At 32.2% G+C, this 57,671-nt stretch carries 27 protein-coding genes and 4 pseudogenes (1 of these 31 running past the window's edge); 19 read left to right on the forward strand and 12 right to left on the reverse strand.

Annotated elements, in window-relative coordinates:
- Positions 1-988: 988 nt before the first annotated feature.
- Positions 989-2,445, reverse strand: a pseudogene (thiI, locus tag KTT71_RS02940) (tRNA uracil 4-sulfurtransferase ThiI).
- A gap of 564 nt (positions 2,446-3,009) precedes the next feature.
- Here thiI and ispA point away from each other — a divergent pair.
- From ispA to cyoE, 9 genes are all read left to right on the forward strand, one after another.
- Entirely contained in the window at positions 3,010-3,915 is a 906-nt protein-coding gene (gene ispA, locus KTT71_RS02945; RefSeq protein WP_216782359.1) for a (2E,6E)-farnesyl diphosphate synthase, read from the forward strand.
- 145 nt (positions 3,916-4,060) lie between these two features.
- Positions 4,061-5,920, forward strand: coding sequence for a 1-deoxy-D-xylulose-5-phosphate synthase (dxs, locus tag KTT71_RS02950; protein WP_216782360.1), 1,860 nt, complete (start codon positions 4,061-4,063; stop codon positions 5,918-5,920).
- 1,379 nt (positions 5,921-7,299) lie between these two features.
- Complete coding sequence (gene sixA / locus KTT71_RS02955) at positions 7,300-7,758, forward strand: phosphohistidine phosphatase SixA (protein ID WP_246543828.1); 459 nt, start codon at positions 7,300-7,302, stop codon at positions 7,756-7,758.
- A 2,101-nt stretch (positions 7,759-9,859) separates the two neighbouring features.
- Positions 9,860-12,433 (forward strand): ATP-dependent chaperone ClpB, encoded by a 2,574-nt coding sequence (gene clpB, locus KTT71_RS02960; RefSeq protein ID WP_216782362.1) that lies wholly within the window; start codon positions 9,860-9,862, stop codon positions 12,431-12,433.
- Positions 12,434-13,116: 683 nt separating this feature from the next.
- Positions 13,117-13,983 carry a ubiquinol oxidase subunit II gene (gene cyoA, locus KTT71_RS02965; protein ID WP_216782363.1) on the forward strand — a complete coding sequence of 289 codons (867 nt, stop codon included), beginning with the start codon at positions 13,117-13,119 and terminating at the stop codon, positions 13,981-13,983.
- 59 nt (positions 13,984-14,042) lie between these two features.
- Positions 14,043-16,028, forward strand: coding sequence for a cytochrome o ubiquinol oxidase subunit I (cyoB, locus tag KTT71_RS02970; protein ID WP_216782364.1), 1,986 nt, complete (start codon positions 14,043-14,045; stop codon positions 16,026-16,028).
- On the forward strand, positions 16,025-16,627 hold the full coding sequence (gene cyoC, locus KTT71_RS02975; RefSeq protein WP_216782365.1) for a cytochrome o ubiquinol oxidase subunit III: 603 nt from the start codon (positions 16,025-16,027) through the stop codon (positions 16,625-16,627). Before cyoB ends, cyoC begins: the two co-directional genes overlap by 4 nt.
- Positions 16,627-16,980, forward strand: a complete 354-nt coding sequence (cyoD, locus tag KTT71_RS02980; RefSeq protein WP_216782366.1) for a cytochrome o ubiquinol oxidase subunit IV — start codon at positions 16,627-16,629, stop codon at positions 16,978-16,980. Before cyoC ends, cyoD begins: the two co-directional genes overlap by 1 nt.
- 13 nt (positions 16,981-16,993) lie before the next feature.
- Positions 16,994-17,860 (forward strand): heme o synthase, encoded by an 867-nt coding sequence (cyoE, locus tag KTT71_RS02985; protein ID WP_216782767.1) that lies wholly within the window; start codon positions 16,994-16,996, stop codon positions 17,858-17,860.
- 1,384 nt (positions 17,861-19,244) lie between these two features.
- Here the strand turns inward: cyoE and proY are convergent.
- Together proY and brnQ are read right to left on the reverse strand one after the other, a co-directional pair.
- Positions 19,245-20,645 carry a proline-specific permease ProY gene (gene proY / locus KTT71_RS02990; protein ID WP_216782367.1) on the reverse strand — a complete coding sequence of 467 codons (1,401 nt, stop codon included), beginning with the start codon at positions 20,643-20,645 and terminating at the stop codon, positions 19,245-19,247.
- A gap of 73 nt (positions 20,646-20,718) precedes the next feature.
- The gene (brnQ, locus tag KTT71_RS02995) at positions 20,719-22,047 is read right to left on the reverse strand and encodes a branched-chain amino acid transport system II carrier protein (RefSeq protein WP_216782368.1); all 1,329 of its coding nucleotides are present in this window, start codon (positions 22,045-22,047) and stop codon (positions 20,719-20,721) included.
- A 1,296-nt stretch (positions 22,048-23,343) separates the two neighbouring features.
- On the opposite strand from brnQ, the gene accD reads away from it, so the two are divergent.
- From accD to pgpA, 10 genes and pseudogenes are all read left to right on the forward strand, one after another.
- Positions 23,344-24,246, forward strand: coding sequence for an acetyl-CoA carboxylase, carboxyltransferase subunit beta (gene accD, locus KTT71_RS03000; RefSeq protein ID WP_216782369.1), 903 nt, complete (start codon positions 23,344-23,346; stop codon positions 24,244-24,246).
- A 146-nt stretch (positions 24,247-24,392) separates the two neighbouring features.
- Positions 24,393-25,685: a bifunctional tetrahydrofolate synthase/dihydrofolate synthase gene (gene folC / locus KTT71_RS03005; protein ID WP_216782370.1), complete on the forward strand. Its 1,293-nt coding sequence runs from the start codon at positions 24,393-24,395 to the stop codon at positions 25,683-25,685.
- A 936-nt stretch (positions 25,686-26,621) separates the two neighbouring features.
- A complete protein-coding gene (locus KTT71_RS03010; RefSeq protein WP_216782371.1) occupies positions 26,622-27,152 on the forward strand; it encodes a CvpA family protein in 531 nt (176 codons plus the stop codon).
- 1,305 nt (positions 27,153-28,457) lie between these two features.
- Positions 28,458-29,036, forward strand: coding sequence for a UbiX family flavin prenyltransferase (locus KTT71_RS03015; RefSeq protein ID WP_216782372.1), 579 nt, complete (start codon positions 28,458-28,460; stop codon positions 29,034-29,036).
- Between the two features lie 3,373 nt (positions 29,037-32,409).
- Positions 32,410-34,431 carry a DNA helicase Rep gene (gene rep / locus KTT71_RS03020; protein WP_216782373.1) on the forward strand — a complete coding sequence of 674 codons (2,022 nt, stop codon included), beginning with the start codon at positions 32,410-32,412 and terminating at the stop codon, positions 34,429-34,431.
- A 1,274-nt stretch (positions 34,432-35,705) separates the two neighbouring features.
- Positions 35,706-36,032 (forward strand): thioredoxin TrxA, encoded by a 327-nt coding sequence (gene trxA / locus KTT71_RS03025; RefSeq protein ID WP_216782768.1) that lies wholly within the window; start codon positions 35,706-35,708, stop codon positions 36,030-36,032.
- A gap of 446 nt (positions 36,033-36,478) precedes the next feature.
- Entirely contained in the window at positions 36,479-37,738 is a 1,260-nt protein-coding gene (rho, locus tag KTT71_RS03030) for a transcription termination factor Rho (protein WP_216782374.1), read from the forward strand.
- A 250-nt stretch (positions 37,739-37,988) separates the two neighbouring features.
- Positions 37,989-38,461 (forward strand): annotated as a pseudogene (gene ribH / locus KTT71_RS03035) (6,7-dimethyl-8-ribityllumazine synthase).
- A gap of 19 nt (positions 38,462-38,480) precedes the next feature.
- Positions 38,481-38,900, forward strand: coding sequence for a transcription antitermination factor NusB (gene nusB / locus KTT71_RS03040; protein ID WP_216782375.1), 420 nt, complete (start codon positions 38,481-38,483; stop codon positions 38,898-38,900).
- Between the two features lie 1,076 nt (positions 38,901-39,976).
- A complete protein-coding gene (pgpA, locus tag KTT71_RS03045; protein ID WP_246543829.1) occupies positions 39,977-40,435 on the forward strand; it encodes a phosphatidylglycerophosphatase A in 459 nt (152 codons plus the stop codon).
- A 3,357-nt stretch (positions 40,436-43,792) separates the two neighbouring features.
- Here the strand turns inward: pgpA and der are convergent.
- The 9 genes and pseudogenes from der to rnr all read right to left on the reverse strand — a co-directional run.
- A pseudogene (der, locus tag KTT71_RS03050) lies at positions 43,793-45,208 on the reverse strand (ribosome biogenesis GTPase Der); the annotation flags it as partial.
- A gap of 267 nt (positions 45,209-45,475) precedes the next feature.
- The gene (gene bamB, locus KTT71_RS03055; protein WP_216782378.1) at positions 45,476-46,648 is read right to left on the reverse strand and encodes an outer membrane protein assembly factor BamB; all 1,173 of its coding nucleotides are present in this window, start codon (positions 46,646-46,648) and stop codon (positions 45,476-45,478) included.
- Positions 46,649-46,681: 33 nt separating this feature from the next.
- Positions 46,682-46,804, reverse strand: coding sequence for a hypothetical protein (locus KTT71_RS03465; RefSeq protein WP_281413199.1), 123 nt, complete (start codon positions 46,802-46,804; stop codon positions 46,682-46,684).
- Positions 46,805-47,291: 487 nt separating this feature from the next.
- Complete coding sequence (hisS, locus tag KTT71_RS03060) at positions 47,292-48,566, reverse strand: histidine--tRNA ligase (protein WP_216782379.1); 1,275 nt, start codon at positions 48,564-48,566, stop codon at positions 47,292-47,294.
- A gap of 105 nt (positions 48,567-48,671) precedes the next feature.
- The gene (ispG, locus tag KTT71_RS03065) at positions 48,672-49,796 is read right to left on the reverse strand and encodes a flavodoxin-dependent (E)-4-hydroxy-3-methylbut-2-enyl-diphosphate synthase (protein WP_216782380.1); all 1,125 of its coding nucleotides are present in this window, start codon (positions 49,794-49,796) and stop codon (positions 48,672-48,674) included.
- Between the two features lie 718 nt (positions 49,797-50,514).
- A pseudogene (gene rodZ / locus KTT71_RS03070) lies at positions 50,515-50,970 on the reverse strand (cytoskeleton protein RodZ); the annotation flags it as partial.
- 799 nt (positions 50,971-51,769) lie between these two features.
- A complete protein-coding gene (gene rlmN / locus KTT71_RS03075; protein ID WP_216782382.1) occupies positions 51,770-52,861 on the reverse strand; it encodes a dual-specificity RNA methyltransferase RlmN in 1,092 nt (363 codons plus the stop codon).
- A 2,044-nt stretch (positions 52,862-54,905) separates the two neighbouring features.
- Entirely contained in the window at positions 54,906-55,340 is a 435-nt protein-coding gene (gene ndk, locus KTT71_RS03080) for a nucleoside-diphosphate kinase (protein WP_216782383.1), read from the reverse strand.
- Between the two features lie 1,300 nt (positions 55,341-56,640).
- A protein-coding gene (gene rnr / locus KTT71_RS03085) for a ribonuclease R (RefSeq protein WP_216782384.1) crosses the window boundary here: on the reverse strand, positions 56,641-57,671 show its end. 1,369 nt of this gene lie beyond the right edge of the window; only the last 1,031 of its 2,400 coding nucleotides appear in the window; its start codon lies off the right edge, out of view; it ends in the stop codon at positions 56,641-56,643.

The raw sequence follows: 57,671 nt of genomic DNA on the forward strand, positions 1-57,671 counted from the left end.
TATTATCAATATAATACTCTAGCTACTAAGAAAATCTTCAAAACAAGGAGAGGACTTAGATCGCAAGAATAGTATACTTAAGCAAGATCAATAATCTATGCCCTCTCATAATCTATCCTCACAGAAGATATATAGGATAATACTTTAATAAGGATCATCATAGAACTAGTAGTTTATCTGTAAATACGTAATAATATAAATAAATGAAGCACAAAACATATAAACAATATAACAGACAAGAATCATCTATCTCTTTTATATTAAATATAATACTTAGTTCTAGAAATTATTATAACTAAAAATTTCACGTCGATCATTTTAGGAATGACTAGTAAAATATTTTAAGATTATCAAAAAAATGTACTTTAGTATAAAAGTAACACAGAGTCTTTCTGTTTATGCATTGCATAGACTTTTCTAATAAAATATATGATCTTAGATTTATACCATTTATTATAGACATTTGTAGAATGACATATTAATAACATTATTATATGCAAATCTTTATTATTGCACTTATAATCTTTCGCTCTATTTTGTTATAAACTATAAAATACTTCAGAACCAATACAAATAAAATATTTTTGTCACAGCTATGATAAGCTTAATAGATTTTTATCTTATGATAAAAAGTAAGACCTACACGGAAATTATCTTATATAGCTATACTTTAGGTTAAGCCTATTAAATCAAGTAATTAACTCACAAGACAATATTCTTAAATAGATATGTGCTCATGTATATCTAAATTAAAAATTTTTAGATATTTTATTTCTTAATAATTGATCCATTCTCTTCACGGTAATGCTCAGATCTAATAGAATTATTACCTGAATATTAGTAATATATCTCAAGTCGATTTTGAACACATAATAAAATATCAATAATAATACAAAGTATCCTTGCTCAATATATGGTATTATTATTAATAGCAAACTAACTAGCATTTTATTTTCTAAGGAGGATAAGGTATAAATATGTTATAAAATTATGGGTAATATACACTAACGTTATTATAACCTCTCTCCTTTAGATATAAAACTTGAATACGGCTCATAACTCCGCTATTGCAGTACAATAAATAGTGAACACTCTGATCTAGATTACTGAATTGGCTAGCTATTTTATAAAAAGGCAAGCTTATAACTTTTAACCCTTTAATATTTAAAGGACTTTTTTCCTGAAAATCAATAGAACGTATATCCAATACTAACTCATCACCTCTTAATACCCTAAAAGATTGAGTACTAACAACCAATTGAAGATTTGTTTTTATAAATTTTCCTAAATCCATGCTTCTCGAATCAGTAATCACACTTTTTAGGATATTAAAATCAAAGTCATTTTCTTCAGATTCAATGTGAGAGCGAACGCCTTTTATAGTAGGACGTTCCGAAAAAACACTACAGAACTCAGGCATGTTTTTAACTAAGTTTTCAGTACCAATATCACGTGCCATGCTAACGATATCTTCTTTATCATGAGAAATTAACGGGCGCAATATCAGCATATTAGTGACGTGATCAATTAAATGTAAATTACTTAATGTCTGACTAGAAACTTGTCCGAGGGATTCACCAGTAATTAGAGCTTGACAGCTATATTTCTCAGCCAATATTGCAGCGGCACGAACCATCATACGTTTAAGGATAATGCCCTTATGACCGTATTTTATCTTTTCTTGGATCTCCGAGACAATAGGAGCTAAATCAATAACTAGAAAACGTACTCTATGGGAGCTACCAAAACGATCCCAAAGGTAGCATGCAACCTGCTTTACAACAATTTCGTGCGCAAATCCACCCAGATTAAAAAAGCAGTAATGTACGCGGCAGCCGCGTCGCATTAACATATAGCTAGAAACACTAGAATCAAAACCACCAGAAATCAGAGAAAGCACATCTTCCTGAGTACCTATCGGGTAACCACCCAATCCTTTATGACGACTTTGAATTAATAATAGACGATCGTTCTGAATTTCTAAATTTATAGTAATCTGAGGATTACACAGGCTAACACTAGTACCTTCAATCTGATTCTTGAGTCCGGCACCAACGTAATTCTCTATTTCCATTGAGCTAAATGTATGAGTACCGCGACGCTTTACACGCACACAAAAACTTTTACCTTTTAGTGTGTCTTTATACAAACTATAGGTCTGTTCGAATATGTTATAGATATCTGTATATGAACAGTCGTCAACCTCTAAGATATGATGGATCCCTGGAATCATAGTTAAAATATTTTGAAGATCTTCAGTTAATATATCCTCTGTAGGACAGACTTCTATATGATCCCAATAACGTAAGATAGCTACTGCAATATTTTTTTTTTTAAAATATTTCGGATATTACTAGTCAGTATTCTAATAAAGCGCAAACGAACTGATTCGCTTTTAATAGTTATTTCTGGGAATAATTTAACAATAAACTTTGTAGTAGCCATCGTATTCTCTTCGTGATATCATTTAATCATAAAACTCTTAGTAAGCAGGTCAAGAGTTAATTGCTGCATACATGCAAGATAATATCTTTATTAGCATGTAGTATATAATATCCAATATACTATGCGGTACCAGAAATTTAAAACACAATATAAAGAACAAATATATCCTACTAAATAATCTAAGATGGAGTATGATCTCATGAGACTAATTTAAAAAATCTGCAATTTGCCAAATACTAAATAATCCACTAATCTAGCCAGCATATCATTAATAAGATAATATTAATTAGCTAAGACCTAAGAAATATTATATAGCAAAAGTATCTGCAATGTTTATTCTTGCGTTAATCATTGCGTAATATGGTATAGATAATACGTGTTATATCATTCAATTGGCCTCCATGAAATACATGTATCAATTAATCAAGTACACATGAAAAACAATATATCTCGCACGAAAATCATGATAACAGCATAACATACTTCATACACTTCCTCATCAATAAGCACAAGGATACCAAGCCTTTTATCTTCGTCCTTATTAATGAAGATTAAGAATAAAACATGTTTTTTTTTGAACAGTTGTACCAAAACTATCATAAGCGCGTTGATGCAGCGCTCATTCAATACATAGATCGTTTACCGTTTGCAGATAGCATACTTGTTGCAGCAATGCGAGATGGTGCTCTATTGGGCGGGAAACGACTACGCCCTTACCTCGTATATGCGACTGGACAGATGTTTGGTGTGACACTAGATATTCTAGATGCACCCGCTGCGGCAGTAGAATGTATTCACGCTTATTCATTAATGCATGATGATCTTCCTGCTATGGATGATGACCATCTGCGCCGTGGTCAGCCAACAACTCACGTAAAATTCGGAGAAGCATATGCAATTTTAGCCGGCGACGCTTTTCAAAGTCTTGCTTTCTCTATTCTGGCTGACAGCCCAATGCCATCATTATCAAATGCATATAGACTGACCATGTTGAGCGAACTAGCCCAAGCTAGTGGTGTTGCTGGAATGTGCATTGGTCAAGCTTTAGACTTAGAAGCAGAAGGGAAAGATATAGATGTACCAGTGCTAGAGCAAATTTATAATTATAAAACTGGGGCATTAATTCGCTGCGCGATCCGCATGGGTGCATTGGCATCAGGGAGACATGGGCGAAATGCAATCCCTTTGCTAGACAAATATGCGGTAGCTATTGGTCTAGCTTTTCAGGTACAGGACGATATTTTAAACGTGATTGGAGATAGCACAAAAACCGGAAAACCACAGGGTTCAGACAGAGACATGAGAAAAAGTACATACCCTGCCCTTTGTGGTCTCCAAAAAGCACATAATAAAACGCAGTCTCTGTACAAAGAGGCAATTCATATTCTTGCAGAACTGGAGAGATGCTTTAGAATAAACACAATGTCCTTAAAATCTTTAACTAGTTTTATTATTGAACGCGATACCTAAGAAAATACCAATAATTAATTAACTCTAAAATATAATGTATATCATAAAGTTCCTATATCAATATATAGTAACTTTATCAGTATCCACTTAAGTGTAAATTACATAGAATATACAGCATAGCACAGATTTCAGACATGGGCCGCTAATGATTTTAGATATAACTGAATACCCAATACTAGCGCTGATTGACGATCCACACGATCTTCGTCTTCTGCCACAAGAAAAACTAGCGCAATTATGTGACGAGCTTCGCCAGTATCTTCTAAAGAGTGTTAGTATATCTAGTGGGCATCTTGCTTCCGGGTTAGGAGCTATAGAGCTGACTGTTGCACTGCATTATATTTATAATACACCATTTGACTCGCTTGTTTGGGATGTAGGTCATCAGGCGTATCCCCATAAAATTTTAACCGGACGGAGAGATAGTATAGCTACAATACGTCAAAGAGGAGGATTACACTCATTCCCTTATCGAGATGAAAGCAAATATGACGCAATGAGTGTGGGTCACTCATCCACCTCAATCAGCGCAGGATTAGGCATGGCTGTTGCCGCTGAACGAGAAAGGGAAAACCGCCGAACAGTATGTGTTATTGGCGACGGTGCTATCACTGCAGGCATGGCTTTTGAGGCAATGAACCACGCAGGAGATATTAAAGCCGACATGCTCGTCATCTTAAATGATAACGAAATGTCAATCTCTGAAAACGTAGGTGCACTTAATCATCATCTAGCTCATTTACTTTCCGGTAAAATCTATTCCAGCTTAAGAGAAGGTAGTAAAAAGTTTTTTTCTACAATACCACCAATCAAAGAACTAATCAAACGCACAGAAGAACATCTCAAAGGCATGGTTATTCCTGGCACTTTATTCGAAGAGCTAGGATTCAATTACATTGGTCCTATTGATGGACATGACATTCAATCTTTAACTAACACATTAAGAAATATGCGTTCTTTTAAAAAACCTCAACTACTACATATTATAACAAAAAAAGGTAAGGGATATGCACCTGCAGAAAGAGATCCTATCAGCTGGCATGCAGTACCTAAATTTGATCCAGCACAGGGCAAGTTGCTCCCAAAACTTAATGCGCTGCCTACATATTCGCAAATTTTTGGTAACTGGCTATGTGAAAATGCCCTTGATGACAGCAAAATGATGGCAATAACGCCTGCTATGTCTGAAGGTTCTGGAATGGTGCGTTTTTCAAAAGAATATACGCGACAGTATTTTGATGTTGCTATTGCAGAACAGCATGCAGTGACTTTTGCTGCAGGATTAGCTATCGGAGGATATAAACCGATAGTAGCTATTTACTCAACTTTCTTGCAACGCGCATACGATCAAGTCATACACGACGTTGCCCTACAGAAACTACCGATCATGTTCGCTATAGATCGCGCTGGTATTGTTGGAGGAGACGGAGAAACGCATCAAGGAGCTTTTGATATCTCGTTTCTGCGCTGCATTCCAAATATGATTATTATGACTCCTAGTGACGAGAATGAATTTCGGCAAATGCTACATACTGGCTATCAGTATAAAGATGGACCAACAGCTGTACGTTATCCAAAAGGTTCAGGCACTGGTGCAAAACTAGGTCCTCTTGTTTGCCTGCCAATTGGTAGAGGTATAGTGCGACGTAAAGGTAAGAACATAGCTATTCTTAGCTTTGGTACATTGATTCATCATGCTCTTATTAGCGCCGAACTACTACATGCTACAGTAGTTGATATGCGCTTTGTAAAACCCTTAGACGAAACTCTAGTATTAGAGTTAGCAAACACTCACCATGCCTTAGTTACATTAGAAGAAAATGCTATTATTGGTGGGGCCGGAAGCGGAGTTAACGAACTACTAATGTCCAAACGAAAAATGGTTCCAGTACTTAACTTAGGGATACCAGATCAATTTATTTCACAGGGAACACAGGCTGAAGTGCTGCATGATCTTTATCTTGATGCAGAAGGTATTATTAATCAAATCCAGAAATGGGTATAAACTTGCAACTAATAAAAAAACATAATCTTTAACATTTTATATCTTGTAGTAAGATGATAGAAGTTTTAATAAGATTTAAACGATCCCTCTAGATATCCGCTCTCTATAAAAATTACAATGAAACAAGACTTTCCAATCTCTTATAAAGAGAAATATTATTTTATTTTATATCATATAACTTATTAAGTGCAATAAATAAATCTTTTATAAGATAGCTTTTATATATGTATAATACAGTAATAATATAGACTGTATTATATATTAACCCTTTTATCCTGTTAAAGCCTGTACATAATTTTTATATCCAATATGATTTACTAACACATAAAGTATATTATTTTATACCTAATAGATAGTTTCTCTTTCCTAGCAAACAATATTATTTTGTATTATTACTTTATTAGATTAGCATCTAATAAATATTTACTTAACCTAGATTCAGAATAGATTAGGTCTAATCATCTTACTAATTTTATACTTATAACGTAACTTACATCAAGGCACTACTAATACATTAATATTTGAGTGCAAATATTAATGTATTAGTCTGAGAAACAGAAGGTCTGTACAGCACGTTATATATATTACTTATAATCAATAAATAAATTGCATAAATAATCATAAAATTCTGTATATAATATTATAATTTATGTTATAAGATAACACTTGTTAAAGTTTTATTACCTCTTAAAAAACAAAATGAATCATAATTTTAGCAGGAAATCAGTAATATTCTATGATTGATTCATAATTTTCATGTCTATCTTTTCCTAGTTGACGATAACGTGAGTATAACCCTTGGTAAGATAAATATAAAACTACCCTCTTTTCTATAAATCTTAAATAAATATCAGAAAACTATGACTATTACAATCATCAAAGTAATCATCCCAATGATAGGATTATGATATTAAAGGTGAATACATCAAGAGAGTCTTCTGATAATTGCATTCATTGATCAGACATACAGATATATTTTGGTAAAAATAGTTTTTAATGCATCAACTGATTATAAAAAGGAGAAATTTTATTTAGTTATAATAACAGTAATCCTTAGAAAGCTTATAAAAAATTAAATGTCTTGAATAAATATTAGCATTAATTGCTATAATAATGATATCAGTTCTTCTACAAAAGAAATGTATGTGTTGTAGGTATATAATAATTTAATATGCGATTATATATTTACTAATAAACTCATATTTTTTTAAAAGAATAAAATAATTACAAAATTTGCAACAATCAAAATTGATATGATATAAATTTAGCATATCAATCTTATAAAACAAGCAGATGCATCACTTAATATTTAATACTATTCAAATAAATAGTGCTGTATTAAACAAAAAATATTTTTATTGAATATGAAAATTTTTATTATGCGCCATGGTAAGGCCGCGCTAGACGCATCTCACGACCCAACAAGACCTCTTGTCTACCATGGATATAAAGAGTCATTTTGTATGGCTTCTCTCCTAACAAAGAAATCATACAAAATTAAAAAAATTTTAGTCAGCCCGTATCTCCGAGCCCAACAAACACTGATAGCGGTATGTCAGGGCTTAGCCTTCGCTGGTAATATAGAAGTATTATTAGAGCTAAGGCCAAATGGCAATATTGCAATAATCATGTGCTATATCTATTCTTTGTCTGAAATAGGTTTAGAAAATATAATAATAATCTCTCACTTACCGTTATTGAGCTATCTTTTTTCAGCCTTATGTCCTGAAGAAATCAGACCTAAGTTTGTTACCTCATCAATCTCCTGTATATCTTTTGATGTTAGTACTAAAAAGGGTATTTTAAACTGGCAAATGAATCCTGCAGAGATACTCTGATTATCTAATGAATATAGTTCTAAGTGAATACATTATAAGCAGATACTGGTATCCATGATACAGTAAAATCCCAGACACATAGCTACCGATCAAATAAGGTTGATTTGAAATATTTAATCAGACGTATTGGCTGATAAATACGATACAGAATACAAATATTGCTCTTCTTAAGATATATATCGAAACGTTATTACCAAATATTATACTATAAAAGATGCCCTCCCTATTTTCAATCCTACATCAGGTAATAATTTAGACAAAACTGCTGATCAAATAGCAAGGAGACTATTAAAATGCTAAATGTAGTTTATTCCCCTACAGATTCGAGAGAGAGTAATATTGCTAAGGAAATGAGTTTTGTTTGATGAATTTAAATAAAAGATATTCAATACATGATCAACATCCAATTTTATAATAGATAATAATATTCATACTATTCTTTGGTTAAAGAATAGTTTCTTGAAAGAGACAAAATAAATATACTATTGACTTAATAAAATTTATTGAAATGATTAATTCATATAGTAATAATGATGCGCGTTACAATAAGATAAGAGCAGCTCTATAGAGCTTGTGTCTATTGTGTAATGCATGATAATTGATCCTGCATAGATTCTATATCTGGTTAAATGCATAGATAATGGCAACAAACAGAGAGATCATCCACAATTAAAATATGAACATTTTTATTGCCTTAAGTAGTATAACAAGTACTTCTGGCACATGCCACTATAAATATTTTCAAGGCATGATCGTTGCAATTATTTAACCTATGACACAAAATAAGCCACGAAAGAGGTATTGAATGTATTCATATGAGGCTCCCAAAATCATAACATTTAAAATGACACCTAGAGATAATACAAATCTTTCTTGTGCCTTTCTCTAAATTGTAAAAAAATTTTATATACATTTCTATGCGGCATTAATATCGGAGATTAAATCAGTAAAAATTTAATAATACATGTAATGATGACTTCTATGATTTAAAAATATGGGCTACTTTTATTATGTTATAGATCAAATATTGAGAAGATTGATCATATAAAACCACCTGTAAATAAAATGGTTTATGATTATAGGGCACGAGGCATAGACCTAAGGAACTAACCATAATGAGATATTTATGTATCATAACAGTTAGGATAAGCATTGCTATTCTCCATAACCCAGCTCGATCACTTCATTGTATCTTCTAAGATTAAGAAGAAGTAGGGTGCTTTATTTCTGTTCTTCAGCAGTAAAAGTTATTCGTAGTACACAAGACCAATAAAAGAATAGTTAAAAACTGATTATGTTATCAATGGTCTCAATAAATATAACTAAATACTTCGAGGTAAGTATGGGTGACATTATAAAATTTTTAGAGAATTAGTCTTCAGAAATATATAAATATAATAGTTAATAACTCTAACATTATCTATTTACCTTAAGAGCATTGATATATTATAGAACACGCGAAAAATAGCATTCTGCATAAAAATCAAAGCACATCATAAAAGTATTTTTAAAAATCCATATAATAATATATAAAGATATCTAGTATCTTTAAAAAAGATAAGTAGTTCACATATTAATATTATCTAATAAGATAATTGAGAATCTCAAAACATTTAGTAAAATTAGAGGAATAAGATACATAAATCTTGTTTATTGATAAAAAATTTCAAAATTATGATACCCAGGTAACTAACATTGAGTATTCATAACTACAGAAGAGAATGGTATTTATTATGATTAAAAGCTAAATTTCTGCAGTTAATAATTAATATCGGATCTTTTATTTGCTAGTCTCTTATTATTCTACAGTTATAGTGTATAAATCCAGTATGATATGAATAATAATTTCGCTATAAATAGAGTTATCAAGCATTATAATACAAGTGTATTAAAGTCATAGATGATAAAATTTATAAACAAGAGTGATGTATAGCAAGCACTAAATTAAACCTAGTAACAATAAAGATGTTGCACTAATAAAAGATCACCTCATTTCTTGTGCAAGCAGTAGAATGTGTCTCGAGCTAAATCAAGTCATTAAAACTAAGTACTTGACTTATCATACTATCAATATAGAAACTTATGCTTCTTGGAGAGAATTATGCACCTAGATCGCTTTACAAGTAAGTTCCAGCTTGCCCTAGCTGACGCTCATTCACTAGCGATTAGTCAAAATAACCAATTTATAGAACCAGTACATATTATGAGCGTCTTACTGAATCAGCAAGGGGGGACGGTTAGAGCTTTATTAAAATCTGCCGGTATTAATATTAATACACTGAATGATGAACTTAAAAAAAATATATCTCATTTACCGCAAGTCCAAAGTGATAATCAAAGTGTGCAACCATCAAATGCATCAATTAAAATTTTGCAACTTTGTGATAAGAAAGCACAAAAACTTAATGACAATTTCATTTCTTCTGAATTATTCTTATTGGTAGGTTTAGAAGAACGAGGCAAGCTTAGTGAGATATTAAAAAAGGCCGGCGTCACAATAAAAAATATTAGTATCGCCATCGAACAAATACGTGGAGGCGAAACAGTGAATAATTTAAATTCTGAAGACAACCGTCAGGCATTAAAAAAATATACAATAGATTTAACAGAACGTGCCGAACAAGGTAAATTAGATCCTGTTATAGGCCGTGATGAAGAAATACGTAGGACTATTCAAGTATTACAGCGTCGTACTAAAAATAATCCTGTCCTTATTGGTGAGCCGGGTGTGGGTAAAACAGCAATTGTTGAAGGTTTAGCTCAGCGCGTTGTTAATGGTGAAGTACCAGAAGGATTAAAGAAAAAAAGAGTGCTCTCAATGGACATGGGTTCACTCATTGCTGGAGCTAAATTCCGTGGAGAATTTGAAGAACGTTTAAAATCCATATTGCATGATTTATCTAAGAACGAAGGAAGCATTATTCTATTTATCGACGAACTACATACTATGGTTGGTGCAGGTAAAGGAGAGGGTGCAATCAATGCAGGGGACATGCTAAAACCTGCTTTAGCCCGTGGTGAATTGCATTGTGTAGGGGCAACTACATTGGATGAATACCGTAAATATCTGGAAAAAGATGCTGCACTAGAGCGTCGTTTTCAGAAAGTATTTGTTACTGAACCAACGGTATCAGATACTATTGCAATTCTACGTGGTTTGAAGGAAAGATACGAACTACATCACCATGTGCAAATTACCGATCCTGCTATAGTTGCCGCAGCAAATTTATCTCATCGATATATTGCAGACCGTCAGTTGCCAGACAAGGCTATTGATCTCATTGATGAAGCAGCATCAAGCATCCGCATGCAAATGGACTCTAAACCCGAGTCCATGGATCGGTTAGAACGCCGCATCATTCAACTAAAACTAGAACAGCAAGCTCTTAATAAAGAATCAGATGAAGCAAGTCTAAAACGTCTTGAGATGCTGAATAAAGAATGCGAACATAAAGTAAGTGAATATTCTAAACTAGAAGAAGAGTGGAAAGCGGAAAAGGCTTCTCTGGGCGGTATTCAGCGCATTAAATCTGAAATAGAACAGGCAAAGATTGCTCTTGAACAGGCTCGACGTACGGTAGATTTAGCGAAAATGTCTGAAATTCAATACGGTAAACTACCAGGCTTAGAGAAACAATTAGAAGCTGAAATGTGCTCTGAAAATAAAAATACTAAGCTTTTGCGTAACAAAGTAACCGATATAGAAATAGCTGAGGTTATAGCGCGATGTACTGGCATACCTATATCACGCATGCTGGAAAGCGAACGTGAAAAGCTTTTGCGCATGGAAGGCGTTCTACATGAGCGCGTTATTGGTCAAGGAGAAGCTGTTGAAGCTGTTTCAAATGCTATACGCCGCAGTCGGGCGGGTTTATCTGATCCTAACCGCCCAATTGGTTCATTTCTCTTCCTGGGACCAACCGGTATTGGAAAAACCGAGCTATGCAAAGCGCTAGCAAATTTCTTATTCGATAGTGATGAAGCAATGGTACGCATTGATATGTCAGAATTTATGGAAAAACATTCGGTATCACGTTTATTAGGTGCTCCTCCAGGATACGTTGGTTATGAAGAAGGTGGTTACTTAACAGAAGCAATACGTCGTCGTCCTTATTCTGTAATTTTGCTAGATGAGGTAGAAAAAGCACACCCGGATGTTTTTCATATCTTATTACAGATCCTAGATGAAGGACGTCTAACTGATGGACAAGGAAGAACAGTAGATTTTCTTAATACAGTTATTATTATGACCTCTAATCTTGGTTCTGATTTAATTCAAGAGCGCTTTGATTACTTGGATTACGGTGATATGAAAGCCTTGGTTATGGGTGTGGTATTAAAACATTTTCGACCTGAATTAATCAATCGTATAGATGAAACTGTTGTATTCCATCCATTAGACCAAAAAGACATAAAAGAAATCGCAAGTATTCAATTGAGACGTCTATACGAACGTTTAGAGTCAAAAGATTACAATGTAATAATCACTAAAAATGCGTTAGAACAACTCTCAAAAATTGGTTTTGATCCAGTGTATGGCGCTCGTCCGCTTAAACGTGCAATACAACAGGAAATCGAAAACAATCTAGCACAACAGATCTTAGCAGGAGAGTTGCTACCCGGTAAAACTATTACGATAGATGTAAGTCATGATCAATTTTTTGTTAAACAATGACAGGTTATAACATATGAATGTTAAAATTAATGTATACAAAAAGATATATCTGGCTATTTTACTTATACTACAAGTAATTGCAAAGTCTTCAAAGTCACGACTATCTAGTTAGTAGCCAAGAGTATCTATATTATAGAAAAAGATGATTATCATTGTCAATGATAGCATATATCCTGTAATGCTGCTCACTATTAGATATATTGCTAAGATGATATCATTATGATAAACATCATAATGATATCATCTTAGCAATATAAAGAAAAGCAGGATACATATTATTATATCATTAATTAAGACAGCATTGAATGACGTGACCACCCTGTAATGTAACCCATAATTATTCTCATTAATAATAAGTGCTTGTAAAGAACAGATAGATCAATCTGAACATAATTTAATAAATAAAGGAGATGTTGATAGTATTTTATATAATTTTAATCTTATGATTAAAAGCTTCCTCATAAATCTTATAGCGTAATAATATTATTAATAAAATATATATTCATTATAATTGAATAATAGGTAATTAATCGTTATAAATTTTTCGTGTTCACTAAAAATGATAAAGTATAATAAATCTAACAAAATAGACAGCACCTTAATAAGGTTTACAGATCTTTAACCTTACAGTAAAATGTTACTACATTTAGAACAGAAAAAGAGCTTGAGATTGAGGTCTTTAAATGAGACTCAGTAAATTTTATAAAATCTTTATGCTATTATCTTTAATAGCCGCTTCAACTTTGCTAGTAGGTTGTGATATGGCTGTTTTAAATCCTAAAGGACAAATAGGACTAGAACAGAGATCCTTAATATTTTTTGCCCTCGGACTAATGTTGCTTGTAGTTATCCCAGTTATTATAATGACAATTGCATTTGCCCGTAAATTCCGCGCATCAAATATAAATGCTAAATATAATCCTAATTGGTCTCACTCTAATAAAATAGAAGCTATCGTCTGGAAAATACCAATTATAATTATCTCTATACTTGCAACCATGACATGGCAGACTACTCAGGAACTGGATCCCTATAAACCGTTGATCTCTAAAGTTAATCCTATAAATATCGATGTCATTTCTTTAGATTGGAAATGGTTATTTGTCTACCCAGACTTAGGGATAGCAACCGTTAACGAATTAGCTTTCCCGGTAAATAATCCAGTAAATTTTCATATAACATCAAACTCAGTTATGAACTCTTTTTTTATTCCTCGCTTAGGTGGACAGATATACGCTATGCCAGGAATGCAGACTAAGCTACATCTGATTGCTAATGAACCTGGTAAATACCATGGTATTTCCAGCAGCTATAGCGGTCGTGGATTCTCAGGGATGAAGTTTATAGCAATTGCAACACCTGATAATATCACCTTTAATAAATGGGTTGCCAGAGTCAAAGAAACACCAAACCACAAACTAGATACAATGGATGAATTCGAAATCTTAGCCCGGCCAAGCGAATTCAATCCTATTGAATACTTTTCCAGCGCTAATCCTCATTTGTTTATTAATATTATTAACAAATTTATACGTGGCAACAAAATATAAAACATAAAAAAGCTTGTGGATATGGGTAAGATGCTAACTTAAAAACCGAGGAATAACAGATGTTTGGAAAATTAACACTCAACGACATCCCTTACCATGAACCTATTATTATGTTTACGGTTGCTAGCATTTTATTGGTTAGCCTAGGACTTGTAGCTATGATTACCTATTTTAGAAGATGGCAATATCTATGGACAGAGTGGCTGACTTCAGTTGACCATAAACGTCTGGGTATCATGTACATCATATTAGCTTTTGTAATGTTATTACGCGGTTTTGCCGATGCAATTATGATGCGTAGCCAGCAGGTACTAGCCTCAGCAGGACAGTCCGGATTCCTGCCGCAGCATCACTATGATCAAATATTTACCGCCCACGGCGTAATAATGATATTTTTTGTAGCTATGCCGTTTGTAATTGGTTTAATGAACATAGTGATACCACTACAAATAGGTGCACGTGATGTTGCCTTCCCCTTCCTGAACAACATGAGCTTTTGGTTGACCGTTGTAGGTACAGTACTAATCAACCTATCTCTTGGAGTTGGTGAATTCGCTCAGACTGGTTGGCTTGCATATCCACCACTATCAGGTAAAGAATATAGTCCTAGTGTAGGAGTTGATTACTGGATATGGAGTCTGCAAATATCTAGTGTAGGAACATTGATGACTGGAGTAAACTTATTTACCACCATAATTAAAATGCGTGCTTCTGGAATGTCATTAATGAAGATGCCAGTTTTTACATGGACTACTCTATGTTCTAATGTTCTTATAATCGCTGCATTCCCCATTTTGACCGTGACAATTGCATTGTTGACTGCTGATCGCTATATAGGCACCCACTTCTTTACCAATGATATGGGTGGTAATATGATGATGTATATCAACCTAATTTGGGCTTGGGGGCATCCAGAAGTTTATATTCTAGTTCTCCCTGTTTTCGGTGTATTCTCTGAAGTTGTAGCTACTTTTTGTAAAAAGAAACTGTTTGGTTATACGTCACTGGTATGGGCTACCGTCTGTATAACCATACTTTCTTTTATGGTTTGGCTGCACCATTTTTTTACAATGGGCAGCGGAGCTAACGTCAATGCATTCTTTGGTATAGCAACAATGATTATTTCTATTCCAACAGGAGTGAAAATTTTTAACTGGCTGTTTACTATGTATCAAGGACGTATAATATTTAACTCCGCTATGCTATGGACCATAGGATTTATAATAACCTTTACAATAGGCGGAATGTCCGGAGTGCTACTGGCAGTTCCAGGTGCAAACTTTGTACTTCATAATAGTCTATTTTTAATTGCACATTTCCATAATGTTATAATCGGAGGTGTAGTATTTGGATGCTTTGCGGCTATGACATATTGGTTTCCAAAAGCATGCGGGTTTACATTGAACGAAAAGTGGGGCAAGCGTGCATTCTGGTTTTGGATCATCGGCTTTTTTATTGCATTTATGCCGCTTTATGGTTTAGGTTTTATGGGTATGACTCGTCGCCTAAGCCAGCAGATTGATCCTGCATTCCATCCTCTTCTAATAGTTGCTGCGATAGGTGCCGCACTTATTGCATGTGGAATTGCATGCCAGCTTATTCAAATCTTTGTCTCTATTCGTGACCGCAATAAAAACCTAGATCTGACAGGAGATCCATGGGGCGGTCGCACGTTAGAGTGGTCTACTGCATCTCCGCCACCGATCTATAACTTCGCAATCTCACCAGAAGTTCATTCGCTTGATGCATTCTGGTATTTAAAAGAGGAAGGGACAGCTTATAAAAAACCAGAAAAATATGAATCTATTCATATGCCACGCAACACTAGCACAGGAGTTATAGTAGCAATCTTTAGTTTTATGTTCGGTTTTTCCATGATTTGGGAAATCTGGTGGATGGCTGTAATTTGTTTATTAGCAATAGTAGCCACTTGGATTATAGATAGTTTCTATATAGATTCTAATTACTACATTCAAGCGCATGAAATAGAAAAAATTGAAAAGATATACTTCGAGAAAATTGTCAAAGCAGGCATAAAATTATGATAAGTGATACTTTGCAGATTCAGAAGAGAGACACAAAAAGATATGCCGGAGACACCAAGATCTTTGGTTTTAGAATCTACCTAATGAGCGACTGCATTTTGTTTGCAGCCTTATTTGCAACTTATGCAGTCTTGGTGAATAACATTGCTGATGGTCCATCCGGTAGAGAGATATTTAAATTACCGTTTGTGCTAACTGAAACCTTATTACTATTGTTGAGTAGTATGACATGCGGTTTTTCTATTCTGGCGATACAAAAAAATAAATCTTACAATATAATCACTTGGTTGGGGATGACTTTTCTTTTAGGAGCAAGTTTTATCGCCATGGAAAGCTACGAATTTCATAACCTATTTTCAGAAGGTTTTGGTCCTGATAAAAGTGCATTCCTATCTGCATTTTTTGCACTAGCTGGTACTCACGGCATTCACGTAACCAGCGGACTTCTGTGGATTATTGTTATGATGATTCAGATTAGCAAAACAGGTCTGATTTCTGCTAATATAACTCGTTTAGTCTGTCTAAGCTTATTCTGGCATTTATTAGATATTGTATGGGTTTGTTTATTCACTTTTGTTTATCTTGTAGGTTTAATATAATGATTAATATAATTGCAAACCAAAAACAACATTTATCAGACACTTCAAATGTCAGAGAAAATAGTGCTAGGCCTTATATTATTGGATTTATTCTGTCTATCATCCTTACGATTATTCCATTTTGGATGGTGACAGGTGCTACTTCTTCAAAGAGAACTATTTTAGCAACCGTGATTACGATGGCGATTATACAAATTTTTGTTCATCTGATTTATTTTATGCATACCAAAATATCTTATGAAGAATGCTGGAATCTCGTATCCTTAATATTTACCACCGTTGTAATTGCTATCATTATCGCTGGTTCACTGTGGATTATGTACCATCTAAACATGAATATGATGGATTACTAAAGATCTAGCTATGATCATCAAGAAATACTTAGAAATTACTAAACCTGGCATTATCTTAGGCAACCTTATATCGGTGATCAGTGGTTTTTGCTTAGCATCTCAAGGCAGTTTAGATTTATCAATATTGATATTGACACTGTTAGGAGTATCATTAATTATCGCATCAGCCTGTGTATGCAATAACTACATAGACCGAGATATAGATGCAATCATGGATCGGACTAAAAATCGTGTTCTGGCTAAAGGTTTAATATCCCTAAGAGCAACATTAATATATGCAGCTCTATTAGGACTAGCTGGTATTGCAATATTATATTTTTCGGTTACTATGCTTACAGCAGTTTTAGCATCTATTGGATTCATAATATATGTATTAGTTTATAGCCTTCATATGAAGCGCAACTCTACCTATGCCACTTTAATAGGCAGCATATCTGGCTCATTGCCTCCAGTTATTGGATATTGCGCAATTAGCAAATATTTTGATACTGGAGCGCTGATCCTATTGACTATATTTAGTCTTTGGCAAATGCCACACTCTTATGCAATTGCTATTTTTTGCTTTGAAGATTATAGAAAAGCTAAAATTCCAGTACTACCAGTAGTCAAAGGAATTTTAGTAACAAAAAAATACATTTTACTATATATATTAGCATTCATGTTTGCAAGCATGATGCTATCATTCAGTGGCTATGCAGGTTATAAATATCTTAGCGTTTCCATAGGATTAAGTATATGGTGGTTCACCATAGCACTGTCAGGATACAGAAAAAACGTAGATGATCGTCTATGGGCACGTAAACTATTTCTTTTATCTATTATTACTATAACTTGTACAAGTATTATGATATCAATTGATTTTAGCTCTTCTGTTACATAACAATATTGATAAATTTAAGTAATACAATAAGTATTGTGATACTAAGCTTTATTATATCACGCAATACAAGGCAAGATTATTTGAGGTATTTCCTAATCATACATAATAGTTGTTGCAATATGCAACTTAATCTTTAGTTTTAAAAAGAAGAAAATAACAGCCTTATTATTTAATAATACAAGAAAATTCTGATAATAATGCCAAAAAATAAATAAAATTATATATTCTTAATATACGAAAATACTATATAAGTAAATTACTTTAAAGAAGTAATATAAGATACCGTAAGTACTCGTAAAATAGTTTATATCAACAAAATATTTCTCGTTATATTTTTAAACAATGCAAACATTTTCTTAAAGATTTTTAAAAATACTCTTTTGATAAAACTTATTTAGCCTTTTAACATTTATTTAATAATATTATTTTTGCTCTTTATAATAATAGAAATAGTTGTCTAATAATGGTTTTGATTCTAGTAATAACACAATTTTTTAAAATTTATCAGTATCATCTTTTTTCGTCATAGTAGACCTAATGAATTTATAATAATTGACTGGACTGCTAATTTATAATACTTACAGGTAAGCAATCATACTGATCTTCCAAATACACTTTATACAACTTAGTTTTACTTGATAACTTCAATCTAAGATTCTCTAATCTTATTATATAAAATATCAGGATTTCTTGCATTATGATGCAGATATCAAGATTAAATTGTATAAGAAAAGAATAGGAATATCACGAAAGATTATTAATTGTTCATAAAAATGTTAATAACACACTGTGCAAATATGGGTGATCATTATCTTAGTCGCTAAAAAATACTACACCTAGCACACATCTTTTAGCAAAACAGGATAAATCTAGAGCTTATATGAATGTATTAATCAAATTATTTTAGTTACTCTTTCAGAAAAGATAGTCAATACAGTAAAAAATAACATAATAATTCATAACACCTGAAGTTAGTCAGCCGAGGTAGTGCGCAAATATCTGCAATGTGGCTCAATAAATATTTTTCTAAAAATATTTCAAGATTAAATGATGAATATAATATAAAACATAACTTTTAAAGTTTGGCACTGATAAAATAAAAGATATGAGGAAAGAGAAGCAGAAAAATAGTTAGAATAAAAATCTATTCCATAGATTAAGAAGAATGCAGAAATTACAAGTACTATGATGTACAGCAATGATAAAAAGTGTTTAAAGCATCTACTATTATCATTTTTTAAATTATATCTGCTGGTATTCTTATATCAAAGGTTACATGATGTTTTTCAATGGGCAAACTAGCGCATTATAACATAGAGATGATGTTTAATTAAACTAAAATAATTTACTATTAAATATTTTGTAATAATTATATAACTATCCTTTAAGGAGAAATTTGTTTTTTCTTATCTTGATTTCGCTTTGGCGGAGGGGTTACCATAAACAAGTAATACCCCATCAACATAATGATAATCCATAAAATACCAACATAAAGTGATATCCTAGTATCAGGAAAATATCCTATAAGACCAACAATAAAAATTAAACATACAATACCAATTGTGGAGGTGAATATGCCACCGCGCAGCGGAAAATCTAGCGCTTTTATCTGTTCATGATTCAATCTATGACGAAAAGCAATATGGGATGATAAAATCATAATCCAAACCCAAACTGTTGCGAATGTTGCTAGCGAAGCAATAACTACGAAAACCTTTTCCGGAATGATGTAATTTAAATAAATTGCGCTCAACAAAGATAACAACGTAAATAATACAGTGACCCAGGGAATCCCGAAACGCCCAGAAACCTTAGAAAATATTTTAGGAGCATTTCCTTGCTGTGCCATACCTTGCAACATACGTCCAACACCAAAAACATCACTATTAATAGCTGATAATGATGCAGTGATCACTACTAAGTTTAGCAAACTAACTGCTCCAGTCATACCAATATGCTGAAACGTTAGAACAAATGGACTACCTTGAGTCCCTACTTGATTCCATGGATAAATTGACATAATTACAAATAATGTAGTGAAATAAAACAGTAAAATACGCAGAGGCACTGCATTTATAGCTTTAGGTATCGATTGGTTCGGGTTTTTAGCTTCAATTGCAGTCATGCCAATAATCTCAATGCCGCCATAAGAAAACATCACTAACTGTAGTGACATGATCATTCCTGTGAAGCCATTACTAAAAAAACCACCGTTTGTCCACAAATTATGGATACCCGTAGGATGGCCGTGATTTCCTATGCCCCATAAAATGATCCCAATACCAACTGTAATCATAATAATTATAGTAACAACTTTGAAAAGAGAGAGCCAGAACTCAATCTCACCAAATACTTTTACTTTCATTAGATTTAGAGTACCAATTATCAAAACAACGCTTAGTACCCAAATCCAGCGAGGAACAGCAGGAACCCAAGTGCTCATATATAGACTACAAGCTGTGACATCAGCAATCGCAACAATAAGAATTTCAAAGCAGTATGTCCAACCCGTAATATACCCAGCAATTGGTCCTAAATAATCTTGCGCATAACAAGAAAAAGAACTAGCTTGCGGATTATGAACAGACATTTCTCCCAGAGCACGCATGATGATGAAAATAATCCCGCCACCAATGAGATAAGAGAGCAAAACACTAGGACCTGCCATATTAATCGCTTCAGCAGAACCGTAAAACAATCCTGTACCAATAGCTGAACCAAGCGCGATGAAATTAATATGACGAGTATTAAGACTGCGTTTCATTTTATTAGTTTTTTGCTTCATAGCATTTCCGCAGTATTCATAAGGTATATAAACACTATTATGATTTTAACATGTCATTTGATATCTATCAAAACTAATTTGAGTTATGCACCACAACTTTTCGAGAACGCATCTTGCGATCATACACCCCTGCAATCACTAACATTAAAAGTGATGGAAGACACCATGCAAGACCTTGATCTGATAATGGCCAATTTTCAATACACACAGGTAAATTAATATGCGGCATAGCCCCTTTAAAAGCATCCAGAGCGCCCAATACCAAGCTTACAATAATCACCGGGAAAAATACACGTGTAACATCATGCCACCAGCGCACAGTGAAGCTTAATAACACTAAAAGGATACATGGTGGGTAGATCGTTCGAAGCACAGGTATAGAAATTTGAATTAAATGATTCATGCCAAGATTAGATAGTATCATTGATAAGAAACCTAGAATCAATACCAAGATACGATAACTAAACGGCAGGTACTGAGAAAAAAAATCGGCCGAAGCACATGTTAGCCCAATAGCTGTTACCATGCAGGCAATAAAAATCAGGGCAGCGAGGAATAGGCTACCTAGCCTACCAAAGGTATGATGAACATAAGCATGCAGGACAACTGCTCCATTTTGCTCATCTGCCGCGACTAACCCCCCACTACTAGAGCCAAGTTGAAACAAGCTGAGATAGACTAAAATCAAGCCAATACCAGCAATAAAACTTGCCCATAAGGCGTATCTAGTTAATAATCGGCTACCAACCACGCCGCGGGAACGAGCTGCATTAACTATTACACTACCTAATAACATGGCTCCTATCGTATCCATAGTCAAATAGCCGTTTAAAAATCCACTAGAGAAAGGATTTTCCTCATAAATTTTAATTGCTGGTATATACGAACCATATGGAAATAAAACGGCAGCAATACCTAGCATAGCCAATGCAAAAATTTTTACAGGAGCTAAAACGTGCCCGACGGTATCGAGTAATTTGCTAGGGTACATTGATATTGCAGTAACTAGAACAAAATAGAAAAAGCTGTAAACCAGTAAAGGCATGGCACCCTGACCAGTTAAAGGCGCAATACCAAGCTCAAATGAAACAGTTGCAGTGCGTGGCATTGCAAATAATGGTCCGACGGATAAATAAGACACAATTGCCAAACTTAAGCCAAATATTCGGCCAAGTGGCTTACTAAGAGCATCAATGCTTCCTCCTGCTTTAGCTAATGCTATTAGGGTAAGCACGGGTAATATAACTGAAGTTATAAGAAATCCGGCGGCCGCAATCCAAAAGTGCTGCCCAGACTGTAAACCAACTATCGGAGGAAAAATAATATTACCTGCACCTACGAATAGCGCAAAGGTCATAAATCCCAATCCTAAAATATCTTTGAACGTTAAGCGATGATTCATAATGATATATAGTATTACCTTAATAATAGCTTCAAAAGTCAACAAATTTAGATACTATCAAATATAAATTTAAAATTTATAAAAAATTATGTATGAAAGTATATATTTTTATTCTCGCCTGTAATCCATTTATATAAGTTTAGTTACAGGTGCAGAAAAGAGGTTTAGTAAGATCTTAAAGAATCAAACTTTAATGATTAGTTCTCTCATCGCATCAAAAGGAAAGGAAGAATAGGGAAGAAATAAATTTCTAGTCATAATATAAATCAAAACACCCTAAAAGTATGGAAAAATCATAATGATCACATTTGTTATGATGTCCATTTGTCTGAATACGGTCTATAGTTATCTTATAGATTATTAAAGATGTAAATAAAGACTTGCACAAAATCACGAATAATTCAAGAAAATATTTACCGTTGAGGCAACACATCAAAAAATTATTTCAAAGAAACATAAAGATGCTATTTATGAAATTATTAAATAATTTATTATTAAAGAAATAAACTAAGACAAAAATTAATAAAACGATATACTACTTAAAGAATTAATATTGCCGAGAACACTTAACTCAATATTCTAATATCTCTATTATAAAAATAAGCTTATTAGCAAGCTATTAATACTATAATTTGTCAAATATGCAGAAACTTTATCATTATAAATTAGAAGAAAATATCAGCATAAAATAAATACTCCTAAATTTCACGGAACATTAGCATTTAAGCTAGACATTAGCATTTAAGCTAGAGTAAGTAATATTAAGAAATTAATATTGCTAATATTGATATACATTCTAAAACAAAATATGCATAAATATATCAAAGAACTCATCACTATATTAGTCTTAGAAAGACTAGAGATAAAATAAAACTGATTAAGACAACAAAATTGTAATCATAGCAAAGAGCATAAGAATCATACTTATTACATCACTATAAAAGATAAATAGATTATAGGTCCTAATATTTCCTTCCTATTAAACTTTAGTAAGAAGTATTGCGCAGAAAAATCTTTTTATAAGAAAATATATCTAATTTATTCTAGTAGAATATTAGTTACTTCTAATTTAAATCTGTATTATACCTCCTAGTCTACATAACATTCTAAGATATATAAAACATTTTTTTAGAATTTTAATTGTCGCTTTATTTTACAATTATTTTTTTAAAGTATAGCTTTGATTGTATTTTACGAATATCAAAATAACTATAAAAATGCAAGCGTGCTCTCCACAAATCGACACACAATGTATGAAAACTCGTATCACGTTCACTTAAAATAGAAAGGTCATCTATGAGCTGGATTGAACGAATTCTTAACAAAAGTAAGATAACTCACAGTCGTAAAGCTAACATTCCTGAAGGTGTCTGGACTAAATGCTATAGCTGTGGTCAAGTGCTATATCGAGCCGAACTAAAACTTAATCTAGATGTTTGCCCTAAATGTGATTACCATATGCGCATCTCTGCCCGTGCAAGGCTAGAGACTATCTTAGACAAAAGTAGCGAGATTGAACTAGGTATTGAGCTAGAGCCAAAAGATATTATTAAGTTTAAAGACTTAAAAAAATACAAAGATCGAATACTAACAGCACAGAGGCAGACTGGTGAAAAAGACGCATTAGTTGTCATGAAGGGTACATTAAAAGGTATGACTGTTGTCGCTGCATCCTTCGAGTTTGCTTTTATGGGTGGATCCATGGCTTCTGTAGTGGGAGCTCGTTTTGTTCGTGCGGTTGAACAAGCCATGGAAGATTACTGCCCATTAATTTGTTTTTCTGCTAGCGGCGGCGCACGCATGCAAGAGTCATTAATATCTCTGATGCAAATGGCAAAAACTAGTGCTGCATTAGCTAAATTGAAAGCACGTGGATTACCATACATATCTGTTTTGACTGATCCAACGATGGGGGGTGTGTCTGCGAGCCTAGCAATGCTGGGGGATATTAACATAGCCGAACCTAAAGCACTCATTGGATTTGCTGGGCCACGAGTTATAGAACAAACCGTACGTGAAACTTTGCCCCCGGGATTTCAGAGGAGCGAATTTCTGCTCAAAAAAGGTGCGATAGATATTATTGTGCGTCGTCCAGAAATGCGCGAAAAATTGGCAAGCCTCTTGGCTAAGATGATGAGAAAACCGAATCCTGTTGGCAAGGAAATAATTAGTGATATTTCACTTGAGGATGAAAGATAAGAATTATTTGTAAAATACATTTTTTCTGACATGCTCAGAAATTGATTAATCTGTTAAGCAGCAGTATGAAAGACATGCCTTAATCTAAGAAGTATATTAATACTCTTTGCACTAGTATGCACATGACTAAGGAACGATTAATTAATATGAAAATTTTTTCAATTCCTCGAGCTACATCTCCATTACGATATTGGTTATATTATCTTGAACATCTGCAGAATCAAAATATTGAACCGGGACTTAAACGAGTTAAAAAAGTTGCTAAAAGACTTGATCTTCTAAAAACCGCTCGAACAATATTTACGGTTGCAGGTACAAATGGTAAAGGGACTACATGCAGCATTTTAGAAGGAGTTTTGCTTGCCGCAGGATACCGCGTAGGTGTTTATAGCTCTCCGCATCTATTACGTTATACTGAGCGAGTCAGAATTCAGGGGAAAGAACTTAAAGAAGCGGATCATTCCTATTCCTTTGCTATTTTAGAGAAAGGTCGTTCTGATATTTCTCTGACTTATTTTGAATATAGTACCTTATCAGCGTTGTATCTTTTTCAACAGTCCGATCTGGATGTGATCATACTTGAAGTGGGCATTGGAGGACGTTTAGATGCGACCAATATTATAGACCCTAGCGTTGCCATAGTTACTAGTATTGCCTTGGATCATACCGCTTTGCTGGGGTTTGATCGCGAAAGCATCGGCCGAGAAAAAGCCGGTATTTTCCGCGCTGGAATTCCAGCTATTATAGGTGACCCTGATATGCCAGATACTATGCGTAAGGTTGCTACAGAAAAAGGTGCAACTCTTTATCGTCGTAGAATTGAGTGGGATTTTAGCACAAACAATCAAGAGTGGATATGGCATAGTGCATGCACAACATGGTCGCATTTACCACTACCACAAGTACCACTTCCTAATGCTGCAACTGCATTAGCTGCGCTGAACTACTCTAATATTAACATTGATGAAAAGGCAATAATTCATGGTTTGGTAAGCACCTTTTTGCCTGGACGTTTTCAAGTTATAAACACGGAACCTCTTCTGATCCTCGATGTGGCGCACAATCCAGACGCAGCAAAATATTTGGCCGGACGATTACGAGAATTCATCAACAATCGACTTAATAAAAAAATACAGCCTGGCTGTCTACGTGCAGTCGTGAGTATGCTGGCAAGCAAAGATGTATCAGGAATGATAGAATACATGAAACCTTTGATTCATTACTGGTATTGCGCTCCATTAAAAGAGCCGTATGGAGCTTCAATTGAGCTCTTGACCAAATATTTGGATAAACCTAATATTTTTAAAAATGTTAAAAAAGCATGGATAGAAGCGATGAAAGATGCTACACCGCAAGATATTATTATTGTTTATGGTTCTTTTCAAACTGTTGCAAGTGTCATGGAGGCACTAAATAAGGAAGATGCAAGTGACAAATAAGTTTCAAAATAGATTAATTGGTGTGGTTATAATCATCGCACTAGGTATCATTATACTGCCTAATTTATTTCACAGACAGAAAAAACACTATCAACATCAGTTTACCGCTATTCCCTTAATACCTAAACTTAGAGAGAACGTTTTAAATCATATTATGCCTCCGATAAATCAGCCACTTAGTAAAATACCTAACATATCACAGACAGCAAATACTAATAATACGAACAACGCCATTATCAATATACAACATCAAAGTCTTAATTAAATATATACAATTAATCTCAAAATATGCACTAAGAATTTAATAAATGGTTAGGACTAAAAAAGTACAGATATAAAAGAATAGAAAAAGTAAGCTACTTATCTTGACATACGCTTACATTGATATGGTTAAAATACTTATAAAATTTTCTCATCTATAGAACACGAAGGGGAGTAATATTGCTGTTTGTGGCTCATCATAATTTAAAACAAAATTGTCATCTGACTTATCTAAGATCCATAGGATCAATCGATTCCATCGTTAGGTCTGTTCTTATAGATACAAGAAGTTATTTGGGAGAGTAATTTATTTAAAATACAAATGATTTATTTGATCAACATTTTATTTTGAGTCATATAAAAGACAGTTGTACTTATAGTACAATGACTAAAATAATTTTTAGAGGATAATTTTTAGAGCAAAGATAATAAATATCTTTAAAATGTAAAATTACTGACTTATTTTTTGATAGAAGAAAAATTATTGCATATATTTATTTCGTCTAACAAATAAAATATTCAATTATTAATTAAAATACGAACCATGAATTTATAAATATATTTTAATTTTTATTAAAAAATTGACAAGAAGATAGCCTAAATCTTTTAAAAAAAATTTTTGCTGCTATAATCTAATAATCGACAAATGAAAGATCTTTTTTAGGTTAAAAAATCGTGTTTTGGATCGATTGGGTTATTATTAGTATTATCTCTTTTTCGGCTGTGATAAGTCTGATCAGGGGATTTGTCCAAGAAACCTTGTCACTACTAACTTGGAGTACAGCTTTCTTTGTCGCCAGTTATTTTCATACCTATCTTGCTGTATACTTCACTCATTTTGAAGATGCATTAGTGCGCAATGGGATTGCTATTGCAATTTTATTTCTTGTGACACTGATTGCCGGAGCAATTGTCAACTATATAATGACTTCATTTGTTGACAAAACTGGTTTGCGGTCCACTGATTGTATTCTGGGTATTTTTTTTGGTTTGCTACGTGGGGTACTTATGGTTGCAGCAATGCTGTTCTTTCTAGATACCTTTACATCGGCATCACAAAGCGCAGGATGGAAAAATTCGCATATTATACCTCATTTCAGTTATATGATTAGTTGGTTCCTTGACTATCTGCAGAGCAAATCTAGCTTTATTCCATATTTACCTTCTATCGATTTTCCACCCGGAATAAAGATCATGAGAATTTAAAGAAAGTTACTTTAAGCTAATCTATAAATAGTTCATTAAATAAATAATGATGGAAAATATATTCCTATGAGTCTCTCATCTTCTTTAGAAATTTATTATATTTTATAGGATATTGTCCTTTCAGTTATTTGAAGTTATATCTTTTTGATTTAAAAATGGCTTATACTACTTATAATAAAATCAAGTACTACTTATCATAAGTATCATGACCTAACATCTCGAACAGATAACCTCTACTAACACAATAACTTACTAAAAAGGTATATTATCACTCACAACGAGAGTAGATAGTTATAATTACTAAAATCAAGTGCTATCAATTGGGACTAGAAACTACTCTCTTGTTAGGGGAGTCTTTTACTCTCTAGACACTGGACAGCAACTTCTATCAAAATATATTAAGATATAACATTTTTGATATGAAAAAAGTATTAAAGATTAATAATATATTTTAAATAAAATATTGATGCATTTCTATTTGATAATCTTATAATTTGTTCTTCAAAATATAGTCGATAATTTCAGTAATTTATTTGCTAATCCTGTTTATCTTTCTGTTATCAGAATAATTATCTTCTTATCATATCAGCATCCAAATATAGACTTTATTAAAGTCTAATCTCATGATGATTGTAGTATTTTATCAAAATATATCAAATATTTAGATACATAAAATTATTATGTATAAATTCTTAAACGAAAATAAACCGTAGAAATACTATGAATTAGCATAAGAAAAGAACTATCTTATTGCAATTTTATAGATATAATCATCACTATTACTATCATGAATAATAGTACGTTATAGACACACGATAAGAAAAGAGAATGAAATAATTTTTCAACATATTAAAAGAACTACTTAAAAATATTTCTATAGAAAAGTATAAAAATATTAATTATTAAACACATTATTCATGGTCATTTTAGTATATTAATTAAGAAGATTAAAGGTCTTAAGACGATGTAGTGCAGGTACTGATTAAACAAATCAGAAGATTGTAGCTTACGTCAAGAAACATTAAATTTATTTTATTTATCAAGAAATTATTTAGTTATGTTAAACTTGCCTGAATAAAAATTTTTGTTAAAAGCTTTGCTTTTGACAGAAGATATTCTTCTATAATGCAAATTATTGACTACACCGCTACAGCAGTAGAAACTGCTAACGCATATAATAAGAATATAAAGCCTGAATAATAATCAGAATAAAAAATAATGTATTATACATATTCAAATATGTAATCCTGAGCATTTTACTCTGTAAATATATTTATATTAATTTATATAATAGGTGTTATAAGAATGAAGCGTATAATTCTTGGTATCTCCGGCGCTAGTGGCATTATTTATGGAAGGCGTATGCTTGAAGTGTTGCGCAATATCACTAATATTGAAACTCATTTAATAATAAGTCATGCCGCTCGAAAAACATTAGTATTAGAGACTGATTTAAAAATAAGTGATTTACAGCGTATCGCAGACGTGATACATGATGTGCGAAATATTGCTGCTAGCCTCTCTTCTGGATCTTTTAAAACAGCAGGCATGGTGATTATGCCTTGCTCAATTAAAACTTTATCTGGGATTGTGCATAGTTATACAAATAATTTACTGACAAGAGCAGCGGATGTCATTCTTAAAGAACGTCGTCGTTTAGTACTTTGCGTACGTGAGACCCCACTACATTTAGGACATTTGCGAATGCTTACAACCGCTGCGGAGCTCGGTGCAATTGTCATGCCGCCTGTACCCTCATTTTATAATTGTCCAAAGACAGTACAAGATATTGTTGATCAAACTGTTAACCGTGTTCTCGATCAGTTTGATTTGGATCTTCCAGAAGATCTTTTTAGACGTTGGGAAGGAGAACCCAAATCCTAGCAATACCTAAATTGAATAATTAATAATTATTTTCAAATATCAATAAAATTTACAATGCATGTTTTCTGCTGTTCTCTTGCTCAATTCTCTCCTATTATTATAATTGTATCTTTCTCAAAATAGACACCTAGTGAATGGTATTATTAAGATATATTATTATATATTCTTAAAAAGGTATAAATTTTCAAGGCAATGACTAAATAATGATATTCATACTATGCTGCATACATAGGAAATAAAACAAACAAATTTATCAGGAAATCAAGTACCTAATTTATAGGTATTATATAAAATAATCATAAGTGTAAAAAATCAATATTTCAAGATCTTATTAATTGATCATCAAAATTGATATGATCTAAATTAGGAAAGTCCTGTATTGAAAATAATAAACTGTTATTTTAAGTAAGCAGTAGGCTTATCTTAAGATAAATTTGTGATTATGCCATCAATAATATTTTTTTAGATAAATTAGAAAGTAGCGGTAATAAATCGAAACAAGACTCATAAATCCGAATAATTTTATATGGTTGCCCCTTATAATATTTTTCATCACATAACACAAAACTCTTAAAAACAAACACTAATAATATATTAATCTGAGTACTCTTCCTTATTTTACTCAAAGAATAATTTAGAAGAATATAATTTTACAAAATCTACATTTTTAGCAAGAACTAATAGTAATAGATAGCAAAAAAAGGGAATAACATGAATGGTTATTGAACGTTATAAAAATAAAAATTTTAAAACAACTAACCAGCGTGCATCTTACAAGGATGCACGAGGTAAGGCATACTCGTCAACTACTGGTACAACTTTTATTCTGTTATCATGTTATTAAGAGTAATATATGTCTTATTTAGCTTATCAGTTTAATGATACAACTATTTAAAATATCAAAAGACCCAAGTTATCTATATTAATATGCCTCTATTTTAATTAAAATAACTTAAATTATTTCTATTGAAATAATAAAAACTTAAGCAGCATATTGCATAGTATTCTAGATGAACTGTTTAAACGCCTATCTTGTAGGTGTGTCCTTTGATCAAGTTACTTATTAATCATAATTTAATATTAGTTCGTTAAAAATGCGGATAAAATTAATTATCTAGAGAGCACCAAAGATAAGATTAATCTATCTTGGACTATAAATATAATTGTTGCTCTGCTTGAATGAAACCGGCTACTCCATTATTGAGTAAAGAAATCATCATTACGCATTACTATACAGGAATCCGGAGAGAAATAGATAAACGTACTAAAGAAAAATACAGTGAATCAGTCTATAACTTAGAAGGTAGATATATCACGCACAGAATTCCCCCAAAAATATTAACCGCAAGACCCAGCATCAACTTATTCACTTTCTCGTTCAGCTTTGCAAGCATGCCCCCTGAAAGAGATACACCAGCACACCTATAAAGAATTAATCTATTTTGCTCAGATCCATAATTAAAAAGACTACATTAAAAATTTGACTATGATTTATAATAACTGACTGTATTAATCTGTTGGGTAAGACTGCCTATCACTATCAACACGAAATAGCATAGAGTTTTATCGGACTCAAGGGTAATTTGGTGATCTAGGATAATACGATTTTATTTATTGACCACGATCCGCAGTGGCGACAAATATTTTTAAGGGGGGAATAATAGTATTGCATCGCAAACCTAATTCCTCATAGTGCGGTGTCAAAAGAGATCATCAGATGTAATATAGCAGGGCCATAACTTAACATAGCTGAATTCGTGGGACAATAACATTACAGATTCGAAGAGCGTAAGCAGATGTTATGCAACTGCTCTCATCTGAGAGAAATACTGTTTTCCGCTACAAAAAGCAGCAATTTTAGATATACAAGATATAAAAAATGCGGTATCCATATATTTTAAAAATCCATAACTTATATATTAAGTTTATTTGATATAACTTTTTAACCCATAGTTACTAAATTTTTAGTATTATTTGCAAATGATCGTTGACTATATCGCTAATTATGAATTAAATATGTTTTATACGCTTTTAGCGTATCTTATTTTAAATAGAGTGTCTATTGCTTAGAAGGTATCGTTGTATAACTTATTATTGATCAAACGCATCGGAAGATTGTTATGTGTAATTATGCAGCAATAACTAAATACAAAATGTAGAAAGATCGCAAAGCGTGTATAATAAATAAATATTGGGTACTACGACGCACCTGCGTGCCTCCTCATAGATGAGGAGATAGTTAATTGCTTCGGTATTTTAATAGCATAGAAAAATGTGGTACTATAAAATGGCTCTTCTTTAAGACACTCATATCATTCTACTATCTCCCAAAAACTAATAAAACCAATCAATGCAAGCAAATTTTTTAAATATTTCATGATATAAATAAGTATTTAATCTTTGTTATATGATGTCATAAATTTTTTAATTAATTTGTAATGTGATTAATATAAATTGAAACCTCCTGAACATAATAGTTCATGCAAGGAAGTACCACTATAGTCTAGAATTTAAATAGACATTAGTATAGTTTAATGTTACATGCTACGTCCTGCCCATACAATATTTTAAGATAGATATTATTAAATGTTAAATTTATAAAATAATTTATTTAATATTTTAAATAAAAGCTAGCTGATCTTTTATCTATATTGTAAAATATACACAGCTAAATTGATGAAAGATGAAAATGAATCCATGGAATAGCTGACTCTTGATTATGATATGACAATATTATAATCAAGAGTTATAGCACTGAGTCAAACAAATTATACGTAGTTATTTATTACTATTTACTATTATTTAAACTGATAATCATCTTAAGATGATTAATAAAGAAATATGAAATTATAGAGATAATATTATCTCATAAGATAATAAAACTAGTCAATCTACTGTCATGCCTATTTTGGTATTGATAAATCTTAATCGAAATCATGCGATCTTAGAGAAAATACTATTTATTTTTATCTCTTCACTATATAAAGTGGTGCAGTGTCATAAATAAGATTTTCTAATATACTTAGAAATTCAGACACCAGACAAGTGCTTTTTTAAAAGGAAATCATAAAAGTCCTATCTTCGAATGAAATCTTTTAAAATACAGAAAATTATTGTAATCTTATACAACAAGATCAAAATAGATAGTATGCAATATCAATTTTAAAACATACATTTTTAGCTATTATTTATTAAAATATGATAGATTAAACTTTTATGATCGTATTAAAATACTTGTTAATATAATGACTTTCTCGAGTGAGAGAACTTTAATATTCGGTAATATAAAAGCAACTTAGTTTCTTAGCGAGTATATTTTCTGCTAAACTTAAATTCTTTCTTATTATCTTGAATATATTAGGTTAATTTATATATGCATTTAAATACGAGCCAACAAAATGCTGTCGAATTTGTTACTGGCCCTTGTTTAGTGTTGGCAGGTGCTGGTTCAGGTAAGACCCGCGTTATTATACATAAAATTACACATCTAATTAATCAATGTGGCTACCAAGATCGACATATCGCTGCAGTAACTTTTACCAATAAAGCTGCCCGGGAAATGAAAGAACGTGCTGCTCAGCACCTGGGTAGTCAGGCAGCTCGTAGGATCATGATTTCCACTTTACATACCTTAGGCCTGGATATTATAAAAAATGAATATCAGGCATTGGGTATTAAAAAAAATTTCTCACTGTTTGATGATCAGGATCAACTTTCAATACTGAAAGATTTAAGCGAAAAATGGCTAAAGAAAGATAAAGATCTATTAAAACAACTGGTTTCTAGCATAGCAAATTGGAAACATAATCTCATTAATCCTGATCAAGCAGTAGCTCTTGCATTTTCTGAGCGTGATAAGATATTTGCACATTGCTATCATCTGTATGATTCTCATTTAAAGCCCTGCAACGTCCTCGACTTTGACGACTTAATCTTATTACCAACTCTATTGCTACAAAAAAATAGAGAGGTGCTAGAGCGTTGGCAGCAAAGGATTAATTATCTTCTGGTTGATGAATATCAAGACACTAATAAAAGTCAGTATGAATTATTAAAATTACTAATAAGAAAAAAATCTCTTTTTACCATGGTAGGAGACGATGACCAGTCAATTTACTCATGGCGTGGCGCGCGTCCGCAAAACTTGATGCTCTTAAAAGAAGATTTTCCAGGTCTACACATCATAAAACTAGAGCAAAATTATCGTTCTTCACAGCGCATTTTAAAATCTGCTAACATGCTTATTGCTAATAATCCGCATATTTTTAAAAAAAAATTATTCTCTGAATTGAGCTATGGAGAAGAATTAAAAATTCTGACAGCAAATCATGAAGACGACGAAGCGGAACAGGTTGTAGGAGAACTAATTGCACACCACTTTATTAATAAAACATCTTATAGCGATTACGCTATATTATATCGAGGTAACCATCAATCGCGTACATTCGAGAAGATGTTACTGCAAAAACATATTCCGTATAGCATCTCAGGAAATACTTCTTTTTTTTCGCGTCCAGAAATCAAGGATTTGCTAGCATATTTACGTATACTAACCAATCCAGATGATGACAGAGCATTTCTGCGTATTATTAATACACCGCGTCGTGAGATCGGACTAACAACATTACAAAAATTGGGATACTGGGCTAATCATCGCGCAATTAGCTTATTCCGAGCTAGCTTTGACCTTGGCCTCCGCCAAACCTTAAGAGGACGGGGATTAGAAACCCTCCAGTCTTTTACATCCTGGATGCAGAAGGTCTCTATACTATCAGAGCAGGACCCCATGGCTGCACTGCATGATCTGATTTATGGAATTGATTATAAGAAATGGCTACTTGAAACAGCTGTTAACCCTCAAGCGGCTGACATGCGTATCAAAAACGTCAATCAGCTGATTGTATGGATGAAAGAAATGCTTCAAGGGAATAATATAAGCGAGGCAATGACGTTGACACAAGTTGTAACGCAATTTACCATGCGTGATATGATGGCCAAGTCTGAGAATGCTAACAGCGTGGAGCGTGTACAGTTAATGACAATTCATGCCTCTAAAGGATTGGAGTTTCTTTATGTATATATAGTCGGGATGGAAGAAGGTGTACTACCTCATCATAGCAGTATATCTACAAATACAGTAGATGAAGAGCGGCGGTTAGCATATGTTGGAATTACCAGAGCTCAGAAAAAATTAGTCTTTACCTTATGTCGTGAACGCCGCCAATACGGATCATTAGTACGCAATAAACCAAGCCGTTTTTTATCGGAGCTACCACAAGAAGATCTCAAATGGAATAAGAAAGATTCAGTTATTAGCCCCCACGATGTATTACTAAAAAGGCAAAAAAGCATAGCAAATATTAGAGAGATCCTTAAAAATATTAAAAAAATATAACTAGATTTATATTATAAATATCATAAAATTAGTAATTTTAAAAGATATTCTAGATCATACCGATCTCTTTGCTGAATATTTGCTGGATATATAACTAAAAAAATCTTTATAACACTATTTCACCTAAAGTTTATCGTCTTTAAGAAGTTATTAAAATACACAAGAGCCTGCTTCTTCAGTGAGGTGTAGATTTAATGTATTAGGATGATAAAAAAGATCTTAACAAGTATTATTAAGTTCGTGGATCTTGATGATACCGTCAAGCATACCTATAAATATTACCTGACTCTGAGATTTAGATAGATCTTAGCACTAAGGATATCTATATAAAATTTTTATAGGATAGAGCACTTCTTAGTTAAATATCTTGAACAATATAGTTATGCTCTCAGTCTTGATTTGCCTAATCTTCTAGAACTAGTAGCATACTATTTATTTAAATCTAGATTAATGAATCAGGAAAGTCTTATACAAGTAAAATATGTTATCAACTCAATATTAGATATAGCTCTTTTGATTTTCTTATAGATCTTAGCGGATCTACTAAAATAATATTTTTAATAGAAGAAAAGGTTAGATATTTTACATAGAACAACGTTTACTCTAATATAGATCTGAGTATATATTTTATTCTATCCAAAATATGAATATATTCTATCTATAATATTTTGTTAAAAATTTTAGGCTAGTGCCCCTATTAATACAGAACAAATAGGTGTATTCCCTCTAAGATATCCTTATTCATAATAATATATGATACTTGATACTACAGAAATCAAAAATAAGTCATCGGATATTATAGTATAGATCAGATTAGTCTATCTGTATTTACTATTTAATTGGCAGGCTTAAAAGAATGGTAAATTTCTAAAATAGAATACATGTCTTAACTACATAGCCTATGTAACGCATAAGTATCGGAAAATTTATTATGAATCTCTATAATATGAAGCATTGATGACTAATGATATCTAACATGCTATATTGAATAATAAACTTCATAAGTAGGCATACTAATCCTTGAAATAAGGATAATGGTATTAATTCCTCTTTATCAAATCAAATGAGGTATTAAGCACATGCTCGAGTGCGCAATATATTAAGTCAAGAATCTTTTGCTTGTAATAGTGTACCATATAAGACTTCAAGCTCTATATTAACGAAAGTCTTGCTTTTAAAGACGTATTAATTGAAAAAAGAAAAAACTTTAATTGCAAGACAATCATTTTAGTCAGTTAAGATTTGAAGAAAAAATGAATCCTATGGAGTATAACATGAACGATAAAATTGTTCACCTAAGTGACAATAGCTTTGATGCTCACGTGTTAAAAGCTGAAGGCCCTGTTCTAGTTGATTTCTGGGCAGAATGGTGTGGTCCATGCAAGATGCTTGCTCCAATTTTGGACGAAATAGCAGTTGAGTACGCAAATAAGTTAACTCTTGCAAAAATAAATATAGATTCAAATCCGCAAACTGCGCCGAAATTTGGCATACGTGGTATTCCAGCGCTTCTTCTCTTCAAGAAAGGGACTGTATCTGCAACGAAAGTAGGCGCTTTATCCAAAAAACAATTAGAAGAGTTTTTGGATGCTAATTTATAATTAGTATCCTTAATTAAGATGTCGTCTAATGGTTCTTTATTTTCTTTCAGCTCACCGCTAGACGACCACTCAGAAGCATGTTAAGTTTAAGACTACTGCAATACAGTGCTTACCTGTAGTTTGAATCATATAGTTTTAACCTATAAATTTTATTCTTTTTTGAGAGCTCTATTATTTTAATAATAGTTATTATGATCGGCGTAAACTAATATGCTAATTACAGATCGTTCGCAAGAAGCTAACAAATAGACTGTAAACAGTACAGCACCTGTATATCATCAATAAATACATGATAATTAAAAGTTTAATCTCTTGATTGTGTGCAATTTATTTGCAATATCGATAGATATTAAGTGCTCTAAAGTCCAAAAACAGGAAGTGATGACCCCGATTATACCACTCACAATGAGTTCAAGATATACCCCAAGTTTAAAGAACCCACCATTATGAATCTTACCGAATTAAAGAATACGCCGGTCTCTGATCTAATCACTCTCGGCGAAAACATGGGCCTAGAGAATCTAGCCCGTATGCGTAAACAAGACATCATTTTTGCAATTTTAAAACAACATGCAAAAAGCGGTGAAGATATATTCGGCTATGGGGTATTGGAGATATTGCAGGACGGTTTTGGTTTTCTGCGTTCTGGAGATAGTTCATACCTTGCAGGTCCTGATGATATCTATGTTTCTCCCAGCCAAATACGTCGTTTTAATCTTCGCACAGGGGATACTATTTCTGGTAAAATACGTCCTCCAAAAGAAGGTGAACGATACTTTGCCCTATTAAAAGTAAACGACGTGAATTACGATAAACCAGAAAATGCACGGAACAAAATTCTATTTGAAAACCTTACTCCTTTACATGCAAACGCTCGTCTTCATATGCAACGCGGAAATGGTTCTACTGAAGATTTAACAGCTCGTGTACTTGATCTAGCCTCTCCAATCGGTCGAGGTCAAAGAGGTCTTATAGTTGCGCCGCCAAAAGCGGGCAAAACCATGTTATTACAAAATATTGCGCAGAGTATCGCTTATAACTACCATGAATGTACTTTGATGGTGCTCCTGATAGACGAACGTCCAGAAGAAGTAACAGAAATGCAGCGCTTGGTTAAGGGAGAAGTGATAGCCTCTACTTTTGATGAACCTGCATCTCGCCATGTTCAGGTGTCTGAAATGGTCATAGAAAAAGCAAAGCGTCTAGTTGAACATAAGAAAGATGTGATTATTCTTTTGGACTCCATTACACGTTTAGCACGTGCTTATAACACCGTAGTACCAGCATCAGGTAAAGTACTAACAGGTGGTGTAGATGCTAATGCTTTACATCGTCCGAAGCGCTTTTTCGGTGCTGCGCGTAATGTAGAAGAGGGGGGTAGCCTTACAATTATCGCAACAGCACTAGTTGATACTGGATCTAAGATGGACGAAGTTATTTATGAAGAATTTAAAGGTACTGGCAATATGGAGCTACATCTTTCCCGTAAAATTGCCGAAAAACGTGTATTCCCTGCTATAGATTACAACCGCTCAGGCACTCGTAAAGAAGAACTACTAACAACCTCTGAAGAATTACATAAAATGTGGATATTAAGAAAGATTATTCATCCTATGGGTGAAATAGATGCCATGGAATTCCTCATTAACAAACTTGCAATGACAAAAACAAATGATGATTTCTTCGATATGATGAAACGTTCTTAATAGCTAAAATCATGATACAAAATTATTGATTAATAAAATAATCTTCTATTGTTTAATCAATTACATTTTAAGAAAAATATCAGTCAGTCCTGAAGATTGTACTGCATTAGTATTGCCCTTTATTTTATTTTTATAATTCATTAAGTACTCAATTAGTAAAAGGCTACGAAGCAAAGAACAAAATAATATGATATATTATTAATATAATCCCTAAGAGATTTAATAGAAAATAATTTTAAGGAAAAGCTTCATGAAAACTATTGAAGTGCTAGCAGCTCCTCCGCAAGCACTCATTGCTATCACTGTTTCTAGTTTTAACAATTTTTATTAATCGCAACTTACTAAACTGTGCACTTGATTCTCTAAAGCGAATAGGACAAGTTGCCGACGAAAATATAACTATCGTTTGGGTGCCTGGTTTTTACGCCCTAAAATTTTCCGTGCGTGCGCTAACTGATACCAATAGGTATGATCTGATTATCTGCCTTGGGAACAAGTTATCCATGATGACACTGCTCAATTTGAATGTGTTACAGCTGCATATAGTTTTGCTATTTCAAGAGTTGCCATGCAAAAAATTATACCTGCAGAATTTGATCTGCTCATTACTGAAAATATAGAACAGGTCATTGAACATGCAGGGGCTAAGATGGTAACAAAAGATCAGAAGATGCTCTAGCCGCCCTTAAAATGATCAATATTATTGAAGCAATTAAAAATTAATTTTAGCAAGGATATTTTTGTGAAACCAGCTACACGTCATCGCGCCCGTGAATGTGCTATGCAAGCACTTTATTCTTGGCAAATATCTAAAAACAACATTGCTGACGTTGAATACCACTTCTTATCAGAGCCAGGAGAAAAAGATTTTGATGTTCTCTACTTCTGTGAATTGATTGCTGGAGTAGCTGTCAATGTAGAATATCTAGATAGTCTTATGATTCCAGTGTTATCGCGTCAAATAGAAGCACTAGGACAAGTTGAAAGAGCAGTTTTACGTATTGCTCTCTTTGAACTTAGTAAAAGACAAGATATACCTTATAAAGTAGCAATTAACGAAGGTATTGAACTAGCGAAGAATTTTGGTGCAAAAGATAGCCATAAGTTTATCAACGGTGTGCTAGATAAAATCGCACCAACTATTCGTCAATCTAAAAGATAGATCTTTGTTTATATTTAACTTAAGAACAAAAACTGGAATCATATTACCCGTGTTATTCGTGAATAATTTGCATAAGAATTAATCATTTAGTAAATAGATACAGAATGGATAAAATCTTTAAATAATTAGGAATTATATATATCTTCATGAAATTAATATCAGTTTTATTATTGTCGATTTTACAACCAAGTAAACCTATATCTAAGTGCTCAATAAGAAGATGTGAGACTATTATCTTCCCTGAGCTACCATTATTTGAATGATATAATTGATATTATTCCTGATATCTACATTATGGTATTTACTTGTTTATAGTATATATTCTTCTTATTCGAGTTAATGATATTTATGATTAAAACGTAATGTTATCTTATATCGGTAAAATGCATAGTAATATTGTTGACCTGAATAATATTAAATAATAAGCTCTTGACTTATTCATTGTAGACAATGTATGTTATAATGATACTTTATTTTTATAATATATTGCTTATGTATTTATAAGAGTAAGAATAGATGATTAACATAACTTCTACATTTATACTCTGCTATGGGTCCCTGATATTTATGTTTTGCTAATTTATAAATTCTATATGTATTATGAATCTCTAAGAGATTCAATACCGTTATTGAATAACGGACATCATCTGCTCACTTTAGCTTGTTAGAATAACAACATTTATTATTAACTATCATATATACAATTGCAATAGAATGGTCAATATTAACCCTCTAAGATTTTTAGTGCTTTATAATAATAATCATAGATATAAATATATCTTAAAAAGATGTTATTAGAGAATTCAATTAATACTATTATACAAATCCTGCTTGCTACTTTTAAACAAGGAGAATATATTTTTCTATGCTAGAAATCAATGTATATCAGTGCATTAAAAATATGCGCTAAAATTGCTGTATATACATAATGTAGATTAGGCAAATATCTAAAAATATCAGATTCATTGTGCATATCTAGTATTGCCATGATCAGTTGCATTCTGTACTTAAGGTATTGTATTATTAGATTGAAAACGAGTAAACACAGCAGCCAATCCGCAAAATATTGCTTAAAAATGAGCAATCCTTATCATTTACTCGCGACAGGTTTTGGTAGTGGACTTAGCCCAATTATTCCAGGAACTATAGGATCTTTAGTGTCCATCATACTTTGGCTACTACTTATTCAACTGCCATGGTATATTTATTCTGTTATAGCAACATTAAGCATCTATGTCGGGGTATATGCGTGCCAAAAAACAGCGAAAGATATGCAAGAGCATGATCATAAGAGTATTGTATGGGACGAGTTCATTGGCATGCATATTACTTTGATAGATCTGCCAGTCAATAACTGGGAATGGGTATTAGGAGGTTTTTTAATTTTTAGGGTGCTTGATATATGGAAACCATGGCCTATTCGATGGTTTGACAGTAACCTTCATAATGGTATAGGTATCATAGTAGATGATATAGTAGCTGGTATTCTCTCTGTCATGATGATTTATATAATTGAACAAATCATTAACCTATAGTTCCTACTATATTATATCATTAAATGAACCGCAACTATCAAAACAGGAGCGTTATTCTATAAGAATGCTCACAAATTATTTTAATATTTGTAATATATAACAAATAGTTAAAAGGAGTCTAATTATGTATAAGCAGAATATTTCTATTATTTTTTAAAATCTAAAGGTTAGAAGATTTTATCTTCACTTTTTAGACACATGGAAAATAAAAAATTTTATTAAGCTATAGAGCAATAAATTATAAAAACTATCTTATCATTAGTATCCCCGATATAGCTGCAGTTAATCGAATTGATATTAATATTACCCAAACAACCTGTGTCATCCATATATTGCTCTCTCTAATGCAGATGTTATATAGTATATGTATATTATCTGGAGGTTATTGAAAGTACTGAGTAAGGTTTTATTGTAAAATCATATTTAAATACTTCACTGATCGATAAAATTGTCTATGTAGATTACGAAGCCATATAGCACAGTTCATCTAACGAATAATTCTGCTATTCATTAATATGATATTAGTAAGTAATTTCAAGATATTTTATTAATAAATATAATAATAGATTTTTTATTTACTATATGCTGACAAATAGTATTACCACTTAGTTCTTAGTGGTAAAACAGAAAACTAAGTGATAACAACTCTCTTGATCTATTTCAATAATTTGTGATCAGCATCTCGAATTGTTAGATGAAAGAAATGTTATAATATTTATTATTCTTAGTATTACTTGATTAAGAAACGATCACTGTATTTATATAATAGAGCACTGGTAAAGCATTTAGGAGATATTATCATTTCTTGCAAAATTGCTGGAATTACTATGAAATCAAAGTAATTTTAGACTAACTAGCTTTCTCCTTAGCTATATTATTATCATTTTTCATGCTTTTAACATTTAGATTATATTTTGAGGTAAATACTGGTCGTTGTGATGCTTAAATTAGTCGAAAATATGCTTTCGCAAGAATAAATTTAATCTTGACATTCAAGATAGCAAAAATATTTTATAAAAATAAATTGCGACCCATCAATTCCCTTCTCTTTTTTAGAATTTTTATTGATGTGATGTTTATAAGCATGTCTATTGATACATAGCATGAATTTCTAGACTCTTTAATTAGAATCACAGATAAAAACATGTATTAAAGAAAGATGTCATACCCAAGGATCTACATCCTATGATCACAATTGAGTAACTTAGCTATATAAAAATATTAGAACTATCTTACTGAAAAATAATGGATATTTTTAAATCAGTAAGGCTGATAGAAATAATATTTATAAAAATATTTTGTAAATTACTAGTACATAGTAGCAGAATGTGCTATAACAATGCATATGCAATTTAAGTACTAACTTGTTTATTATATTGACAAATTTGCAGAATATATAAATTTATATAGCAGACATTTTAAGATAATAGTCTTTTTATTGTATTAGCATACAAACAAAAATCTAGATATAATCGATACGATGCTTGCTGGATTAGAGTTTCATTAACTGGCAATATACTATACATTATATATTTACAGAATAAATATATTCAGTATTCAGTTTTACTAAAGATCAAAACAATTACTATAAGAAAGCATTACTCTTACTTAAGTAAGAGTAATAAGTAGCGGTAAAAAATTTTAAAGACTCTAGAGTTAGATGATTTTTAAACATATAATCCTTATAAAAGTCAGTAGATTTGACAAAATCCTTAAGAACACCTAATAAATAATATGATATTACTTTTAAAAACTTAATGATACCTGTGAGTGCTGCCCTAAAATTTAGGTCTTAAACCTGAATAAAAAACATGGCTTTTTATACAAGAAAGTAAGTATAACTAATGCTGATTACACAATGCAATATTTGACTTCTCACTACTGGGTGTCTTATATAAACATCCTTTTTCGTACCATAAGAATTTTGGTACATATGAGTAATATGCATTACTCAGAATATTAGCTCAATAAAAACTTATTGTTATAACTAAGAAAAAATATATTAATTGATGCTAAAACTTGAGCGATGATTTGTGTATTTATTAGATAAAAATAAGTATTATAGATATATTATGTTTTAAAGCTCTAAAGTTAGAGTAAATTAATCTCCTATTCAAAATACAAGATACTATAACGGTAACATGTGAAAGCAAGAAATATTGATTACACTTATAGGTTTTCACCTGAATTAAAGCGCAATAATTATATTCTTAATAATTCACGAAATACTATAAGCTGTTCAAGCTTTATTAGATATCTTTTTAAGAAAAAACAAAAAAGTAGATATATCTGCATTCAATTCATGCTCTCCTTACAGGAGAGCAGATCTACAATATTCTGATCTTAGCCAAAATTATATGCAACTTTCTATTTTATTGGATCAATTTATTCATCTGCTTAGATGAAAGAGAACATATTAATACTATCCATTTCTATATTCACTCAGAAACCAAATAACCGCATGTCATCTAGGTATAATCTCAATATGAGGCATGATAAGTGTGAGAAATAGAGAAGCTCATAATAGGATATTTATCCTGGCTGTAATTTATTCAGCATGTAAATAATATTAATTATATCAAGTAAAATATCTTGATAAAAGAATAAATGCATCTTTATAGAATTTTATTAAAGTTCTATTTAAAACCTCTGAAAATATTAGCTCGCGTCTGCGCCATATTAATTGAAGATAGATACAAATCTTATTCGGAATTAAAAACTATTACAATTGCTATTATTCATCAATAGCAGCAAAGATCTATTGAATAGATGATGCACTACATCAATACACTATTCCAGGAAAATATTATGTACTAAGAATAATGTTTCTTAATAAGAAAACATGACTTATACTAAATCTTTTGTTCTTTAATTAATTACTCTATATTAATCTTAATGTGTCAGGATATCATAATTAATCTAGTTATTAAAGTAACATAATAAAAGCATAAATAATTCCATGAGATCTATTGCATAATAGTCAAATAATTTACTAGTTCATAACTTTATGAGTATTTTGTAATCTTACTTCTGCGAGATAAATATTAATACTATAGAAATAAGGATTGCTTATCTTTACGCAAATATCTTTCTAATTCAGATAATATAAAGCTTGATAGAATATCAATATTATAAATTTATCTATCACTTGAAGAAATTCAATATAGTATTTTATAAAGAGTATTCTTTATATCAAGCTAGCACAATCCTGAATCACATAATAATATAATATCAATATGTTATAAAACATATATTTTACTGTCATTAATATTTATTGCCTTCAATATAATAAGGGTTTACATGCGCTACGGAACTATTACGCGTGATTCACTAAGATGTTTTTTTAGTCTATTAAGTTTTCCTTAGATACGGGTTATTACTTTTTTTAAACTGAAGACTTATAGGTGTCCCCATTACTTGCAGTGAATGACGGAAGTAGTTCGTGAGATAACGTTTATAAGAAGATGTTAAATGTTCAACCTGATTACCGTGAATAATTATGATTGGAGGATTATAACCTCCTGCATGTGCATATTTTAGTTTTGCGCGACGTCCTCGCACAAATGCAGGTTGATGATTTTTTTGAGCCATGCTTAAAATACGAGTTAGTAATGCTGTACTCATCCTTTGTGTCGCAGCCTTATAGGCTTCCTGAATAGATTGAAAAATATTACCCAAGCTTCTGTCATAAAGAGCAGAAATAAAGTGAATCCGAGCAAAATCTACAAAGCCTAAACGTAGATCCAACATATCTTTTACATTATTTTTTATACTTTTGGATAAACCATCCCACTTATTTACTATAATAACTAATGCACGACCGCTATTTAAAATAAATCTTAGCAGAGACAAGTCTTGATCAGAAACACCCTCATACGCATCAATTACCAACAATGTAACATTAGAGTATTCAATCGCCTGCATAGTTTTAATAATAGAAAATTTTTCAAGTGTATTAATAACTTTGCCACGTTTACGTACCCCAGCAGTATCAATAAGTATGTATTTTTGATCATTACGTATCATTGGTATATAAATACTATCACGGGTTGTACCTGGCGTATTATAGACAACAACACGTTCTTCTTCTAAGATACAGTTGGTTAGTGTTGATTTGCCTACATTAGGGCGTCCTACAATGACTATTTTTATTGATCCATCTTTGATGCTAGAGTAATGATCTCTTCTTTTAACTAGTTCTTCTATTTTATCATCGCGTGCATAGGGCCAGTAAGCGGTGTTATCTTCTTTTTCTGTTACCAGACTCTCTGGGTTTGGTATATTAAACAAGGGTATTAATGCTCCCTCAATCATTTCCGAAATTCCTCGACCATGAGACGAGGAAATTGGATAGACCTGGTTAAAACCAAGGGAGTAAAAAGAAGAAATTGCTACATCGGGATCCATGCCATCTATTTTATTTGCTACTAAAACAGTAATTTTATCACGTATTCTAAGATGATTAGCAATAATATTATCTGCAGGCATTAACCCATCCCTAGAATCTACAATAAAAAGAACGAGATTGGCTTCTGCTATCGCCATAAGAGATTGGTTAAATATATGAGTTTCAATTCCATTTTGAATATCATCAATACCCCCGGTATCAATGATAATGAATTTATGGCCATCTAATGTAGTTTGACCATAAATGCGATCACGGGTTAATCCCGGAAAATCTGCAACTAAGGCATCACGAGTGTGAGTTAAGCGATTAAATAAGGTAGATTTACCCACATTAGGGCGTCCGACCAAAGCAATAACAGGTATCATTATTGAAGCCTCTATTATTCATATAATTAAGCATCATAATTATGATAACCCAAGAAAAATTAATACCCTACTTTAGCCTATCCTCCTGGGATTATCTTTAATTATTTAGTGACTTCGCAAGTATCTTAGTTTCAAGAAATGCACAAAGATCGTAGCATAAAATAAATATTTAGAAAGCCAAAAAGAACCAGAGATAAGAGGAGTATCTTAACAAAAAAACTATACATATGGATAGGTTGGGTAGATCATTTAGTCAGTAAGTATAGATTATTGAGTAAATGCATAAAATTTACCGCTACGAGCCTGAACGATTAGAGTGTCGCTATTGCTCAATAATACACTTAAGATGCCAGAACTATCTACTTTTTCTTTAGCGATAAAATGAGCATCATCAGTGCTTATTTTATATAGATAGCCTGCACTATCTCCTACTACCAAAGACTTATTATATAAAACAGGAGTTGTCAATTTACGGTGAAATAAATCTGGTTGTTTCCATAGCAATGCACCACCGTCGGTACTTAATGATAATATGCAGTCATCTTGGTCAATAATATAAATTCGGTCTGAATCAACGATGAAATCATGTACTGAACTCATGGGATATTTCCATTGAATATGACCGGAACGTAAATCCAGAGAGGCAAAATTACCATTATAGCCCAGAGTATATACAATATCATTAACTACAATAGGAGTTGTATCTACATCTCTAATACGCTTAATCTCTGTTGAACCTATCAGTTCAGCAATATACTGCTGCCAGATAATTCGACCATTCTTTAGTAACACCGCGCTAACATACCCATTATCACCACCAACAATAGCAGCACCATGCACAATTGCAGGAGCAGATTCTCCACGCAATGTTAAAGTAGGCGTGCCTAAATTAACAGTCCATTTAATTGCACCATCAGACTCTTGTAGTGCTTGCAGCATTCCGTTAGTTGTGTGTATAAGTACTAGATTATCGGTAACGACCGGACGCGAAATAACTTCTCCCGCAACTTTGGTTTTCCAAAGCTTTGTACCATTCATAGAGTTCAGAGCATAAACTAGGGCACGTTCAGAACCAAGAAAAACTTTACTACCAGATACTCCCAAAACACCAGATAATAACGAAGTCTTGTGTGAGCACCAAGCATTTTTTTCTACTATATTGGTAGACCAGATAACCTCACCATTTCCCGCATCAATAGCCTTGACAAATCCTCGACGATCTGCTGCATATATACGGTTACCCTGGCAAGTAGAACTCGGATGATAAAAAGATTTACTAATACCTTCAAAAATAGAATTTTTCCATTTTTGAGTGGGTGTAAATTTTTTTTTAATGTCCGGCAATGATGATATGTTAATAATATTATTTTTTTTGCTAATTAAAGAACAACCACTCAAAAAAATTGTTAATCCTATAAGAAGCATCTTGCGTAATTGCATCTATCATCCCTTAGTTAGATATATTACTAAGCTTCATAAGGAGTAAAGCACAAAAACATCATAAACATCAGAAGCAAGAACCTTGCTGTATACTTTTCCTACCTCTTTTGTATAACATTTCTTCATTAGAACATAACCGCGTACATCTTGCTTCATACCTATTCAGCAAAGCCACCTTTGACCAAAATCCAATATGTTAAAAATTGCTTTAATCTATCTTATTCTCCCCTGCAAATGGGAACAGAATAAACGTAAGTCAAGCAGATATTTTCAGCTTCACATCTTTAGCAGATTCTATAAACCTATAGTTGACTTCTGCTCAGCTTTAGCAAAATTATTTTTATAAAGTTCACCTCTGTAATAACTGCAATACAGCAAATAAATAATCATTATCATTTTTTAAATAAATTTTTAATTAAAATACAGGATTGTATTTGAGATCATTCAACTACTTCATCTCTTCTTGCAAAAGAGAAGTTGAGTTAACTATATTAATATGCTTGAAAATCTGCTAATAAATTTTCTTAAAATACAAAAATAAAAACTAGTAAAAATATAGATGCTATATGTTTTAGCAAAACTATACGAAGCTATCGATATGGTCTTTTTTATTACTATAAAATTATACTATTCTATAAACTACTTAAGGCAAAATTGATTCTAGAATCATATTAATATTATCCTGTGCAATACTTTTCTGATTGCCATTTCTCAAATTCTTAATCCTTACCTGGCTATTGTTAATCTCATTTTTCCCTAATACTAAGGCAAATTTAGCTCCCTTCTTAGCTGCACGAACAAATTGTTTTCTAAAGTTGCCGCCGCCATAGTGAGTCAGTAACTTAATTTGCGGACAAGCATCCCTAATTTTTTCTGCTAAACGCATAGCCGGAATCTGAGTGCCTTCACCGGAATATATTAAATATACTTCAACCTCACGCTGGATCTGGCAATTAGGGTTAACTGCTTGCACTAGAAGTACTAAACGTTCTAAACCAACAGCAACACCAACTGCAGGTGTATCATGACCTCCCAATTGTGCAACTAGACCATCATAACGGCCACCAGCACAAATTGTTCTCTGGGCGCCTAAACAACTGGTCACCCACTCGAATACTGTGCGGTTATAATAATCTAGACCACGCACTAAACGATTGTTTACAGTATAATGTACTTTAGCATCATTGAGTATTTTACATAGCCTAGAAAAATGTTGGCGAGCCTCTTCATCTAGATATTCAAATAAACTAGGAGCGCCATCAATTAATTCTTGCAAGCCAGGATCCTTATCATCCAAAAGACGCAGTGGATTACTATAAATACGACGATTACAATCTTCATTTAGTTGATTTTCAAACTGTTTCAAATAAGAAATGAGATCATTACGATATTTCTCACGAGTTTGCAGAGAGCCAATTGAGTTTAGTTCAAGAGAGACATGCTTATCAACACCAAGAGCACGCCACCAACGGGCCGTCATTAAGATAATTTCAGCGTCTATATCTGGGCCATGAAGCCCAAAAACTTCAGCACCTAGTTGATTAAACTGGCGATAACGACCTTTCTGTGGGCGCTCATGACGGAACATGGGGCCAATGTACCATAAACGTTGTTCTTGATGATATAAGAGACCATGCTCGATACCTGCACGTACACATCCTGCAGTACCTTCGGGGCGCAAGGTAAGGCTATCACCATTACGGTCATTAAAAGTGTATACCTCTTTTTCAACTACTTCTGTAGTTTCACCAAGTGCACGTTGAAATAAATGGGTATGTTCTACAATTGGGAAGCGTATTTCGTTGTAACCGTAGCTGGTTAACACTTGTTTGAGAGTAGCCTCAATTAGCTGCCAAAACACAGTATCTTTTGGTAGAAAGTCGTTCATGCCACGAATAGCTTGGATACTCTTTGCCATGTAACTTCTCTATTAAATTTTATTAAATAATCTTAATATGTATAAAAATAATCAGAAAATCATAAATTATAGAGATTGCGTAAAACATAAAAGAACAAGAAAAAATTATTGTTCATGAATCTTAATCACTGCGGTAGAGTGCTTTCTCTCTAAAATAGATGCTTTAGCGCGAATTTTATTTTCAAGAAGATCAATGATTTGTTCGTTATAAAAACGTTCTTTTTGACGCACTCCATCTTCATATAGTCCACTTCTATTATGCCCTCCCGTAATACCTATATTTGCTAACAAAGCTTCACCGGGACCATTCACTATACAACCAATAATCGAGACATCCATAGGAGTTATAATATCTTCTAGACGTTTTTCTAGCTCATTTACTGTACTAATAACATCGAATTCTTGACGTGCACAAGTTGGACAAGCAATAAAGTTAATACCGCGTGAACGAATACGCAAAGATTTTAGAATATCAAAACCAACCTTTACTTCTTCAACAGGATCTGCAGCCAATGAAATACGCAAAGTATCACCAATACCTTCAGCGAGCAGCATACCTAAACCAACAGCCGACTTCACTGATCCGCTACGCATACCACCAGCCTCGGTAATACCAAGGTGCAAAGGTTGATCAATAAGCGAAGCTAAAAGTCGATATGACGCAACTGCAAGACAAACATCTGATGATTTCACGCTAACTTTAAATTGATCAAAATTTAGTTGGTCTAGAATATCTATCTGGCGCATAGCAGATTCTACTAATGCTTCTGGTGTAGGTTCACCAAATTTTTTTTGTATATCTTTCTCTAAGGATCCACTATTAATGCCGATACGAATAGGAATTTTTTTATCACGAGCGCAATCAACAACCAAGCGGATACGACTTTTATTACCGATATTCCCCGGATTAATACGTAGACAATCAACTCCGTACTCTGCAACTTTTAGTGCAATCCGATAATCAAAGTGAATGTCAGCTACTAGTGGCACAGAAACTTTCCGCTTTATTATTTTAAATGCTTCAGCTGCATCCATCGTCGGTACTGAAATACGCACAATATCCACGCCTACCCTTTCTAAGGCCTGGATTTGTTTTACCGTTGCATCAATATCAGTTGTCTTAGTATTTGTCATTGATTGCACAGCAATAGGAGCATTGCAACCTACCGGTACATGACCAACATGAATTAAGGTTGATTTTCTCCTCTTGATAGAGTACTGATTGTCCATAATGACTCTCCATGAGTGCCCTGTGTCCACCAGAAAATAAAGCCTCAATATTAAATCATAATCCGGTGAACACTAGCAAAAGTCTATCGTAATAAAATCAGTGTATTAAGAACTTCATTAAATGCTATTCTTGTTGTTACGGTTAGGTTCATCGTATATTACGTTCTTTTATTATCAAATCAGGATTCAGAAAATATATAGTTTTTATTGAAAACTATCAGATCATCCGATTTGCCGTGATAACTAATGTTATGGCTTATAGCATATCATATCTCATGATGTTTATATGCAGTTAGGGCTACATTGATTACACAATAGGTCTTGAAGTTTACTAAGGTCTTTTCTATTTACATATTATATTTTACTAGCAATTAGAATTAAACTAGATCTAATAATTATTAGATCTAGTTTAATTCTAATTGTATCCAGATATCGCAGCTAAAGTATGTACTTTCTCAAAAGTCTGTTGAGCATAATATATATCAAGATCTTACTAGGAAATATAATAAGAGTCTTTTAAACTTACTGAATTTAATAATAATTATAATATAACTTTAAAACTGCTACTTCTCGTATTTTCTGCTATCTTTATTAAAAGCTACAAATCAGTACGAAAATACATTTATAGATTTATGGTTATCTGCATAAAAATTGATTATTATCGGCACGATTAATTGATTGATTGAAAGTGCTCTAAATGGTCTTGCTGTACAGGTCTAGCAGAGGATTTGTTAAGCATTATTTCGATATCTTCTTGCTGTGCTTTATGATTCTGCCAAAACCAGGAACCAGTGATACCAAGAAAAACAAATATCACTAGCCAAGTAAACATCATTAACCAACTATCAAGCTTTTTACTTTTTTTAACGAGCGAGAAGCTTTGCATTGGTGCAATTTTGGCTTCCGTCAAAGGAGCCTGCTTTTCTAAGTAAGGTATTAACTCATCTTCTGAGATATGGAGTATTTTTGCGTAAGAACGAATATAACCACGCAAAAAAGTTGAGGCTAAATCAACCGGTATTCTGTCTTCTTCTATGTCGCACACGATTGAAATTTTCAGACACAGACGTTCTGCGATAGAACGTTGTGTCAGGTTTAGCCTTTTTCGGCCTTCTCGCAGGAGTGCACCTGTTGTAAAAGGAGCTATTTGCTCTTGGTTGGCTTCAGTATTCATTCGCTAGGAATTTGCTGGTACTCTGAGATAATGGAAAATTCATCGGCACTGGTATGCCGTATCTTTTAAAGATATTTTGGCGCTAACTTAACTAAAGCAAGAAGATGGATCATTTCTTGATATTATCGCTAACTGTAGAACACTCTTTTAAATATTTAGTAAGATAAGCATATCTATAATTGCTTTCTACAAAATATAAGTAGGTTGCGCTATTAACAATAGTAACTCATAAGTATATATTTTCAAGCAATAAAGATAGAAGTTTATTTAATTTATTAATATATCTTCTTAACATAGCAAAAAGTCAAAATATCCAAATTATATCTGTTAGCTGGTTATAATATAGGAATATTTTAACTCTACCTAACTATTTTTATGATAAGCATGATGTAATAATTATTAGTACATGATTTTCGAATTACTTATCCTGATCCTCTAAAATATTTGTTGTTATATAATAAAGATATCTAAATCTGGATAAAATAATAATAGACAAATTCTAGTATACTTACACATATTTTAATGATCAGAATTTCAACTAAAATCTGTATTTTAGTTGAAGATACTGTTATACCATCAGCTATTATTAGCTCTACAGACAAAATATTGCTAAAAATTATTACTAATAATTCTATTATAAATATCTTATTCTACACTATATTAATTTATTAAGTTTTAATATTTAATACACACTTAATAGTTTAATTCATCAGAAACATAGTATACCGAAGACAATAGTAAAAAAGAAAGATGACTTCTAGCTAACGAAAATTGCATTAATTACCAGGTGTTATCTGATTTATGTGCGTTTTGTAAGATTAATAACGTTACCTGTTAGCTGCCCGCAAGCGGCATTTATATCACTCCCACGTGTTTTCCGAATAATCACGGTAAAACCATATTCCATTAAAATCTTAGAGAAACGATCAATGCGAATTTTAGAGCTGCAAATATATGGCGCCCCTAGGAATTCATTCCATGGAATTAAGTTTATCTTACATGGAGTATCCTGAAGACATTGTGCTAACTGGTGTGCATGATGTATATCGTCATTAATATCTTCTAACATGACATACTCAACTGTGACTCGCCCCTGACTAGCATTAGATTTTGTTAAGTACTGGCGTGCAGCAGCCAAACATCTTTCGATATTGTATTTACGGTTAATTGGCATTATTGTATCACGTATTTCATCTGTCGGTGCATGCAGAGATATTGCTAACGCCACATCAATCATATCACCTAATTTTTCTAGCGCAGGAACAACTCCCGAAGTAGATAATATAACATGGCGCTTAGACAAGCCGAATCCCAAATCGTCTAGCATGATATTCATAGCTGGCACTACATTTTTGATATTTAACAATGGCTCGCCCATTCCCATCATTACTATATTAGTAATAGGTCGCCGGCCAGTAACTTTGTACGCTCCAAGAATTTTTGCGGCACGCCAGACCTGACCAATAATCTCGGATACACGAAGGTTGCGGTTAAAGCCCTGTTTTCCTGTAGAACAAAATTTACATTCAAGTGCACATCCAACCTGAGAAGATAAGCACAGCGTAGCACGTTTATGATCAGGTATATAAACAGTTTCTATACATTGGTTATCGACCCGTAAAGACCACTTAATAGTACCATCTATGGAACGTTGTTCTTTAGATACTTCTGGGGCACTAATTTCAGCTATTTCTTTTAGTTTATTGCGTAATACCTTCTTGATGTTAGTCATTTCATCAAAATTATCGCAGCAATAATGATAGATCCATTTCATCAATTGATCAGCTCGAAAAGGTTCTTCAGATAATGTGATAAAAAATTGACGTAGTTGTTGGCGATCCAGATCTAGAAGGTTAATCTTTCTCAGTTGGTTAGCTAATATAGGTTGCATAATATTACCTTTTAATATAAAAGGTGTCTCTTTTATAGGAGATTTACTCAATAATAATAGGCACAAGGAAAGATGCATGATCTTAAAACATCATTCTGTTTTCAATATATTATACCTTATAGATCTATCATTACAATTTTCTAGACAATATTTAGGATAAATAATGTTATAACATTATTTAGTATTTCAGATATCTAATAAATTTTTCTTTCTGTTCAGTATTTTAATTTAAGATATTTTTAAAATATATTAAAGAATAATTTTATCATCAATGTTATTCTTTTCTACAGCTAAACATATTTCATTCACTAATACAGCACATACTGTATTAGTGAATGAAATATGTTTAGCTGTTTGTCTTCCTATATATTATCATTTTACTGTATTTATTTGTCTTGAACAAAACTGATAATTATCAGATATATCTATCCTGTAAATTATAAGAAACCAGAAAAATTGTTTATAATATTTAATGAATTATTTATGATTATTAGTTATTTAACAAAAAACAAACGATCTTAATAATGTAAATATTTCAAGAATTTCTGAAAAATTATTTTCTCAATAAGATATGATATACTTATAAATATGACAATAAAGGTTTTGGCATTTAATTTATATAATCAAATTTAAAAATGCAGTTTTAAGTAAATTAGCAGATATCATGATTTGATTATTATCAAATGACTATTTTAATCATAACCATTTATACTAAATCTTAGCAAGATGATCCATTTATAATACCTATTAGTTTTAATATGAACATATGAGATAAATCTAATAATCGCCGTTTTATCTAAAAATAACTATATGCATGCAAAATATTTAAGCAAGAACTCTAAAAAAGAACTAGTAATCTCTAAACCATCTGCCAGTTCAAAAATTATTTTTTCTGCTCTTTTTGTATTAATGCAGATCTTATGCTAACTTTTAGTATAAACATAATATACAAGAATTATAATCCTAATTAACAAATATAATGTAATTGACTGGGTGAATTAGCAGAAATTATTAAAGATCTTAGAGAACATGAATTTAGATAATTAATTTCTTACGAAAATAGATAGAAGCAGGATAATCCTTATTTATTTTTTTGGATTGGCTTTATAGAAAATTCTGACAATTATTGAATCGGATCATATGCTCCACAAGAACATTGTAAACATTATAATAATTCAGCAGATCCTGTTAATTATGGTTTATGTTAATAGTCTTTAGAGCAAAATATTATTCTTAGTAATTATTTATTATATAATATAAATATATCATTCATCATATGATATGAGCATCTATCTTTATATTATATCACTTAATATAATATAAGAACATACTATGTTTACAACTTCAATCTGGTAGTGATATAAAGACTAAATGATCTTCTTAGATTTGTATAAATATTTATAATTATTTTAATACGAAAGATCTTTAAGTGCAAAATAAACAAATAATGAAAGCAATGTCAGCGTCAATATAATATGGTTGAACCTACATCTCTCTAATTAAAAATTATACAAAGATGTATCCATGATTAGTTAGTAATGAACTAGGATCCTAGTATGCACTATCTTAATCGATTTTTAGATATTTTATCATTTTATTTGTAATTATTATATTAATTAATGACTAATTAGTAGAATCATGAATCTCTAACTTCCTGAAAAGGTAATATATGTACTAATTCATGGTTAAATTTTTTTATTTTTCATAGAAAAATTTTTAATAAATATTATGGAATGATCTACAGAATAACACTTAATTTAACGAACAATACTTATGTTGTGTAATTCATAAAACAAAATCTTTCTTAAAGAGATATATTGTATAAATCTGCTGCTCGTAATGATATGCTCTCATCTAGGTGAAGAAAACATTTTAATAATTTTTATAAATTATAAAATGTTAGAACCAATAGATTAGATAAAATCTTTTCCTTTCAATAAATTTAGAAAGCATATTAAGAATCTTTGTCAAAGATAAAATTATTCTTTGCATGAGAATAGCTTTAGAAGATTAATGAAGAGATATCATGCATTTTACTAAAGAATTAATTAGGAGTACTAAAAAAAATTTCATTTCTTGTAAAAAAGTATACTATTTCACGATTGGCGGATTCTAGAGAATCAGATCCATGTATAACATTTTTCATTAAGCTATCCCCGTATTCAGCACGCAGCGTACCAGCCAAGGCTATTGAGGGATTAGTTGCCCCCATAATTTCACGATTACGACGCACAGCGTCATAACCTTGTAAGACCTGGACAATAATTGGTCCTGAAGTCATAAAATCTATTAGGCTGCTGAAGAATGGACGATCTTTATGCTCTGTGTAAAAACCTTGAGCCTGCTCACTAGTCAATTGTAGCATTTTTGCTGCAATTATTTTTAACTCTGAGATTTCAAAACGAGAATAAATAACTCCGATAATATTTTTAGCAACTGCATTTGGTTTTAGTATAGATAACGTGCATTCTGCTGTCATGTAAACCTCTATATCAGGTCAAATGCAAAACATAATCTGATTTGCAGTTAGGACTTTAGTAAATTATTAATTAGCATTATATTGGTTTTATAGTAACTTTATTATAATAAAGTTGATGTTGCATTTTTATATCATGATCTTTTTAATGAATATTATGGGCTTTTAAGTCTCTATAGATCTGGAAAGTATAAAATTTAAGTGCGCTATTAATATTGATTGCAGTAAGAAGATTTAAAATATTAAAAAATAATTATTGCTATAATAACACAAAAGTATCGGTCAAAAGCAATCTTCTTATCTTATGAGATCAATAGAGGTCAAAAAGATAGTCTTACCATGATCATTAAGATATATTTGCAAGATAGTTTTACTATTTATTAGAAATACAAAATTTTAAAATCATCAGCTAATTCTACCTCTACAGGGTTTTACTAAATCAATCAAGGAGTATTAATAGTATAAATGTACTAGTGAGACCTAATATTAACTCAAGGAGAATATGTTTAGATTTTGTTATCTGATTCAAGGATTAATGTCTGGATTGTTGCAATATACTAACATTAAAAGCTGAATAGTATCTTTCACTCCAAGCCATGCAACCGAGCCTAGAAGATTCTATCTTAAATTCATCAAACTTTATCGGTACTATTAACAGATTTCAAGCTTTTAAAGCATCTAATAAGATGCGGAGATAATTATAAAATCCTGATAGATGAAATAATTTATGGAGATATACCTTTATATGGTATATCGAATCATAAGGCAATATATAAATTAATATAATTAAAATAAAGATAGTATGCTCTTACAATACAAACTTGTAAGAGAAGAAACAGTTAAAATAGAATACTCTCATAATTCATAAACATAGCCCGCTAACTATTAATAATAAGGTCAAGTAGTACTATAAGCATAACAATTAGAAGTGCGGTTTTCATCCTGGAGAGATTTTTCTACATAAATAATATGGTCTCACAAATCTTTAGTGTATATTTATCCGTGTAAGTTATTTAGTAGCAAATCATCCATAAATATTGAGATAGAACACACAACCCATTTAAATATGGGATGAGCAAATATGGCAGAATATATAAGCAATTATTTTCAGATACAAGAATCTAATCTATTATTATGAATCATTGTCTGCTTATACCTATCTCAGATATATATGTTCCTTAAAAAAATAGAATGTTATTAGTTTTATAAAAACTAAAGAGATTAGTATTATCGATTTTTACAGTAAAACTATATACACTAAAATTTCTTTTATTACTTTCTTAAAATTTGAAAGGTGTGTCTATTATTCAGTTCGTATCTTATTCTTTTTAATACATTTTCTGCTTCGTGTTATTAGATTTACTTTTCTTTCTTTGCTACATTTAACATCTCTCTCTATGTTAGCCGACATTTTAGTGCGTCGCAGAGAATTACGATAAGAAGCTCTATCTTCTCTGTAAGTCCTTGCAAAAAGATCTTTATCTATTTTTCTTGAACTGCGTAATGCACAATTGCTATGAAGCAAAACAAAATCCATTTTACGCTCGTCCATATGGACTGCATCAACTTTGATCTCTACTTTGTCTCCTAAACGATAGATTTTACCGGAAGATTGTCCTATTAATCGTTGTCCTACATTATCGAAAAGATAGTAGTCGTTATCTAAAGTTGAGATATGCACCAAGCCATCAATTAAGAGATCATTCAAGCGCACAAAGAATCCAAAGCCGGTTACGCTAGAAATAAGACCCGTAAAATATGATCCTACCTGATCCTGCATAAAGTCACATTTTAGCCAGTCAGCTACGTTACGTGTTGCTTCATCTGCACGTCGTTCTGTCATGGAGCAGTGTTCACCTAGTTTTAAAACTTGCTTCTGACTATAGCTCCAGCCACCATTTTTAGTGCAGCTAGTCTGATCTCCGCCACGTTCTTTAGCTATTAAATACTTAATTGTACGATGTAGGATAAGGTCAGGATAACGACGGATAGGAGAAGTAAAATGAGCATAAGATGACAATGCTAAACCAAAATGACCAGAGTTTTGTATATTATAAACTGCTTGTTTCATAGAACGCAGAAGCATTGTTTTGAGCATTTCATAGTCAGGACGATCAGAAATTTCATGCATGAAAGCAGAGTAATACTTTGGTTCAGGCTTTGTACCACCACTCAATATCAGACCCAATTCAGCGAGCACACTGCGCAGAGCCACCAAGTGTTCATCTTTTGGGCGATCGTGCACACGGTAAAGAGCAGGTTCTTTATTCTTCTCGATGAAGCGCGCTGCAGCGATATTAGCTAAAATCATGCACTCTTCAATTAACTTATGTG

Source organism: Candidatus Profftia tarda (assembly GCF_904848675.1).
In the GTDB taxonomy this organism is placed as follows: domain Bacteria; phylum Pseudomonadota; class Gammaproteobacteria; order Enterobacterales; family Enterobacteriaceae; genus Profftia; species Profftia tarda.

Bases quoted from the DNA above. Each gene is read 5' to 3' on its own strand.
- ispA (WP_216782359.1), top strand. From the start codon at position 3,010: ATGTTTTTTTTTGAACAGTTGTACCAAAACTATCATAAGCGCGTTGAT.
- dxs (WP_216782360.1), top strand. From the start codon at position 4,061: ATGATTTTAGATATAACTGAATACCCAATACTAGCGCTGATTGACGAT.
- sixA (WP_246543828.1), top strand. From the start codon at position 7,300: ATGCGCCATGGTAAGGCCGCGCTAGACGCATCTCACGACCCAACAAGA.
- clpB (WP_216782362.1), top strand. From the start codon at position 9,860: ATGCACCTAGATCGCTTTACAAGTAAGTTCCAGCTTGCCCTAGCTGAC.
- cyoA (WP_216782363.1), top strand. From the start codon at position 13,117: ATGAGACTCAGTAAATTTTATAAAATCTTTATGCTATTATCTTTAATA.
- cyoB (WP_216782364.1), top strand. From the start codon at position 14,043: ATGTTTGGAAAATTAACACTCAACGACATCCCTTACCATGAACCTATT.
- cyoC (WP_216782365.1), top strand. From the start codon at position 16,025: ATGATAAGTGATACTTTGCAGATTCAGAAGAGAGACACAAAAAGATAT.
- cyoD (WP_216782366.1), top strand. From the start codon at position 16,627: ATGATTAATATAATTGCAAACCAAAAACAACATTTATCAGACACTTCA.
- proY (WP_216782367.1), bottom strand. From the start codon at position 20,645: ATGAAGCAAAAAACTAATAAAATGAAACGCAGTCTTAATACTCGTCAT.
- brnQ (WP_216782368.1), bottom strand. From the start codon at position 22,047: ATGAATCATCGCTTAACGTTCAAAGATATTTTAGGATTGGGATTTATG.
- accD (WP_216782369.1), top strand. From the start codon at position 23,344: ATGAGCTGGATTGAACGAATTCTTAACAAAAGTAAGATAACTCACAGT.
- folC (WP_216782370.1), top strand. From the start codon at position 24,393: ATGAAAATTTTTTCAATTCCTCGAGCTACATCTCCATTACGATATTGG.
- KTT71_RS03015 (WP_216782372.1), top strand. From the start codon at position 28,458: ATGAAGCGTATAATTCTTGGTATCTCCGGCGCTAGTGGCATTATTTAT.
- rep (WP_216782373.1), top strand. From the start codon at position 32,410: ATGCATTTAAATACGAGCCAACAAAATGCTGTCGAATTTGTTACTGGC.
- trxA (WP_216782768.1), top strand. From the start codon at position 35,706: ATGAACGATAAAATTGTTCACCTAAGTGACAATAGCTTTGATGCTCAC.
- rho (WP_216782374.1), top strand. From the start codon at position 36,479: ATGAATCTTACCGAATTAAAGAATACGCCGGTCTCTGATCTAATCACT.
- pgpA (WP_246543829.1), top strand. From the start codon at position 39,977: ATGAGCAATCCTTATCATTTACTCGCGACAGGTTTTGGTAGTGGACTT.
- bamB (WP_216782378.1), bottom strand. From the start codon at position 46,648: ATGCAATTACGCAAGATGCTTCTTATAGGATTAACAATTTTTTTGAGT.
- KTT71_RS03465 (WP_281413199.1), bottom strand. From the start codon at position 46,804: ATGAAGCAAGATGTACGCGGTTATGTTCTAATGAAGAAATGTTATACA.
- hisS (WP_216782379.1), bottom strand. From the start codon at position 48,566: ATGGCAAAGAGTATCCAAGCTATTCGTGGCATGAACGACTTTCTACCA.
- ispG (WP_216782380.1), bottom strand. From the start codon at position 49,796: ATGGACAATCAGTACTCTATCAAGAGGAGAAAATCAACCTTAATTCAT.
- rlmN (WP_216782382.1), bottom strand. From the start codon at position 52,861: ATGCAACCTATATTAGCTAACCAACTGAGAAAGATTAACCTTCTAGAT.
- ndk (WP_216782383.1), bottom strand. From the start codon at position 55,340: ATGACAGCAGAATGCACGTTATCTATACTAAAACCAAATGCAGTTGCT.